The sequence below is a fragment of the Bavariicoccus seileri WCC 4188 genome, from assembly GCF_000421665.1.
GTDB lineage: Bacteria > Bacillota > Bacilli > Lactobacillales > Aerococcaceae > Bavariicoccus > Bavariicoccus seileri.
The window spans coordinates 1-46,257 of sequence record NZ_ATXL01000015.1; the positions used below are offsets into that span (position 1 = coordinate 1).

At 37.2% G+C, this 46,257-nt stretch carries 37 protein-coding genes, 1 other RNA gene and 1 pseudogene; 3 read left to right on the forward strand and 36 right to left on the reverse strand.

Annotated elements, in window-relative coordinates; all coding sequences use genetic code 11:
- Positions 1–406 precede the first annotated feature (406 nt).
- The 7 genes from H541_RS0104515 to H541_RS0104545 all read right to left on the reverse strand — a co-directional run bounded on the left by H541_RS0104515 (position 407) and on the right by H541_RS0104545 (position 13,806).
- Complete coding sequence (locus H541_RS0104515) at positions 407–823, reverse strand: GNAT family N-acetyltransferase (RefSeq protein WP_022796155.1); 417 nt, start codon at positions 821–823, stop codon at positions 407–409.
- A 634-nt stretch (positions 824–1,457) separates the two neighbouring features.
- A complete protein-coding gene (locus H541_RS0104520; protein ID WP_022796156.1) occupies positions 1,458–3,602 on the reverse strand; it encodes an AAA family ATPase in 2,145 nt (714 codons plus the stop codon).
- Positions 3,592–4,986 (reverse strand): DUF2130 domain-containing protein, encoded by a 1,395-nt coding sequence (locus H541_RS0104525; protein WP_022796157.1) that lies wholly within the window; start codon positions 4,984–4,986, stop codon positions 3,592–3,594. Before H541_RS0104525 ends, H541_RS0104520 begins: the two co-directional genes overlap by 11 nt.
- Positions 4,987–5,474: 488 nt before the next feature.
- On the reverse strand, positions 5,475–9,497 hold the full coding sequence (locus H541_RS12500) for an Eco57I restriction-modification methylase domain-containing protein (protein ID WP_052168261.1): 4,023 nt from the start codon (positions 9,495–9,497) through the stop codon (positions 5,475–5,477).
- A gap of 2 nt (positions 9,498–9,499) precedes the next feature.
- Positions 9,500–10,447 (reverse strand): hypothetical protein, encoded by a 948-nt coding sequence (locus H541_RS0104535; RefSeq protein WP_022796158.1) that lies wholly within the window; start codon positions 10,445–10,447, stop codon positions 9,500–9,502.
- Between the two features lie 416 nt (positions 10,448–10,863).
- Positions 10,864–12,135 carry a 5-methylcytosine restriction system specificity protein McrC gene (locus tag H541_RS0104540; RefSeq protein ID WP_022796159.1) on the reverse strand — a complete coding sequence of 424 codons (1,272 nt, stop codon included), beginning with the start codon at positions 12,133–12,135 and terminating at the stop codon, positions 10,864–10,866.
- A gap of 3 nt (positions 12,136–12,138) precedes the next feature.
- Complete coding sequence (locus tag H541_RS0104545) at positions 12,139–13,806, reverse strand: McrB family protein (protein ID WP_022796160.1); 1,668 nt, start codon at positions 13,804–13,806, stop codon at positions 12,139–12,141.
- A 486-nt stretch (positions 13,807–14,292) separates the two neighbouring features.
- Here H541_RS0104545 and H541_RS0104550 point away from each other — a divergent pair, with 486 nt between their 5' ends.
- On the forward strand, positions 14,293–14,493 hold the full coding sequence (locus tag H541_RS0104550; RefSeq protein ID WP_022796161.1) for a CHAP domain-containing protein: 201 nt from the start codon (positions 14,293–14,295) through the stop codon (positions 14,491–14,493).
- A gap of 112 nt (positions 14,494–14,605) precedes the next feature.
- Here H541_RS0104550 and H541_RS0104555 read toward each other — a convergent pair whose 3' ends face one another.
- The 11 genes and pseudogenes from H541_RS0104555 to arsA (H541_RS12505) form a co-directional block, all read right to left on the reverse strand.
- Positions 14,606–15,376 carry an ABC transporter permease gene (locus H541_RS0104555; protein WP_002415744.1) on the reverse strand — a complete coding sequence of 257 codons (771 nt, stop codon included), beginning with the start codon at positions 15,374–15,376 and terminating at the stop codon, positions 14,606–14,608.
- On the reverse strand, positions 15,369–16,304 hold the full coding sequence (locus H541_RS0104560; RefSeq protein ID WP_022796162.1) for an ABC transporter ATP-binding protein: 936 nt from the start codon (positions 16,302–16,304) through the stop codon (positions 15,369–15,371). Before H541_RS0104560 ends, H541_RS0104555 begins: the two co-directional genes overlap by 8 nt.
- Before the next feature lie 77 nt (positions 16,305–16,381).
- Complete coding sequence (locus H541_RS0104565) at positions 16,382–16,561, reverse strand: hypothetical protein (protein WP_022796163.1); 180 nt, start codon at positions 16,559–16,561, stop codon at positions 16,382–16,384.
- A 24-nt stretch (positions 16,562–16,585) separates the two neighbouring features.
- Complete coding sequence (locus tag H541_RS0104570; RefSeq protein ID WP_022796164.1) at positions 16,586–18,259, reverse strand: FAD-dependent oxidoreductase; 1,674 nt, start codon at positions 18,257–18,259, stop codon at positions 16,586–16,588.
- A gap of 20 nt (positions 18,260–18,279) precedes the next feature.
- The gene (arsB, locus tag H541_RS0104575; protein WP_003744449.1) at positions 18,280–19,335 is read right to left on the reverse strand and encodes an arsenite efflux transporter membrane subunit ArsB; all 1,056 of its coding nucleotides are present in this window, start codon (positions 19,333–19,335) and stop codon (positions 18,280–18,282) included.
- Positions 19,336–19,364: 29 nt separating this feature from the next.
- Positions 19,365–20,444: an arsenite efflux transporter membrane subunit ArsB gene (gene arsB / locus H541_RS0104580; protein ID WP_240470898.1), complete on the reverse strand. Its 1,080-nt coding sequence runs from the start codon at positions 20,442–20,444 to the stop codon at positions 19,365–19,367.
- Positions 20,445–20,523: 79 nt separating this feature from the next.
- Complete coding sequence (gene arsA, locus H541_RS0104585) at positions 20,524–22,266, reverse strand: arsenite efflux transporter ATPase subunit ArsA (protein ID WP_022796166.1); 1,743 nt, start codon at positions 22,264–22,266, stop codon at positions 20,524–20,526.
- A gap of 35 nt (positions 22,267–22,301) precedes the next feature.
- Positions 22,302–22,667, reverse strand: coding sequence for an As(III)-sensing metalloregulatory transcriptional repressor ArsR (arsR, locus tag H541_RS0104590; RefSeq protein ID WP_022796167.1), 366 nt, complete (start codon positions 22,665–22,667; stop codon positions 22,302–22,304).
- Positions 22,668–22,798: 131 nt separating this feature from the next.
- Positions 22,799–23,170, reverse strand: a complete 372-nt coding sequence (gene arsD, locus H541_RS0104595) for an arsenite efflux transporter metallochaperone ArsD (protein ID WP_022796168.1) — start codon at positions 23,168–23,170, stop codon at positions 22,799–22,801.
- 1 nt (position 23,171) lies between these two features.
- Positions 23,172–23,465: an ArsR/SmtB family transcription factor gene (locus H541_RS0104600; RefSeq protein ID WP_022796169.1), complete on the reverse strand. Its 294-nt coding sequence runs from the start codon at positions 23,463–23,465 to the stop codon at positions 23,172–23,174.
- Between the two features lie 222 nt (positions 23,466–23,687).
- A pseudogene (arsA, locus tag H541_RS12505) lies at positions 23,688–24,389 on the reverse strand (arsenite efflux transporter ATPase subunit ArsA); the annotation flags it as partial.
- Positions 24,390–24,556: 167 nt separating this feature from the next.
- Between arsA (H541_RS12505) and H541_RS0104615 the strand changes: the two are divergent.
- Positions 24,557–25,513: an IS30 family transposase gene (locus tag H541_RS0104615; RefSeq protein WP_022796172.1), complete on the forward strand. Its 957-nt coding sequence runs from the start codon at positions 24,557–24,559 to the stop codon at positions 25,511–25,513.
- A gap of 211 nt (positions 25,514–25,724) precedes the next feature.
- Here the strand turns inward: H541_RS0104615 and sufB are convergent, their stop codons facing one another.
- Genes sufB through sufC form a run of 5 tightly spaced genes read right to left on the reverse strand, consistent with a single transcriptional unit; the run spans position 25,725 to position 30,847 of the window.
- Positions 25,725–27,119 carry a Fe-S cluster assembly protein SufB gene (gene sufB, locus H541_RS0104620; protein ID WP_022796173.1) on the reverse strand — a complete coding sequence of 465 codons (1,395 nt, stop codon included), beginning with the start codon at positions 27,117–27,119 and terminating at the stop codon, positions 25,725–25,727.
- Positions 27,112–27,579 (reverse strand): Fe-S cluster assembly sulfur transfer protein SufU, encoded by a 468-nt coding sequence (sufU, locus tag H541_RS0104625; RefSeq protein ID WP_022796174.1) that lies wholly within the window; start codon positions 27,577–27,579, stop codon positions 27,112–27,114. Before sufU ends, sufB begins: the two co-directional genes overlap by 8 nt.
- Complete coding sequence (locus tag H541_RS0104630) at positions 27,566–28,795, reverse strand: aminotransferase class V-fold PLP-dependent enzyme (RefSeq protein WP_026501622.1); 1,230 nt, start codon at positions 28,793–28,795, stop codon at positions 27,566–27,568. The genes sufU and H541_RS0104630 overlap by 14 nt, the downstream gene beginning before the upstream one ends.
- Positions 28,785–30,062 (reverse strand): Fe-S cluster assembly protein SufD, encoded by a 1,278-nt coding sequence (sufD, locus tag H541_RS0104635; RefSeq protein ID WP_022796176.1) that lies wholly within the window; start codon positions 30,060–30,062, stop codon positions 28,785–28,787. The genes H541_RS0104630 and sufD overlap by 11 nt, the downstream gene beginning before the upstream one ends.
- An 11-nt stretch (positions 30,063–30,073) precedes the next feature.
- Positions 30,074–30,847, reverse strand: a complete 774-nt coding sequence (gene sufC / locus H541_RS0104640; protein WP_022796177.1) for a Fe-S cluster assembly ATPase SufC — start codon at positions 30,845–30,847, stop codon at positions 30,074–30,076.
- Between the two features lie 387 nt (positions 30,848–31,234).
- Between sufC and H541_RS0104645 the strand changes: the two genes are divergently transcribed.
- Entirely contained in the window at positions 31,235–31,978 is a 744-nt protein-coding gene (locus H541_RS0104645) for a gamma-glutamyl-gamma-aminobutyrate hydrolase family protein (protein WP_022796178.1), read from the forward strand.
- Between the two features lie 201 nt (positions 31,979–32,179).
- Here the strand turns inward: H541_RS0104645 and H541_RS0104650 are convergent, their stop codons facing one another.
- The 13 genes from H541_RS0104650 to ssrA all read right to left on the reverse strand — a co-directional run bounded on the left by H541_RS0104650 (position 32,180) and on the right by ssrA (position 46,194).
- Entirely contained in the window at positions 32,180–32,638 is a 459-nt protein-coding gene (locus H541_RS0104650; protein ID WP_022796179.1) for a hypothetical protein, read from the reverse strand.
- Positions 32,639–32,779: 141 nt separating this feature from the next.
- Positions 32,780–33,148, reverse strand: a complete 369-nt coding sequence (locus tag H541_RS0104655; RefSeq protein ID WP_022796180.1) for a glycine cleavage system H family protein — start codon at positions 33,146–33,148, stop codon at positions 32,780–32,782.
- Between the two features lie 72 nt (positions 33,149–33,220).
- Positions 33,221–34,408: an FtsW/RodA/SpoVE family cell cycle protein gene (locus H541_RS0104660; protein ID WP_022796181.1), complete on the reverse strand. Its 1,188-nt coding sequence runs from the start codon at positions 34,406–34,408 to the stop codon at positions 33,221–33,223.
- Positions 34,408–35,292, reverse strand: coding sequence for a YihY/virulence factor BrkB family protein (locus tag H541_RS11565; RefSeq protein ID WP_022796182.1), 885 nt, complete (start codon positions 35,290–35,292; stop codon positions 34,408–34,410). The genes H541_RS0104660 and H541_RS11565 overlap by 1 nt, the downstream gene beginning before the upstream one ends.
- Positions 35,293–35,641: 349 nt before the next feature.
- The gene (locus H541_RS11570) at positions 35,642–38,065 is read right to left on the reverse strand and encodes a glycogen/starch/alpha-glucan phosphorylase (protein ID WP_022796183.1); all 2,424 of its coding nucleotides are present in this window, start codon (positions 38,063–38,065) and stop codon (positions 35,642–35,644) included.
- A gap of 70 nt (positions 38,066–38,135) precedes the next feature.
- A complete protein-coding gene (gene glgA / locus H541_RS0104675) occupies positions 38,136–39,581 on the reverse strand; it encodes a glycogen synthase GlgA (protein WP_022796184.1) in 1,446 nt (481 codons plus the stop codon).
- An 18-nt stretch (positions 39,582–39,599) separates the two neighbouring features.
- Complete coding sequence (gene glgD / locus H541_RS0104680) at positions 39,600–40,748, reverse strand: glucose-1-phosphate adenylyltransferase subunit GlgD (RefSeq protein ID WP_022796185.1); 1,149 nt, start codon at positions 40,746–40,748, stop codon at positions 39,600–39,602.
- Entirely contained in the window at positions 40,738–41,883 is a 1,146-nt protein-coding gene (locus tag H541_RS0104685) for a glucose-1-phosphate adenylyltransferase (RefSeq protein WP_022796186.1), read from the reverse strand. Before H541_RS0104685 ends, glgD begins: the two co-directional genes overlap by 11 nt.
- 140 nt (positions 41,884–42,023) lie before the next feature.
- Complete coding sequence (gene glgB, locus H541_RS0104690; protein ID WP_022796187.1) at positions 42,024–43,943, reverse strand: 1,4-alpha-glucan branching protein GlgB; 1,920 nt, start codon at positions 43,941–43,943, stop codon at positions 42,024–42,026.
- A 363-nt stretch (positions 43,944–44,306) separates the two neighbouring features.
- Positions 44,307–44,456 carry a hypothetical protein gene (locus H541_RS13175; protein ID WP_156831874.1) on the reverse strand — a complete coding sequence of 50 codons (150 nt, stop codon included), beginning with the start codon at positions 44,454–44,456 and terminating at the stop codon, positions 44,307–44,309.
- Positions 44,457–44,536: 80 nt separating this feature from the next.
- On the reverse strand, positions 44,537–44,899 hold the full coding sequence (locus H541_RS11575) for an iron-sulfur cluster biosynthesis family protein (protein WP_022796188.1): 363 nt from the start codon (positions 44,897–44,899) through the stop codon (positions 44,537–44,539).
- Between the two features lie 143 nt (positions 44,900–45,042).
- Positions 45,043–45,336, reverse strand: coding sequence for a DUF5960 family protein (locus H541_RS0104700; protein WP_022796189.1), 294 nt, complete (start codon positions 45,334–45,336; stop codon positions 45,043–45,045).
- 493 nt (positions 45,337–45,829) lie between these two features.
- Positions 45,830–46,194, reverse strand: a transfer-messenger RNA (tmRNA) gene (ssrA, locus tag H541_RS12925).
- Positions 46,195–46,257: the final 63 nt, after the last annotated feature.

Consider the following 46,257-nt stretch of genomic DNA (forward strand, 5'->3'; position numbering starts at 1 on the left):
TCGTTGTTACTACGATAGTTTTTATCGCTAGACAGACCTCCCCAGGTAAGGTGCGATAACCTTCCACTCATGTCACTGCCTCATTTACTAAATGGGATTCGTGCAGTATTGGACTTTGCTTTGTGTTGCAAGCTCGTCCGTCCCAATCCAGCCTCCATATGAGATTTCTGTTCGTCAGTGCGAGTATTTGCTTTCAGCTTCCTTCAGATTCCACCTCACGGTGGACACCCTTGCCTTCAGCTAACAGTTCCTACTGCCAAGCCTGTAGTGGACTTTCACCACCAAGTTATCGCCCATGCTGGGCGCACAACAAAGAAAAACCAACGACTCAATAGTTAGAGTCGTTGGTTTTTCAACATCATATAGTAAATAGTGTTGCAATATTTTCAAATACTTGTAATGATAGTCAATACTCCCGATAAAAAGCCACCGTGCTTCCATTATCAGCAGACTCGAACCCGCATTTTTCATAAAAATGACGAACATCTGGAGCATCCTCGGTTAACAGTACCTTTTGCCGAACATCAGGGTACATCGATAGCAATTGTTCCATCAATTGCTTCCCAATACCACGATTTTGAAACGTAGGCATGACTAGTATATCTTGAATGTATAAAATCGTCTCTCCATCGCCGACACCACGGATTAAACCAATTAACTGACTGTTATTATCACTATCATCCCATACTGTAATGACACTTAAAGATTGCCGAATAGCTTTCTGCAATTTATCTGGTTCTCGAGTATACGCCGTCCACCCCACGGTGTTATATAGCGCAAGAAGTTGACTTATCTTGATCTCTTTTTTATAACTGAATTTCATTATATTTTCTCCTCCTTTGATTACTGACTAAAATCAAAGGACAATCCACAATTTAACCATACGAACACCTCTTTATTCTGATAGTATACCTTTTAGCATTAAAGATGGATATAAACTAGTCTTAAACTCACATTAATTAGTTGATCATCTTGCGAAACAGTACTTGATGACTACACTCATCGTCACTGGACAACACTATATTGACACTCCCTTGATCCATTTCTATATTACTACAATTGTCTTTTGTTTATAGGTAGATTGTTGTGATAAGTGCTATCACAGTCGTCCAGGAAGATAGATACAAACGTTTGATTGATCACAGTCTTTGATTGAATTGCTGACACATCAGACGATTCAATTAATACATTGTTAGTTTTGAAAGCACAGCAATAACCACGGTGTATTTTACACAACATTAAGGACTTGACTTCAAGAAAGAAGTGACCTTATAAAGAAAAGTTAAGAATCATCAGAAAGGCTAAACATAGATTAAAAATTGGAACGTTTTTAGATGAGAGACAGTGGGTCAAAATCAGACTAGCGTGTGGCTCATTTTATAGTTGATGAACATACACAGATCACTTCGTCAGTATAGCCAATAAATAACCACCAAACCTTAAAAGAGTAATTTGAATTATGATGGCCAATATGCATTAAAATGATTATCAAATCCGTTATCAACAAAAATTGATTTAAAAATTGATTTTATTTCATCTTCTGATTTCCCATTTATATCCGCCTCGAGATCGTCAATTGAATGAGAATTTACATCCAATAATTTTTTTGCATCAGGATGGTTTCTATAAAATTTATTTTTATCCAAATTGTTAAATTTCTCGAAGCTTTCGCATATCCTTCTAATAGGATTTATCATAAATTCAGGTTTCCCACTATCATACAAAAATATCAATTCTTGCCACAACTGCTCATAATTCGTCTTAAAATCTTCTTTTTCACTATTTAATAGCTTAATTATTGTTTTGTCTCCTTTTCTAAAATGATAAAAGCAATTATTACTATAATTTCGTATACCATATTTTACATTTAAATAAAAATGATTATTATGAGTCATTATAACTTTGAAATCATTTTTGAATTTAGTATCTACTTCTTGCCCAAGTTCATTTTTTTTAGTATCTTTCAGAATATTCTGTAACTCAGTGATAATTAAATATTGCATAGTGTCGTCATTTGAGTTCATTGGATCATCAAAAATTATAATTTTTTGTTTATCGTTCTCGTTTTCAACATCCTCTAGAGAATATATGAAATATAAAAAAGCAATTATATTTTTTTCTCCCGTTGATATTCGACTTATTGGTCGTGTTTGATTATTTTCGTCCAGTATCTGGTAAGTCTCAACACCATTATTCTCAACTTTAACTAACTCTATGTCTTTTTTTCCAGATTTCTTTAACCTTTTATTGATTAAATTTACAATTTTTGATGTGTCTTTTTGTAAATTTTTCAAATCTCTAATCTCTTTGTTTTTATCGGCAACTTTCCTATTTATTGCAAGTGAATCCGGAATCAGTGCCTCCAAACTTTCTAGCTTATTTTTTTCAACTTCATAGTTGAATTTTTCACATTGCTTGTAAACCAAATGAAATTTAATCTGATCTTTAGCTTTTGCAATATTCTCGGATAAATTTGCTCCAAATTGATTGTTATCTGATATAAACCTATTTACCTTATTTTGTAGATGTTTAATATTAGGAGGCTCTATGTCTAAAGCATCATAAACTTCACTGATATTATTTTCCTTTTTCGATATTGATTTTTGAATTGTTTCGATAAATTCATTAATTTCTACTTCTTTTTGTAATATTTCATGATTAAGCTCGGCTGTTGAAAACTTCGCATAGAAGTCTTGTTGATTGAGCTTACTTAAAGTAATTTTTTCAAGTTTAAAGTTTGATATTTCTTTTTCTAACTTTTGATATTCCTCATTAAAATGTTGATTTAATCTTTCTAAACGTTCTTTTGTTATTATTCCTTGACAAAATAAGCACTTTTGTCCTTCCTCATGTAGTTGCTTACCCTGTCTAGCAAATTGTTCCTTTTCAGAACTATCTAATTCCTCACATTTGTTAGAAAACTTTACTGTTTTTGATAAGATCTTGTTTACTTTTACGAGGACTTCTTTCAAGTTAGGAACGGCTAAATGGTGAGCCACAGTATTTTTTTTTGAAACTTCTTTCATAGTTGCTTTCAACTCTTCAAGATTATCAACCCGTTTTCTCTTTTTTATATCTTTTTCAAACTTAGCTTTATTATAGTTAGGATCCACTTGATATTGTGTATTCTCTTTAATAGATTTTGAGGCTTTTTTATACCATGCTTCTATATTTTTTTTTGCTTGGTCGAAAACTTCTTTTGCCGAAGTAACTTTTTCCTCAATTAATTCTTGCTCCTCTTTTAACTTCTTGAGTTCACTCTCTGCAATCCTAATTTTTTCACCAACTTTTTTGTTTTCTCCACTCAAAGCGATTGCGTTTAATTTATTGTTCTCTCCGATTACACTTTCAAAACCTTGATAAATCCTTACATCATATTTTTCTTTTTGGTTTTCAGAAAAAACTCTCTCTCCATATTCTACCTTCTCAATCTGTTGCCCATCTTCATCGATTTCAATTTCAATATAATGCTTTTGAAGTTTTATTAAATCACATAGCGTAGATTTTCCGGAACCATTTTTTCCAAATATAAAATTTTTGCTTTTCAATTCAATCTCTTTATCAGAAAATATATTTCTTTTGCAAGATAAATCAATTATCAACGATATTCCCTCCACTCAATGCATCAAATTTATCTCGCATAGTTGGATTGTTTCTCACCAATTTCTTCACGGTCAAATCTTCAGCTTTATTATTGGCCAATCGTAAATTGTTTTCCGATGATAGAAGTGCATCCTTTGTCTTTTGTAAATGAGTTATTGTTTTATCAATTTCATCGATGGCTGTTTTAAATTTTCGGCTAGCTAGATCATAGTTTCGAGCAAAACCTTGTTTAAATGTCTGTAAATCATCTTCAAAATTGGTTATATCAATGTTTTGCTCACGAACTAACGCCAACTCTTGTTTGTACTGTAACGAATTAAGGGCGGCGTTTCTCAGCAAAGTGATGATTGGAATAAAGAATTGTGGTCTAATAACATACATTTTTTCATATTCATAAGAAACATCCACGATGCCATCGTTATACAGTTCATTATCTGCTTCCAGCATTGTAACTAAAATAGCATATTCACATTGCTTTTCACGACGGTCTTTATCTAACTCCTTAAGGAAATGCTCATTCTTTTTCTTAGTAGCCGTCTCATCACCTTCATTTTTCATTTCGAACATGATGGAGATAATTTCAGTGCCATTATCATCAGACTCCCGGTAGACATAATCACCCTTACTACCAGTCTTAATATCGTTATCTTTACCGAATTGAGCGTTTTTGAAAGCAGTCATTCTAAAGCGGTTAAACTCAATCTCACAATGCTGTTCAAGACTCTCCCCAACCATTTTAGTGGATTGCTTGGCTTTTAAGTCTTTATAAAAAGCGATTGTCTCTTCTTTTTGTTTAAGGGCACTTTCATAATTATCTTTGAGAGAATTTTTCTCTAACTCGTTTTCTTTGACTTGGAGTTTCAACTTCGTTTCAAGCTCCGATAAAGCCTTTTCATTTTTCGAAATAACTTGATTGATTTCTAGTTTCTTTTCACTATTTAATGATTCGATTTTTGAAGTTAATGCCACAATTTCTTTTTCTTTATCTGAAATCTTTGCTTGCATTATTTGCTCTACTTCTTTTTTTGCGATTTCTTTTTCAGTAGTGAAGATGGCAATTTGATTTTGAAGTTTAATCATTTCTTTTTCTTTATCTGCTAGAGCTTGCTGAATATCATACTCTTTTTGCTTTTCAAGAACTTCGGATTGGCTCTTTAATTCAGCAATTTGTTCGTCTTTTTTTGATAATTGCTTATCAAACTTGTTCTTGTTTTTTTCTTCAACTAGAGCAAGTTCACTAGTGTGTTGATGTTTAATATGCTCAAGTTTTTCGTGAATTTCTTCATTGAATTCTTTATTTCGCACTTGATTCAATATATCTGCATAGCCTGCCTCGTCAATGGTGAAGGCTTTGCCGCAGTGGGGGCACTTTATTTCGTTCATTCTCTTCTTTTTCTCCTTTCAGTACACTATCATTTACAAAATAATAAAGTAATTCTCCCATTATCCAAATAGCAACACTCTATATTTCATGATTTGATAGTCTTTTTCATTACAAAAGGTTGCTAAGTAAAATCCAAATCTAAAATATTTATGATTGAACATCGTTTTAGAAGTTTGGAAGAAATTACCCAGATAATAGAAAAGCTATAACCATAAGTATATAATCTATTTCATTTCTTGCACTTTATCGTTGATGAAGTGCCTTTCGCTTTCGGTTAAACTGTATTTTTGATATAGTTGCTTATTTATTTCATCCACTGGTTTTGACCAGTCAATGTCTGAATGTTTGGTAAAATCTTGCAAAGGAACAAGTTTATATGTAGTTGTAGAATGTTGTGTTACTTTCAAAATCCCAATTAGGACACGAAAGAACTTTGTTTTAATATATTTAATTAGATTTTCGGCTTCAGTTTTGCTTTCAAAATTCCCTATGCGCAAAAAAGTCTCCGTTGAAATTTGACCTGGCGTGCCAAATTACCGGACCCATATGCATAAGATATAAAAACCTTATACTTATCAATTGTTTCTTTCCCCAAAGGTATCGGATACTCTCGTGGTATAAATCTAGATACTCTTTTTTTCTTATATAATCCTATTATCTCAATATCAGTCGCGGCCCCGCGCTTTGTGGCGACCGGTGGCAAGCCGTATTTTACTTGGTTGCTAAAGAAGTCGGTGCGTAAGCCGTACGGCTTAAGCACCGACACGATTTTTTGCATATTTTCAACCTCTAAATTGCTTGCTACTGCCTTAACCTTCTTAAATATTGATTTTAGGTCAGTAAACGGTATAAATAATCCTAAATTTTCTGCATCTAAATAGTCAACACGAGTAGATACTTCGTTGTCAACAGCATTAACTGTTATTTTAGCTGGACCTGAATATTTATTATCCCGTAAAAAATATCCTACTCCACCTTTTATATCTGTATTCGGAAATACCATATCTGACTTTGTAAACATTTCGAACACTCTTATATGCCTGTCCGAAAGCATTTCTTTAGTGAAATTACCTAAACCCTTACCAGCACCTGATGTCCATCTTGTTGGCATAATCAAAGTCTGCACATCAGAGACAGCTTTTGCTAGATCGGTAAACAAGTTATAGAGCGGACTTGCACTAGCATTTGATGAACCATCATCACGCTTACCATTATCGTTTTCTTGATATGGAGGATTTCCTACAACTACATCAAATTTCATTACTCCAAAAGCCTCCTGTACTTTTTTTACAACAATGTCTACATTTTTTCTCATTGTTTTTACAATATTGGGAATATATCGGATATTAGTTTCTATATCTTTGTAACCAACTAGAGTTCTTTTCGTAATTGTCTTTGCCATTGGCGTTTTCGCAATTACATAAACGTTTTTCTTTAATATTTTCTGAATGATATTATCCTCATCATTTTTTGTAATTTTACCTGCATTATCTTCGACAAATTGCATTTGTCGTTTATAAAATAGACTCGTCGCAATGAATAATGGATACAATCCTGTTTTTGAGTTTATCTCTAAAAACTTGCTGTCAGATTTATAAGCATCATCAGTATCAGCTTTTGTAACCCAATTTAATGCTGGGCTTCCGTCAATTATAGTACTAATAAAATTTTTATCATAAAAAGACAATCCACCTATTGTTGAGACCAGTTGCATGTTAACTACTCTCCATGGAGTTAAAACTGTCTCCTTGTCTGGATTCTTGAACGTTCCTATCAACATTGCTATTTTTTCAGCACGTTCTGTGTAATTTAAATCATCATACGATTTTGCGCGGCTTCTAATAATTCGTCCCGCTTCAATAAACACTTCTGGATCATAATACTTAGCTTGTTCTTTAAAAAGTGCTTTGGTGGCACCTGCCGGCATAAACTCTTTCCATGAAACCTCATCCACTTCATTCACAAATGTATCTATATCTATATCCTTTGCAATATCAACTTCCATACCAAAAATCATTAATGGAATTCGGATTGAAATTCCCCTTAAAATAGATATAGCATTTCGTCTTTCCTTCTTTGCTTGATTCTGCTGATCAATAGCAGCTTGCTCTTCAGGCGTGCGTTGTCGTTTTGCTTTTTTCTTAGCTTTTTCAGCTCGTTCGTATTCTTCGTCAGTTAGTCCTTGTTCATTTACATTAACTTTTTTTGCTCCTTTTGATGCTCCCGTTTTACCCACAATTCCTCTTAACTTTTCAAATAACTCAGCAGCTTCGGGGTTGATTGTTAATAAAGCATCTGAATACAAGCTATCATCATCGAAACCTGAACGAACAGCTTTCTCCGCATAAACTTTCTTTAACTGTGTAAGCATGCGATCAACACTGAATGACTTCATTTTATTACCCGTCATTCCAATAATAGGTAAAAAGTTTAACATTTTATCCATTTTGTCTTTCTGCTCTTGAGTATTTCGTTTTCCTACTCCAGAGTTAATGGAGGCAGATTCAGCCATTACCGTAAGGGCTCTATCAGGTGCAAAGTCAAATATGTAGGCATTTTTTTTTTGTCCTTGAACTTCATTGGAGTATGGTGTTTGGGCACGAAAGGCAGCTTGTAAATAGTTCATTGCTGAATTAGTATTGTTTAAAAAAACCACTGCAGTCCATTCCTTCACATTTACCCCTGTAGTCAGTTTACGGACTGTTAATGTAATCGTCTTAGTTTCCCACGGTTTATCACTAATTGCGTTTCGAACTCGGATTAAATCAGGGTCATGTTTAGTGATCTCATCGTCATCCTTGCCAACAACATCGATTATTTTATATTCTTTACCAAAAATCGGATGTTTCTCCATTAGTTCTTTCAATGCTTTTGCTGCACTTATCCCAGGGAGTAACCATAAAGAATGTCTTAACTCATTACGGTATTTTTTTGTTGAAAAAGGGTAATTCGTCTTTGATTCTTTTACAATTTCATTTAAAAAACCATAAACATCCGATTCATGTTCAAAAGATCCGTTCTCTTTTACACGAAAAAACTCTTTAAAATTAAAAGCTTTGTTACTATCAGAATACTTCTCTTTATTGCCCATTTCAAAAGTAAACATGTTGACTTTTGGTAAGGATTCATAGGGATTTGGAAGTTCCGGTTTTTCAACAGACCAGCGTAGTTTTGCTTCTTGTTCCATGACATAGTCCCAAGTAAAAACCTGTTCTTCAGAATATTGATCAAGTATGTTAAATGGTGTACCCGAAAGCTCAAGTATTTTAGTATTTTCTTTCGCCACGGCTTTTTCAACATTTTGAGCCAATTCAGTCTGAGTGCCTTCATGGGCTTCATCAAAAACTATTAAGTCCCAATCAGTAGAGAAAACCAATTCATTTTTTTCCCCTTGTTTACCTCCAACTTGTTCAGAACCTCGTAGATCTTGAATACTAGCAAAATAAACAAACTTTTCATTATTTGAAATTAAACTATGAATGCTCTCTCCTTTTTTTGACCCATATCTATAACCCGCTTTTTCCATTTCAAGTTTAGTAAAATCATCATACCAAGAATCAGAAACAACTGGCCTGTGAGTTAAAATCAAGACCGATTTATACCCTTCGTCTTTAATTAATTGGTATGCTGATAAAGTTTTTCCGAAACGCATTTTTGCATTCCATAGCATACGATTCTTTGTCTTAAATACTTGCCTAGTTTGGTTAACTGCCGCTTTTTGTTCAGGTCGAAGAATAATTTTGCTTTTATCAATAACCGGTCCATCAATGACTTCGCGGTTTTCTTTAGCCGCCTCAATTGCCTTTTTTGCAACTTCAAGGCTTACTTTCCACCATTCATTGCCCTTAACTGCTTTATTTTTTTTATATCCTGAACGTTTAAGAACCTCATGAACATCTTGATCTCTAAACCACGGATTTAGATTATCTCCAGGCCTAAATGCCAGTTCCACCCAATCAATTTTATAAGGAACACCTGAAGTCGTCATGTAGGAACTTATCCTGGAATCTGCTTGACTCTTTAGATATTCACTATTTGGTTGAAAATCAAATGGATTAAGACTGTTATCAGCTGTAGTATCACCTATTTTTTCAGAACCTGAATAGACACTCCAGTTTCCAGTGGAATTGTCAGCTGTTTGAACATAAACTATTTTTCTTTCGTTTGTTTGATATAACTCTGTTACTTCTGGATTTTCAAAATCATTTTTAACGTCATGACCAGAGTTAATAGAAATTTGTTTTAAGGACTGATGCAAAACCTGTAGTCTATTCAGAGCATCTTTTTGCAAATCATCGTAAGAAAAGTTTGTTAATGGCTCAGCAACAAGATTCTTTGATACCAGTTCATCTTCAAACTTGTTTGCTTGTTCGATTGCTTTTTCAAAATCTCCTTGTATATAAAAGTCTTCAATATATTTTGCTCGATCATAGTACTTCTGCTTTAGATCCCAATCTAGAAGTAGAAATTCAAAATTAGTTGTATATGATCTGTTTGCAACCAGACTCATACTTATCTCACTCCTTTATCGAAAAATTCCATTCTATTAGTATCCCAATTCATTATTTTGACTCTTATTCCCGATTTAATAATCCATTTTTCTTCAGGCTCCTCATCTTCAAACAAGGACATTTGGTTAACAACAACTTTTTCCCTCTTTTCAGTCAATGGAATGGTGTATTTCAGTCCATCCATTTGAAAAACGTTATAGCTAATAATTTCAGCTATATCCTCAAATAAACCGTACAATGGTTCTTCCAACCATTTTTCAACATAATAATCTCTGTAGGTATAAAGTAAGTTTTCACGTGCCAATAACAATGAATCCCCATTCCATTCAAAGCCATAACTCGCTTTGTAGGACTCTACGACAAGACGTTGCCATTCTGCTTTATCTGAGACTTCTTCATTAATACGTCTCAACTTACGATCAACGAATCCGACACGATCAGAAAGCGCAACGATTTTACCTGTTTCCATATCATAACGAGTCGTCATATAGGGCGCTTCTCCACAAGCAATCTCCAACCATTTTCGCTTGGCGTATGTTTCGAGATCGTCATTTAAAAAACTCTTATCCACTTCATCATTTTGCTTTTTTACGATCCACGTAGGAGTGAAAACTTCAGCTTTTGATTTAGTCCGCTCTTTTTGCACAAGTTTTGATTTAACTGCCCTAGGCTTAATGATATTACCCATTTGACCAGTTACTAGTTCTGGCTTCATTTGTGCAGTAGCTGAATATGCTTTTACGCCATATCTGATATAATTTTCGTTCGCCCAAATAATATTTTTCGTTTTCTTAGGGGTTGTCTTTGTTCTATCAATTAGGAGGACATTTAGAATATTTGGCATATCCTCACGAATGATATTTTCAAGAATATCAGAGGAAAGTTGTTCTTCTAGGGTGTCATAACTTTCATTGGCATTTACAAACTTATTTTTCTCATTGCTACCCAATACCTTGCCCCTCCTATATTATTATTCTTAGAATATATTATATCACGTTAATTTACGATAATCCTTACTCAACTTGATTTTTTCAACAATTATTATACTTTTTATTCTGAAATCAAGTAAAATCTTTTTGGCTATAACTACATGCGAAAAAAGCTAGTAATAATAGATTTTGGAATAATCACTACTAGTCTCAATAATCTATATAACCCACACTTTCCTCCAGGCAGCCTTAATGATATGATTGCGCAATTTATTGTTATCATCTTTTCAAGCTCTTGTCCTAAAGCTAGTGGTTCAATCCTTTTTAAGTATTTACATAGGTGCTGGCACTGAGCTACTACAGTCGAGTAGTTGGCTTTATTCTGCACTATTTTAAATTTTATTTTCTATATCCAAGCACATAAAAAGCTCTTCACCTAATTAAGGCTCAGAGCTTTCAGTTTATTTTCACTATTTTCTATTTGTTTGACAAAATCATCATAGTCATTATAATCCTGGGGAATACCAAATCTATAAGTGAACAATTCTCCACCAAATCCAGCCATATTCCCCAGTTTTTGATATCCAGATTCAAACTGACTTGGCTGCAAAAATCCGCCCTTTTCTGAACGCATGAGATGAATATACGTTGCTAATTGATTATAGTCATTTCGTTTATCAAGATTTCGTTTATACTTTGTATCAATTGGAATACCATCACATTCAAAATCCGGATAACGGTGTTGTTGAGCATCATTACCCAACCGACTAAAAAAGTTTAAAGTCGCTAAATCACTTCGTCTTCCATAATGTTTCCACCCTGTAATCTTCCAAATATATTCTTCCCAAAGCCAAGCAACATCAATAATAATGCCATGAACTTTAGTCTCACCATTTCCAAAACCACTTTTATCTTCATTTAGAATCTGAATACACAATCGTTGTAGAGCCGCATATTCCGTAAAATAACCATGTTTCACTCGCTTGACCCTATTTTCTTGGACCACTCGCTGTCTATCAAAACGAGAATAGTTACCCGTAATCCTTTTAATCGTTCTCACTGACTCCCTAGTATCTTCGTTTACCAGTATAAAATCATAAGCAAGTTGAATTTTTTCAATCGTATGTCTAATTAACTCTGTCATGTTATTATCATAGCTAAACTCACGTGTACGATAAGCTACTTTACCAGTAAAAGGAACATTTCCTTTAATATGGCGACTAATCTCAATTGGTCCTTTGATGTTAGCATCATCATATTTCTTGTTGACGTATTCTTTGTAAACACCCTTTGATAAGGCTCTATTTAAATAATACGGAAATAGAAATACCAGTAAATCGTAGTAAGACATCTCATTTGATAAACCAAGTTTGCTATTCACTACATTGTAATTTAGGACTCTTTGCAGCATATAACGCAAAAAATAATCTTCTTCATTAGTTTGACTAAAACGGGAATTTATCCTTAACTCATCATTGCCATCACTAAGGATTCCAACAATGTTGCAAGTTCGTGTTGCGTCATTTTTCTGAGTAAAAATAAAATTGTCACCATTCAAGTCAACTGATTGTGAGAGTTGCTCTGGAAAAACAAGAAAGTTCTCTTTTTCAAGAACAGATAAGTCCTTATTCGCCAGTTTGGTCACTATCGGATGGTCTGACAACTCATCAATGGACGAGTTATCTTTGACAGGAACTAGTTTTACCATAAACTAGTCCTCCTCTGGCATAGCGAAATAAGCATCTTCCAAGTATTTTAATTTTCTTTCCGACTCATGTTCACCTCTGAAGTAGTCAGTCAACAATGGAAATAATTTATTATCCCACAATGCTCTAATGGCCTCACTAGAAGTGCCCTCTTCATCAATCGTTAAAAAGTAACTTGCACCAATTTGATAATCTTTCGTTAGACCACCTTTAGTTTTGTCGATTATTGCCTCATTTATACGAGTCATCAAAGCCTTAGTTTCATCATTCTTCAGCATACTATTGGCCGACTGTTCAGCACTTATTTCTATAAAGGTGAAACGACGGCGCATAGCAAAGTCAAAAGTATCCACCGAGCGATCAATATCATTCATAGTTCCTATGATATAAACATTTTGGGGAATAAAGAACTTTTCGTCTTGATCTTCATGCAGGTTTGAATATTGGGTCAAAACACCACCTCTTAGACCACGATAACCTGGATCTAAAGAGAAAAAGAGCTCTCCAAAAATTTTGCTTATTTCACCTCGATTTATCTCATCGATAATAAAAACATAAGGTTTAGTATTTCCGACTAGGGTGTCATCTGTCAATTTATGCTTAAGATATTTGTCATCAGCTCGCTCACAAAAAGCTTTAAATATACCAGGCTCTAGCTCAAAACCAACTTCTATCCCTGTGCTGGTTGGTCTAAGTCCTTCAACAAAATCGGTATAATCATAGCTCGGATGAAATTGGACAAAACCTAGTTGTTTACTCTCCTCAACCGTTAGATTCTCAATATCAGCAGTTCTACCACTAGAAATTATACATGTGGCGATTTGTTGTGCGAGATATGTCTTTCCAGTACCCGGAGCACCACGAAGGACAATATTTTTTGCTTGCAATAGCAGATTATTATACTCATTCAGATGTGAGACATCTTCTTGACTGCCAGTCTCTGATAATTGCTTATCTTTCTCACTTGATTGCAAAACTGCATTTCTGAAACGCCAAAGAACGGGGGACAATAGCTTTCCATCTAACTCGGTATGACGTTTCGATATAGCAGTGGTAATGTCAAAGTTTTGCTTGTAAACACCACCAATCTCTTCAAGAGCTACTAGTTTTCCCCAAACCGTTTTCTGATCCTTATTCATATTTATGCCAGAAAAAATTGGTTTTTCCGAATAAGCACACAACAATTTCATCACGATTGCTGGCCGACTATAAAAAGAATTCTTCTTTGTGAACGATATATCGTTGAAAGACTGTAAAATTCCGGATGTAATAATTTCTATGAGATCAGTCTTAAGAGAAGAGAACTTTGTTTGTACTTCAGACTCTGGGATTGACTGGTTGTTCTGGTTAAAATAGGTGCCACTCTTATTATTCCAATAAATACCAAACTTTCTTGCGTTCCCCCCACGAATACCTAAATACATATCAGCGTACTTTCCATATTCAAGTTCATAGCAAAACGATTTGCTTTGGGCTCCTTTCCCTGCGACGTACTCATCTATAGTCATATCACGTAGTCTTTCAAGAGGCCACTCATTCAAAAAGTCATTAACTAAAGATTGATTTTTCTCATTCCAAATTTTTGCTTCTTGTAACAAGCTCTCTTTCCTTTCGAGATACCATCGAGAAAATCCCTCAAGGCTAACATCAATAATCGCTTTTTCAACTACCATCAACAACCACTCCATCCACGATTTATTATATAACTTAATTCTAACACAGCTGCTGGATATATGTTGCTAATGAGTTAAAGGACTTTCTGATTAATGGCATTACCTGATTTTACATATTAAATCGTTCCAAAAAAACTTAATTTATGTATTGGTCTATTCTAAATGGTCCTATTATTTTCTTACACCTTTGTCAATCAATTTACCGACGGTCCCATATGACAGGAACAAAAATAGTTGGGATTGTCATTTGTACCATACTTGTAGCAGTTGGACTATTAGGAGTTTTTGCTTACATGAAGAAGAATTAAACATTGACATTCCCAATTTAGAATTATTGGGTGTGACTAAGCTTCCTGGAAGTATTTTAACTCACACTCACAATTTATGAATATTTATAAAATCTAAACCTACGAATACAAAAAAAGAAACGCCGAAGCGTTTACCAAAGTGATTTTAGAGTAACAACACTATTTGACGTAGAACCGGTTGGGAAAAGGTAATTTGCCTAAAAGTGGTAATATCGTCTTTTTTGACTGGGATGGTGATTCTGTTAGCGACCATGTAGGAATTGTTGAGAAAGTAGAAAATAACATTGTTTACACAATTGAAAGTAATTCAGGAGACAAAATTGCTAAACTAAGTTATGAAAAAAACAGTCCTTATATCATGGGATATGGGACACCATAATCAAATTCTTTGATACATTAAAATACAATCTTCATGAAATAAAATAAAAAAGCTCTTATCTCCACAAATATTTTAGAGGTAAGAGCTAATTCTAATAACTGTCTTTTAATTATTAACTTCTTAATCCCTTTCCTTTATCTACTAAATAATAACAAATTGCATAAAGAACGATGATAAAAAGGATTAATATTGTAATTGAAACCATAATTGGTACATCTGTCGTTCCAAGAAATCCATAACGAAATCCTGAAATCATATAAACAATTGGATTAATTTTCGATACTGCCTGCCAGAATGGCGGCAACATTGAAATGGCGTAAAATACACCACCTAAATAAGTTAATGGCTGTAAAACAAATGTTGGTACAATTGAAACATCATCATAAGATTGTGCAAAAACACCATTAATTAAGCCTGCTAATGAAAATAAAATTGCAGTCATCAATAATGTAATCACCACAATAAACCATGAATAAACATGAAGTGGAACAAAAAATAGAGAAATGACTGTAACCAATGTCCCAACTAAGATACTCCTACCCAGTCCACCAATAACAAATCCCCAAATAATAACATGTGTGGGTACAGGTGCAACTAATAGCTCTTCAATATTCTTTTGGAATTTTTGAGAAAAGAAAGAGGAAGAAACATTTGCGTAAGAACTTGTGATTGCAGACATCATAATTAAACCTGGTACAATAAATTCCATATAGGAGAAGCCGCCCATATCACCAATACGACCACCAATCATTTTTCCAAAAATAACAAAATATAATGAGGTCGTAATAACAGGAGGCACTAAAGTTTGTACCCATATCCGTAGGTAACGGTTGGTTTCCTTAACTGCTAAGCTTTTAAGTGCTGTAAAGTAGATACTAAACATTTTTCTCCTCCTTTTGATGTTTGTCTTCGGTAATTTTTAAGAACAACTCTTCCAATCTATTTGATTTATTGCGCATAGAAAGAACCTTGATATTTTGCTGATTGAGCTGCTCAAAAATATTATTAACTCCCTGATTTCGTTCAACTTCTATAGCAAGTGTTAGATCATCTTCAAAAAAGTGCTTATAACCTTTTATCACAGGCTTTTTGTCGTGGCTATCTAAATCAAAAATGAAAGTCTCATATTGTAGTTTTGATAGAAGTGCTTTCATACTTGTATTCTCAATTAGCTCACCTGATTGAATAATTCCAATGTTACGACAAAGCATCTCTGCTTCTTCTAAATAATGAGTTGTAAGAATGATTGTTGTGCCACTTTCATTTAACTCTTTTAAAAATGCCCACATTTCTCTTCTAAGCTCAATGTCCACTCCAGCAGTTGGTTCATCAAGAATTAGCAGACGTGGCTCGTGCATTAATGCTCGAGCTATCATAAGTCTTCGTTTCATCCCTCCAGATAACATACGGGCACGAACGTTTCTTTTCTCCCATAAATTGGACTGCTTCAAATACTTTTCACTACGTTTCAGTGCCTCTTTTCTTGAGACACCATAATATCCTGCTTGATTTACTACAATTTGTTGAACCGTTTCAAACGGATTAAAATTAAATTCCTGTGGCACAAGACCAATCTGTTGCTTTGCTCGCTCTAAATCATTATCAATATCATAATCAAAAACCTTTACTTGACCAGCAGTCTTATTAACAAGTGAGGTAATAATTCCATTTGTTGTTGATTTTCCAGCACCGTTTGGACCTAGCAGTGCATAAAAATCTCCTTCTTCTACAGTTAAATCAATACCACGCAGCGCCTCAACACCGGTCGCATATACTTTTTTTAAGCCTTTTAAATCTAGTGCATAGCTCATTTACTCATTACCTCCTTACTCATATTTCTTTTGTCAAAAAACAAATGCAGTCAAGGTGCAACTGCATTTGCGACAAACTATTTTCTGTCTTCTTTAGCTTTAGATTCTCTTTTTTTAGCTAAAACATATAGAACCACAACAATTATAACAAAATTTACAAATATACTAACATTTATTTGATAGTTTAATAGTTTGGCAGCGAGGAAAGCTCCCAAGATACCAGCAAGTCTTGCCAGCGCTCCTTTTTCTTCTGTCATCTATTTAATCCCTTCATCATTAAATCAGTTAGAGGCGAGCATTTGGGCAATTATCTGGTAATTTTTATTTCCTCCAGATAAATTATAGACTTCTTTAAATCCTTCGTTTAACAGGATATTTTGAGCAGCATTTCCAGTTACGCCCTTATTGCAATACGTGATTGTTGTTACATTTTTATCTAGTTCCGCCACTCTATCACGTATTTCTGCTAATGGAATATGGATAGCCCCTTTAACACAAGAAATTTCATATTGTTTTTTGGAACGAGTATCAACAATTTGCAATTGTTCTCCACTTGCTTGTCGCTCAATCAATTCAGCTGGGGTCATTAAAGGTGTTCCATTGCTTATTGCATTATCTAACGCCATTCCAGTATAAAGAACGGGGTCTTTCGTTGTCGCAAATGGTGGTGCATAAGCAAGGTCTAAATGGAACAAATCTTCTGCTACTGCACCAAATGAAATTGCAGTGGCAATTACGTCGATTCGTTTATCTACACCTTGCTCTCCAATAATCTGAGCCCCAAGAATTCTCCCGCTACTTTTATCTGCTAAAGCTTTGATTGTCAGCTCTTTTCCACCTAAGTAGTCCGCATGATCTGGCTTAATATTATAAAGAATAGCTGTCTCTAATCCTTCTAATTGAGCTTCTTTTTCTGTTAAACCAGTATATGCAACCGCTAAATCAAAAACTCGAACAATACCCGTTCCTAAAATACCACGATGTTCCAGTGTTCCTCCAGTGATGATATCACCAGCAATTCTACCCATCTTATTAGCAGTTGATCCAAGTGGACGATATATTGGTTTATCTGTAATGACAGAATAGCTCTCAGCAACATCTCCTACCGCATAAATATGTGGTACCGTTGTCTGCATTTTCTTATTCACTTTAATCGCACCAGATTTTCCCAATTGAATAGTTGTCGATTGAATAAGTGAAGTATTCGGAGTAACACCAGCTGCAAGAATGACTAAATCCGATTTGATTGTTTGCTCTTGATTGGTTGCTAATTCAGTAATATAGCCATCCTTCTCTATTACTTTTGTGATTGTTGTATTCAGTTGGAGCTTAACATGATTCTTTTCAAGCTCCTTTTGGACACGATAAGCCATATCAGCATCCATTTGTTTCATGACTTGATTGCCACGTTGAATAATAGTTACCTCTATTCCTTTATGAACCAATTGCTCTGCCATTTCTAATCCAATAAAGCCTGCACCAATAATAGTAGCTTGTTGTGGCTTTTCTTTTTCAATAAATGAGTGAATGGCAGCAGCATCTTGAATAGTACGAACATGAAAAAGATTTCTATTAGCTTGCTTTGCTTTAAAAATCTCTGGCACAATCGGTTTGGCTCCTGTTGCTAAAACCAATTCATCATAGGATTCGGTTTTCTTCTCCTTTGTTTGAAGATTCTCAACCTCAAGCGTTTGAGTTTCAGGATGAATAGCTGTCACTCGATGCTCTGTAAAAATATCTACATTATAACGCTTTTTAAACCATGCAGCATTTCTAGGGGTCAACTTATCTAACTCTTCAACTTCTTCTCCTATATAATAAGGAATCCCGCAAATTGAATAGGAAATATCCTTGTCTTGGTCGTAGACAACAATCTCTGCTTCCTCTGTATTTCGTCTAGCCTTTGCAGCCACACTTGTCCCAGCTGCTACTGAACCAATAATCACAATTTTCATAAAGATGCCTCATTCCTTTTTTAAGTTTGCTTAAAATATTTTTGCTTAAATTTCAATGCTACATTTACTAAACCAATCAAAACCGGAACTTCCACTAGTGGACCAATTACTGCTGCAAAGGCTTCCCCTGAATTAATACCAAATACGCCAACTGCTACCGCAATTGCTAATTCAAAATTATTGCTCGCTGCGGTAAACGATAATGAAGCTGCAATTGGATAACTGGTTCCCATACGTTTAGAAATAAAGAATGAAACAAAGAACATAAGGACAAAATAAATGAGTAATGGAATGGCAATCCTTACTACATCCATTGGAAGTTCAATGACTTTTTCTCCTTTAACGGAGAACATCACAACAATTGTAAATAATAAGGCAACCAATGTAATTGGACTAATTTTAGGAATGAATTTTTCTTCATACCATTTCTTTCCTTTTTTCTTTATTAGAATCCAACGAGATAAAAAGCCTGCAATGAAAGGAATACCTAAATAAATGAAAACACTTGTTGCAATCTCACCCATTCCAATTGAAACAGCATGCGTTTCTAAGCCTAACCATCCCGGAATAACTGTCACAAAAATATAGGCAAACACTGAATAAAAGATAATTTGAAAAATGGAATTGAACGCCACTAATCCTGCCGTATACTCATTGTCCGCTTGAGCTAAGTTACTCCACACAATTACCATTGCAATACAACGAGCCAGACCAATCATAATTAACCCCACCATATATTCAGGATAATCATGTAAAAAGACAACAGCTAAAATAAACATTAAAATGGGACCGACAATCCAGTTTTGGAAAAGTGATAATAATAAAACCTTCCAATCTTTAAAGACACGCCACATCTCTTCATATTTCACCTTAGCTAACGGTGGATACATCATTAATATCAAGCCTATCGCAATAGGTATAGAAGTTGTTCCAACTTCCAGTTTATTTATTCCTGTCACAACCTCTGGTACAAAATAACCTAATCCAATACCAAAGCCCATTGCAAGAAAAATCCAGAGGGTTAAATAACGATCCAATAATGATAATTTTTTTGTTACACCTGCCACAATCAACATCTCCAAGTAATAAATTTAGTCTTCTTAAACTAGCTTCTTAACGATTGAGGTAACTCATTCTTTTGAAACCATCCAACTGTACTATTCGCAACTTTAACTAATAGCAACATGACTGGTACTTCAACCAATACGCCCACTACTGTTGCTAATGTTGCCCCTGACTGTAAACCAAATAGTGAGATGGCTACTGCTACAGATAATTCAAAGAAATTACTAGCTCCAACCATGCCTGCCGGAGCAGCAATCGAATGAGGCAACTTCCAAAAGCGAGCCCATGTATACGCAATAGCAAAAATAAATAGTGTTTGAATGGTTAGCGGAATTGCAATCAAAAGAATGTGCAGTGGATTATTCAAGATTCTTTCACCTTGAAAAGAAAAAATAATCACTAGCGTTAAGAGCAGCCCAATAATCGTAACCTTATCAATTTTTTTTAGAAATACTGTTTCAAAATAATGAAGTCCTTTATTTTTTATGATGAATGTTCGAGTGACAACACCTAAAAGAAGTGGAATCACTACGAATAAAACAGTCGACAAAATCAATGTATTAATTGGAACAGCTACATTTCCAGCACCTAATAAAACAGCAACGATTGGCGCATACAACACTAAAATAATTAAATCATTAATCGCAACTTGAACCAATGTATAAGCTGGATCTCCTTTAGTTAAGTAACTCCAAACAAAGACCATTGCAGTACAAGGTGCCGCACCTAACAATACTGCTCCTGCGACATATTCTTTGGCTAAATCATTTGGGATAATCCCTTTAAATACAACGAAAAAGAAAAAAGCTGAAATGGCGTACATTGTAAATGGTTTAATTAACCAATTCACTGTACAGGTTACAATCAAACCTTTAGGTTTCTTAGCTGCATTGACAATACTAGTAAAATCTATTTTCAACATCATCGGATAGATCATCAACCAAATTAAGATTGCTGTTGGAATAGATACTTGATAATACTCGAATTTCCCTAAAGTTGCTGGAACAGCTGGCAAATATTTTCCAATTAAAACACCCGTAACCATACACAAAGCCACCCAAAGCGTTAAATATTTTTCAAATATTCCCAATCCTTTTTGTTCTTCTTTTTCCATCATCATCTTCCTCCATCATAAAATTCAAATAAGTGCATGATAGATAGAAAAATTTCTATCTATCAATTAAAAAAATAAAATGCTTCTAATTCAATATATTGTGTAGTGCTTCTCCAGAGATTTCTTCTGCATGCCATTCTACAACCCCATAATGATTATTAGATAATTCTGCTACTTTATCAATCCAAGTATTTTCATTTTGTGCTCGGGCTAGTAACATTGGATTTGTTGTACCACTTGTTAACATACTGTTATTCACGACCCACCATGTATGAGCAATGCCTGCTCGATCCAAGTCTTCCTGTAGTCGCATAGATTCATAAACAGGTGTTGTTTCAGGTAAAGTGACCATGACCACTTCGGTTTCTTTTCCATCTTGCAAACGAGGTAAGAGACGTTTCACTGATTCTGGTACTTCACCAGATGTCCGCTCTACTTCTTTATGGTAGCTTTGGGTAGAATCAAGTAATAGTAATGTATGTCCTGTTGGTGCGGTGTCAATAACTACCACATCACAATCGGCATCATCCACAATCTCTGCAAAAGCTCTGAATACAGCGATTTCTTGTGTACAAGGCGAACGTAAATCTTCTTCTACATAAGCAACATCATCTGGTGACATCGTTTCACGAGCCTTGCTTAATACTTCTTCTGTATAATCTGCTAATTCCTTGTCCTCATCGATATGACTCACCTTGATTTGATCGGATTCAGAAATCACAAATTGTAAATGAGCAGCTGGATCGGTTGTAGCCAAATGAACTTTCTTGCCTTTATCTGCTAAACCAGTGGCAATTGCCGCAGCAATAGTCGTTTTCCCAACGCCACCTTTCCCCATTGTAAAAATCACTTTTTTACCAGATTGATGCAACTCATTCACGATGTCTTTCAATCTAGGAAATGCTCTTGGTGTGACTATTTCAGTTAAAAAGTCACCTTGATTGGATTTCAACAATTGGCGTAGATTTTCAACACCAGTCACATTGTAAGAACGTAAAGGAATACTGTACTCAGGAAAAGCTTTCAAACTATCTGGCATTTGTGCCAACGCTTCTTGTTGTCCATCATAAATCAATTGAGATACTTTATCTGTTGCTTCCTCTAAGACGCCATTCACTAATAAAACTTGATTTTCAATGCCTATCTCTTGTAATTCTTTAGAAGCTCGATCTGCTTCTAAAAGTGGTGCCTTTTGTGGTCTTGTTACAAGCATTAAAGTTGTTTTTGCTCCATCAGCTAATGTGGCTACAGCATGCTCATAAATTTCCTTTTTATCACCTAAACCAGATAATTGACCTAAGCAAGAAGCTCCTGTTGTATTTTCATCCATAAAATTACTCCATGCAGATGGTAACTGTAACATTCTTAACGTGTGACCTGTTGGTGCAGTATCAAAAATAATATAATCATACTTTTTCTCTGCTTCTGGATCAGTTAAAAAACCAGAAAATTCATTAAATGCAGCAATCTCTACTGTACAAGAACCAGATAATTGTTCCTCCATATTCGCTAAAGCAGAATCAGGTAGTTTCCCTCTAAATGGTCCTACAACACTTTCTTTATAGTCATCAGCTGCTGTTATAGGATCAAAATTTGCTACAGTTAATCCCGGAACTTCTGCAATTTCTTTCCCTTTATTTGTTAATTCTGTTTGAAAAACATCTTGTAAATTACTTGCTGGATCGGTACTGACTAACATAACTTTTTTCCCACTATCTGCTATATAAGTAGCAGTGCCACAAGCAGTCGTTGTTTTACCAACACCTCCCTTTCCTGTAAAAAATAGATACTTTGTTAATGGTAACTGATCTGGTAGGTACAATTTCATGTTTAGTTTCCTCCTTTAAATTTAACATCATCATTCTAAGCAGTTGTTACTTTCTTTGTAGCTATTACTCTCCCTTTACCCTCACAAGAACATGCAGCATTATCAATCGTATGACAAATACAGTCATCTGTGTTTTGAATGATTTTTTGAATGATACCAGATAATACTTTCATATTCTCCGCATTCAATGAATAGTTGTGCCATGTCCCTGATTTTCTGGCTTGAACAATCCCTGCATTCATTAACACTTTCATGTGATGGGAATGTGTTGGTTGCGTAAATTCAAAATGCTCTAATAAATCACATGCACAACGCTCACCACAAGAGACCATATCCACAATTTGAACTCTTTTTGGGTCTCCTAATGCTTTAAAAACTTTTGCTGTTAATTCATAATCCATCTTTCATCCCTTTATACATAGAAGTTCTTCTATATAATATAGATGTCCATCTATCTATTGTCAATAGATTCTGTCTCACTTAATAAAAAAGCCTATGAGAATCTCTTCTCATAAGCTTTAGTTTCTTCGTTTTAGCAACATCCAGATGATGGAGAGCAGCAACTATTTGATTGTTCTTCTTTCTTATCCTCTGAGAAATTAACACCAGTATAGACACTAAACTCCTCATTTGACGGATAACCAGCCATTTTCACAATCTCACCATCTAATAAAACAACTGGTAGTATGTCAGGTCCTTTAGACTGTAACAACTCCCCAATTTTTTCATTTTCTACGAATGCCGCAGGATTACCTGTTAAATTAAAACGCTCTACTTGTACACCATCGGCTTTTTCCAATGTTTGAATAATAGAGGAAACTCGAAGCAATTCTGTATCTACTCCGGGACCACAAACTCCTGTGTCACAACACATTGCTGGTTCGTACAACGATACTTTACTCATTTTAAATAACTCCTTCTTTTTGTTTTGTATTCAATATCTGATGTATTAATTCTTGAAATTCTTCAATGTTCTCTGTTACCAGAGAATAATATTGCCATTTGCCTTCTTTACGTGCGGTTACTACTCCCGCCTCAATTAAAACCTTCATATGATGTGATAGTGTCGGCTGAGTAAAATCAAAATTATCCAAAATATCACATGCACACTTTTCACCAGTTGAAATCATATCTAATATTTGAAGTCTATTAGGCTCTGCAATTGCCTTCATAATTTTTGATAATCCTAAATAATCCATATTCTCACCTCCACATAGATATTCATCTATATTTAATATAGATGAATATCTATGTTTTGTCAATGAGTAGTTATATTCTATCGTAAACTATAAAATATCTCTTAAAGCATCTCCTGAAATATCCTCAGCTTTCCATTCAATCACTGCGTAATGATTGTTAGACAGCTCTGCTACCTTTTGAATAGCATAAACTTCCTCAGATACTTTATCTGTTGCTTCTTACAGTACCCCATTAATAATTAATGCTTGATTTTTAATCCCCATTTCTTCCAATTCTTTTGAAGCTCTATCCGCTTCTAATAAAGACGTTTTTTGTGGTCTCGTTACCAACATCAGCGTCGTTTTCTGACCGTCAATTAAGGTTTTAACAGCCAGATCATACATTTCATTTTTGTCTACAGCACCTGATAATTGGCCTAAAGGAGCAGTTGCGGTCTCATTCTCATCTAAATAATTATTCCAAGCAGAAGGTAATTGAAGCATTTTCAGAGTATGACCTGTTGGGGCAGTATCAAAAATAATATGATCAAATTTTGTAGAGGCTCCTTTATCCGTTAAAAAATTGGTAAATTAATTAAATGAGGCTATCTCTACAGTACAAGAGCCTGACAATTGTTCTTCCATATTTTCCAAAACTTAATCTGGCAATTTACCACTATAAGGTCCTACAATACTTTCTTTATAGTCATTAGCCGCCTCCACAGGGTCAAAGTTAGCGACAACTAAACCTTCTACATTAGGAATTTTAGTCCCTTTATTTGATAGTTCTAATTCAAAGACATCCTGCAAATTGCTTGCTGGGTCGGTACTAACCAACATGACTTGTTTCCCTTTGTCAGCTAGATAAGTTGCTGTAGCACTAGCTGTAGAAGTTTTCCCAAAGCCTCCTTTACCTGTGAAAAATAGATATTTCGTTAAATGAATGTCCTATGGTTGATACATTTCCATGATATTTCCTCCTAAATTTTTATTCATTTACACCTGTAAAATTTTCAAATCGCCGATTGTAAAATTAAGCTAGACAACTAAAAAAGTCATTTGTGCTACACTCAAGATAGTTCCGACTAAAGAATTATAAGGAGTGAGTACAAATGACCTGCACTCATCTTACTACACATGAACTAGTATTAATAGAATCTTATGCAAAAATCAACCAATCGGTTGCTTGGACTGCTCAATTGCTCAAAAGGTCAAGGCAAACAATCCATAAGGTCTATCTCTTCTTGAAAAAGGGAAGTACAGCACTAGACTACTATAGGCAATACAAGGAAAATAAAAAGAATTGTGGTCGCCATTTAACTCGTTTACCTGAAAGTCAAAAGAAATATGTTCAAAAAATGGTGGCTCAAGAGAGGACACCTGATGTCATCGTTGGCCGTGAAGATCACCCAATTGCCTGTTCTGTTCGGACACTCTATCGCCTATTTGATCGAGAAATATTTAACCGATCTGAGTTACCCATGAAGGGTAAACGCAAACCGAATGGTCATCAAGAAAAACGTGGTAAACAGGCCTTTCGCCGCTCGATTCATGAGAGGGACAATGACCACCACTTTTCGCAAGAGTTTGGCCACTTAGAAGGCGACACCATCGTTGGTCATAAACACAAAAGTGCTGTTATAACGTTAGTAGAACGGCTCTCTAAAGTGATTATCACCTTAAAACCCGTAGGGCGAAAAGCTTTAGACATTGAAAACAGATTGAATAAGTGGTTTGAATCAGTCCCAAAAAATTTATTTAAGTCAATCACTTTTGATTGTGGAAAAGAATTTTCAAACTGGAAACAAATCAGCAATCAAAACGATATTGATATCTATTTTGCAGACCCTGGCACGCCCTCTCAACGTGGATTAAACGAAAACTCTAATGGTCCATTGCGTAGAGATGGTTTACCAAAAGAAATGGACTTCAATAAAGTAGATGAGTCCTTTATTCAAGCTGTTGCGACTAAACGGAATCATATTCCCAGAAAATCATTAAACTACCGAACACCAATTGAAGTATTCTTGAGTGATATAGATGATCAAGAGTTGTCCAACTTAATTTGACAAATGAAAAATAATAAACATTATTCTCCTAATTCAAATATTTATCGTTGCAAACGTGTAGACCACAAGGATTCAAGGTAACTCGTTTTGTCTACAAGTGTTATTGGTTTTGTTGTTAAGGTACTAAAAAGGATACCAAAATTATAGCATTCAAAAAAAGAACTAGTTAAGATCATTACTACAACAACCAAAACTAGTTCTTTAATTTATACTACCCCACTGACCCTTCCATCTCATAACTAATCAGTCGGTTGAGTTCAACGGCATATTCCATTGGTAATTCCTTCGTAAACGGCTCCACAAATCCCATAATAATCATCTCAGTTGCCTCTGATTCACTAATCCCACGCGACATCAGATAAAACAACTGTTCTTCCGATATCTTCGACACCTTCGCTTCATGTTCCAGCGTCGCCTTACTATTATGGATTTCATTAAACGGAATGGTATCCGATTTAGACAACTCATCCATAATAATCGTATCACACTCAATATGAGACGCACTATACTCAGCTGCTTTGTCAAAGGTCACTTGACCACGGTAATTCACTTCTCCGCCATCTTTACTAATCGACTTAGAAACCACCGAACTCGAGGTATGTGGTGCATTATGAATCATCTTACACCCGGTATCTTGGACTTGATTCTTACCCGCAAAGGCTACTGACAGCATCGTTCCACGGGCACCTTCTCCTTCAAGAAACACACTAGGGTATTTCATCGTCGTCTTAGCTCCTAGATTACCGTCTACCCATTCAACTGTCGCATCTTTTGCCGCTCTAGCACGTTTCGTCACCAAATTGTAGACATTGTCAGACCAGTTTTGAATGGTCGTATACCGACAATAGCCACCTTCTTCAACAAAAATCTCAACAATAGCCGCATGTAAACTATTCTCAGAATAAGTTGGTGCTGTACATCCTTCAACGTAATGAATGCTGGCTCCTTCATCTACAATGATCAATGTCCGCTCAAATTGTCCCATCCCTGGGTCATTGATTCTAAAATAGGTTTGTAAAGGCACATCACATTTGACACCTTTAGGTACGTAAATAAATGTCCCACCAGACCAAACGGCCGAATTCAATGCTGCTAGTTTATTATCCGTTGGTGGTACCAATTTACCAAAGTACTTCTTAAGCAACTCAGGATATTCTTTTAAAGCCGAATCGGTATCGGTAAAGATGATTCCTAATTTATCGAATTCATCTTTCATATTGTGATACACCACTTCGGATTCAAATTGAGCGGCAGCTCCGGCTAGGTAGGCCCGTTCTGCTTCTGGAATCCCAATACGTTCAAAGGTATCTTTGATTTTATCCGGCACATCATCCCAACTTCTTGCTGGTTTATCCGTCGACCGTCTAAAATAGGTGATGTCATTAAAATCAATATCAGAAAGATCTGGTCCCCATTTTTGCATCGGTATTTTATCAAATACCTTGTACGATCTTAAGCGATAGTCCGTCATCCACTCGGGTTCTTTCTTAATCGCACTGATTTTTGCAACGACATCTTTTGACAGACCTTTCCCAGTATCGTAAAGCGATTTGACGTCCTCATGAAAACCATACTGATAATCATTTTTTACTGGAATCTCACTCATCTGTCTCATCCTCTCTTTCATCAATCACTGGCCCTTTTGGTTTATACTCCTCAATTGCTTTCCAACTCAACGTTGCACATTTGATTCGAGCCGGGAATTTCGCCACACCTGATAGAATAGCTGCATCGCCAAGATCGTTAGGATCACCGAGTTCTCCTTGAACCATCAAACTGAATTCTTGTGCTAAAAACTTTGCTTCTTCTATTGTTTTACCAATAATCACATCACACATCATGCTGGCACTTGCTTGGCTGATTGTACAACCGACACCTTCAAACCTTGCATCCGTGATGATGCCATCCGTTTCGACGAACTCAAAGGTCAAGGTATCCCCGCATGATGGATTATGCACCGTGACACGTGTCCCATTGTCATCTTCTCTTAACCCATGATGGTGCGGATGTTGTGCATGATCTAAGATCACTTGACGGTATAATTGTTCTAAATTAGATAAGCCCATTCCCAAAAAACTCCTTCACGACCGGTATCGTCTCTAAAAAGTGTTTCGCTTCTGCTGGTGTATTGTAAAAATAAAAACTTGCTCTGACACTTGAATCGATTCCTAAATGCCTCATCAAGGGTTGAGCACAGTGGTGACCGGCTCTGACTGCGATACCTTCCATGTCAAACGCTGTCGCAACATCATGTGGATGGATACCTGTGATATTGAAACTGAAAACGGCTGTTCGTTGGTCCGGTCCGTAGACCTCAATACCAGGTATAGTCTTTAATACGGGTAAGACCACATCAGTCAGTTTTTTTTCATAGCTAGCTATCTCTGTCATCCCCACTGACTGGAGATAATCGATAGCTGCCTTTATACCCACTGCCCCTGAAATATTTGGCGTCCCACCTTCTAAACGATAAGGTAAATCTGCAAAGGTCGATTGAAAATCGCCAACGGTTTGGATCATTTCTCCTCCAAACTCTTGGGGTGTCAGTTGATCCAATAAGTCAAATTTACCATACAAAATGCCTATACCAGTTGGTGCTAACATTTTATGCCCACTGAAGCAATAAAAATCACAATTGAGGTCGGTGACATCCACCGGCATATGTGGAACAGCTTGTGCCCCATCAACTACAATGTACCCTTTATTTTGGTGCATGACGTCCGCTAGTTTCCGTATTGGATTAACGGTCCCCAACACATTCGATGCATGTGTAATTGCTAGTAGTTTATCCTTAGGACCTAAGACGTGCTTAAAGGATTCAAGATCGATCCGGCCATCTTTAGTCATTGGAAGGTAAACAAGGTTAGCACCTGTTTCATGTGCCACCTGTTGCCAGGGAACCAGGTTAGAATGATGCTCCATTGGAGAGACGACAATATTATCGCCTGGTTTCAGAATCTTGCTTGCAAAACCTTTTGCTACCCAGTTTAGACTTTGCGTCGTCCCTTTTGTAAAGATGACCTCTTGTCGTTTGGAGGCATGAATAAAGTCTTTGACGGTATCCCTAGAATTCTCATAGGCTATTGTTGCCCGATTGGCCAGTGTATGGACACCGCGGTGGACATTAGCATTATCATGTTGGTAAAAAGCAGCTACACGCTCTAAGACACTGATTGGTTTCTGTGTTGTTGCGGCATTATCAAGATAAATCAATGGCTCGTCATTCACTCGTTGATTCAAAATCGGAAAATCTTTGCGGATAGTGGTTGGATCAATCTTCATCATATCCCAACTTTCTGTCAATCAACCGAATAAGCTCTTTCCGGATTCTTGCTACCGAAATGGAACTAATGACCTTTCCTAGAAAGCCCCTAATAACTAGGCGCTTTGCCATCTCTTCGCTTAGTCCTCTACTCTTTAAATAAAATAACTGCTCATCATCGATTTGACCAACACTGGCTGCGTGTCCTGCAGTCACGTCGTGCTCATCAATCAACAGAATCGGATTGGCGTCTCCTCTAGCTTGGTCAGATAACATCAACACACGACTTTCTTGTTGGGCATCCGACCCATGAGCTTTCTTCAAAATATGGCCGATTCCATTGAAAGTCAAGGTCGAGCGATCCATAATAACACCGTGCTGTAAGATATGTCCGACCGAATACGGAGCAATATTGGTCACACGAGTGTCGATCCCAACAATCTGCTTGCCACTCGAAATAGCGACAATATTGACATAGCTTTGACTGCCATAGCCAACAAGATCAGCGTCGAAATCACCAATCAAGTTGCCTTCTGTCATCTCACCGATTGCCCATTCAATCACAGCATCTTTTTCTAGATGAGAGCGTCTGTTCAAATAAATATGATTATGCGGTCCAAGATTATCTAAGGCTGTATATTGCACTTTAGCTCCACTGTTCAAAAGCAACTCGACCACAATATTAGCACTATTAGGCACATCTCCGACTGTTTCCCATTGCTCGATGTATTCGAACCGACTATTTTCTCCGGCAATAACCAGGACATGCTTATTGAAAGCTTGCTTTTGTGTACTATCTTGAATCAAACGAGCAACAATTGGTTGGTCTACTTCTACATTGGCCGGGACATAGATCACAATCCCAGAATTTAAATAAGCTCTATGGTAGGCTGTCAGATTATTTTCTGTAACTGGCACCCCTTTAGTCATCAAGTTGTCTTTAATCAGATCTGGATAAGCGGTCATTGCTTCAAAGAGATCCATCACCACTACACCTTGGTCGATCAAGGCTTGGTCTAACCCAACTGCGACAGTTTGATTGCCATACTGAATGATCTTAGCAGGCTCATTATCGTCAATGGTCATAGCAGGCTCAACAGCGGCATACTCGCTCACAAAAGCTTCACCCATCTCTTGTTGCATTAACGGCCATCGATTGAATTTGACCCGTTCTACCACAGGGGGATCTAATTGATCAATCACTGCTTTTGCTTTTTCACGAGCTTCAACAGACCAGTTAGGTTCTTCCTTTAATGCTGCAAATGTTTCGATTGTTTCTGTTGGCATACTGGTTCCCCCTATTTTTCTGGCTCTGCTATGGTGATTCCTAATTCTTCACTCAATCCCACATATCCTTCTGCTTCAAGTTGCTTGGCTAGTTCGGCATCGCCAGTTTTAACAATCCGTCCACCCATCATGATGTGAACTACATCAGGTGTAATATAATTCAATAAACGTTGGTAATGCGTAATGATCATGGCTCCAAAATCTGGGCCACGTAAGCCGTTCACACCTTTTGAAACAACTTTTAAGGCGTCAATGTCAAGACCGGAATCAATTTCATCAAGGATTGCAAATTTTGGTTCTATCATCATCAACTGCAAGATTTCATTTCGTTTCTTCTCGCCACCTGAAAAGCCTTCATTCAAATACCGTTCAGCCATTTCTTCTTTCATATCGAGAACAGCCATTTTCTCATCTAATTTTTGGATAAAGTCACGAACTCCTATTTTATGATCATCATCACGTCTTGAATTGATGGCACTCCTCATAAATTCGGCATTAGTAACTCCTGCGATTTCGCTCGGATATTGCATAGCTAAGAAAAGACCAGCACGCGCTCGTTCATCAACCTCCTGACTTAAAATATCGATATCATCCAACCAGACTTCGCCCTCAGTAACTTCATAACTAGGATGACCCATGATTGCTGCAGAAAGGGTTGATTTTCCCGTACCATTTGGACCCATGATAGCGTGAATTTCACCCGTATGCATCACTAAATCGACACCCTTTAGGATTTCCTTACCATCGATTGAAACATGTAGATTTTTTACCGTTAACGTTGACATGTTATTCTCCCTCTAATCTTTTTTATTAGTTCGTCATTGATGATACTCCAATAATAATACTCTGTTGATAATACTTTGTTGATAATAATCTGTTGATAAAACATCGTTTATAACACTCATTAAGACAATAACCATTATCCCCTAGTTGGCAGTTGCTTCCTTAACCTAAAAATTGCCTTTTAAAACGCTATTTGACGTGACTAACTGTAATCATTCTTTCTTATTTTAGCCCAATAAGGCGTTAAATTCAAAATGCATCTTTTCACATGCTCTTTATTAAGCAAAAGGTTATTTCGCCCAGCTTTTATTAAAAATCTATTGCTTTTTGATTTGAAGTCTGTAAGATATACCTATAACTATCTATACTTGTGAGGAGGAACGCAATACATGAAACCCATTATCGGCATCATCGGCAACCGCCGTAGCGATTTCAATGAACTCCGCCGATTACCGATTACCTATGTTCCAGATGGCTTTGTGCGAGGCGTACAGCACGCTGGTGGCTTGCCAGTAGTGATTCCTGTCTCAAAACCCGAGCTAGCTGCCGCTTATCTCGAAAGAGTCGACGGTCTATTGCTCGCTGGTGGACAAGATGTCTCGCCCATCCACTACGGAGAAGAACCGCAGTTAAAAGTGAAAGAATCTTATCCTGAAAGAGACCTGTTTGAATTGACCGCTATAAAATTAGCTCTCAGTCGTTATATGCCTATTTTCGCCGTCTGCCGAGGGATGCAGATCTTAAATGTCGCTAAAGGTGGCACACTTTATCAAGATATCTCTCAATACGACCGACTGACTGTCCAACATGACCAAACTACGGATCCCATTTATCCGACACATCATATCAAAGTGATTGAAGACTCCGAGTTACGCCATATTATCGGTCGAGATGTCTTAGTGAATTCCGTTCACCATCAAGCCATCAAAGAACTCTCTGCTGAATTCAAACCAACAGCTTACAGTCCTGATCATTTGATTGAAGCCTTTGAAAGTGCGGACCAGACCCAAAGCGTCGTCGCAGTCCAATGGCATCCAGAACTGTTACTAAATGATTATAAACCCATGCAAGGCTTGTTTGATAACTTTATCGAACGAGTAAGCCACTATATAGAGCTAAACACTCCGTCTTAGTTTGACAGCTAAAAAATCCTATAACATAGTCTGTCTACTCCTGAAATTTGTTTTATAAATCAAAGTAAAACCAATAAAACAAATAGTTTTTGCTTATAAATAAACAGTTCATACAACATTCAATAATGATGTTGTATGAACTGTTTTTATCATTTATTGGAATTATTTGGTATAAACCCCGAGTTGAAACCATGTGCTTTCTTAATCTTCAAATTGTTTTGTGTAAATATCTGTGACAGTAGTATCTGGAGAAATTACAATGTATAAACTACTTGTCTTTTCACTGACTTTCGTCGATTGATACACGTTATCCAATCCTTGAGTGTCTTTATCCTTATAAGGGAAATAAACTAATTCTGGTGTTCCAGTACGGAATAAAATTTCCATCCGTTCAATATCTTGATATTTCAATGCGCGATCAAACATACCGGACTCTAATCCGCCAAGGTTGATATCAGTTGAGGCAACATGATCGCCTTCTTGAAAAATCTCAATCTTGAATCCTTCACATGGATGGATCTCTACAAAGTCTCCCCCGTGAATACGACCAAAACTTGTTGTGATTTGTTTGATCCACAAATCTCCAATGTATCTACGGTCGATTGTCCAAGTTTCGCCATTGCGAAAATAAAATTTTAAAGCAGTCATTTCTCTACTCATTCTATAACGCTCCCCATTCAGTATTTGATACACTTCAATTTTAACATAATAAAGCGCTTCACACCTAAGCATAACCTAGAAATAATAAAAGATAATTTTAGTCATTCTAGCCAATAATGATCTAATTAATAATGCTATAGATTATTCTGTTTCAGTAGTAGCTTCTGGAGTGTAAGGATCTTCTTCTAATAATGTTTCAAAGCTATTAGCATCAACATCATTCAATATCACGATCCAGTTGTCTTCTAGACGCGTGCTATTCAACAATTCAGGGTGATCTTCTAGTTCTTTATGCCAAGTGACTACCTTTCCCTCAATTGGTGTTACAAGCTCAGTAACAGCTTTTGACGCTTCAATATCGAGTAATGTGTCCCCTTCAGCTAAAGTTTCAATCATTGGTAAGCTCACAAAGCTGATTTGTCCCGCATCGTCTCTATTCTTTGAGCCAAAACCAACCGTATATTGATCCCCATCTTGTTTGATCCAAAAGCCATTTTCACTAAATTTCATCGTCTAATCATTCTCCTTGATTTTTTAGTTTGCTTGATATGTTTTTCTATTACTTTTCTTTATACAATATGATTATAACTCATTATCTTCAAACATTGAAGAATTATAGTGGTATCTCATCGACATCATCAACCCAATCCCCATCATATTACCGACTAGGGCTGAACCACCACGTGAAATGAATGGCAATGGAATACCAGTTAGTGGCAATAGCCCGATGCTCATTCCCACATTTTCTATGATATGGAATAAGATCATGCAAATCACCCCGGCAGCAATGTAGGCATAAAATTCGTTTTTCGTATCAAAACAAATACGGACCATTTGATAGATCAGGATGAAGTAAATCAGTAATAAAACACAGCCGCCAACAAAGCCAAAATTTTCACCAATCGTTGAGAAAATCATATCGGATTCACGAACTGGTACATAAACATCAGATTGACCGAAACCTTTTCCAAGTAATTGACCTGACCCAATAGCCTTCATGCTTTGGAAAAGTTGAAAGCCATCGCCCGATTGATCGGAATATGGATTAAGCCACGAGTCTATCCGGGCAAATTGGTAATTTTTAAACCCTATTTTTAGGAGTAATTCTCGATCGACAACTACGATATAAATTAAAATCGCGCCAATAGCTACAATGGAGAGGAAAAATGGGAGAAGAATTCGCCAACTAATACCTGACATCATCAAGATCCCTACAAAAATTGCTAATAAAACTAAGGTTGTCCCCAAGTCGTTTTGAATAATAACCAAAAAAAGTCCTGGGAAGGTAAACAGACAGATTTTTCCAAAAAGAACCCAATCCGTATGAATCGTCCGATCTTTATGCTCCAAATTATGCTCTGTCACCACCCGTGCTAGCATAATAATCAACGCAATTTTAAATATTTCTGAGGGTTGGAAGGATAAAGAACCAATTCTAAACCAACTACGTGCCCCATTACTCTCAAACGTTGCTCGATCGTAAAAAATAAGCACCAAAACTAATAATGCCAGGCCGATACCATAGACGACTGGGGCTAACTTCCATAATTGCTCGGAATCAAATAACATGATCACGATTACCGCAGCAATCCCGACAGCATACCAGACTAATTGCATAATAGCAGGCAATAAGGACCCATTGTCTGGTTGGATATAAGTTGTTGATAAAATCGTCAAAATACTGATCAAAGCAAGCAACATAACACTTAAAATGATGCCGTAATCAATACGTTGATCTCTTTTTTCTCTAAAATGATTAAGTCGTTGCATCAATCTTCCTCTTTCTCTGCCAATAAGGGTTTTTGCGTTTTATCTTCAGGATAATATAGCCGATAGATAAACACGTTGATAAACCCGCCTAAGATAATACTGATTGCGACAAAGTATAACCACATCATTAAGACCATAAAAGCACCAATACTCAGTGTTCCCAAGCCTAATGATGAGCCAAAAAAGCTAACATATAACGAAAAGAGTTGTGAAATCGCCAAGAAGCAAACCGTTAAGAACGCTGATCCTGGGAGAGCAAACTTAAACGACCATTTAACATTTGGTAAGAGCAAATAAATCAATAAACTTGCTGTAAACATCACCAAAATCGTCCCAATCCATTTCATGATTGAAAAGTCGGTTAACAACCGGAAATTAATATCGAATGTTTCTCGCAGGAAGTCAACAATCACATCACCAAAAACAAATAGGAAGGATACCAAAGCAATCGCTCCAGCTACTGCTAATCCGAATAAGAAGGATAACACACGCGCGAAGATGACATTGGACCGTGGTTTAGCACCATAGACTTCATTAATCACATTCTGTAATGCCCCTAATCCCTTTGTAGCTGGCCATAAGGTCACTAAAATACTGATCGATAAAGCACCACCCGTAGACTGATTCAGATAACTCGATAAAATCGGTTCGATCATCCCATAAATGTCTCCAGGCAAAGCTAATTCCAAATAGGATAAAACCTCCTGAGTTGGGATTGGCAATAAAGGAATCAAGTTTGCGATGGCAAGAACCATCGGAGCAAGTGCTAGTAACGCGAAGAAAGCAATACTAGATGCTTGGATCGGTAGATTGACCCGACCCCATGTCGCCATGAAATGTTGAACGAAAGCATTTTGTTTGATCTTATCAAGCCATACTTTCATCAGTTACCTCTCTTTCGTTGCTTTCTTAAAAAGCAAACAGTCTGTTTTATAGTGTAGCATGTTTACTAAAAATTGAAACTACTCTCCCTAAAGTTTAACATTTTTTTGAAAATTTCGCCTTAAAAAGACTACTGAGCATTCTATCAACTCCGCAAAGATGAAAAAAGAAGTTGTGATCAATTTACAGACCGCAACTTCTTTTCCATGTTCTGATATTTATCTTACTCTACTCTTCTCTTATTTTTTATACGAGACTATCAACTCAAAAACTAATTAACTCATAAACAGAGCAAATCAACAATAGTGCAAATCAACAACGGATTAATTCAAAAACGATTAACTCAAAATCTCAAGAGAAATCTTGGATATTGAACAGGTGTAAGCCTGGATCCACTTTCCAGATTTCTTTCGCATAACGTAAGACCGTATAGTCACTCGAGAAATTACCACTCGCCGCAATATTGAGCAAGCATTTCCGAGCCCATTCGTGAGGGTCTTGGAAAGCAAGGTCTGCTTGATCTTGTGCATCCACAAAGCTGTCGAAATCTTTCAACAAGAAGTACTCATCGTTATAAGTCACTAACGAATCAAAGATGTCACGACCTTCTTCCTCGATATCTGGGATTGTCCCATCAATCAAGGTATCCAAAATACGTTTGATTCTAGGGTTGTTATGGTAGTAATCAGCAGAATGGTAAATATGACTCGCCTTAAGATTCTCAACTTCATCAGCTTTCAACCCAAACAAGAAGAGGTTATCTTCACCGACACTATCTCTGATTTCAACATTTGCCCCATCAAGTGTTCCAATTGTTAATGCCCCATTCGCCATCAGTTTCATGTTACTCGTTCCAGAAGCTTCTTTACCCGATAGAGAGATTTGTTCACTCAAATCAGCAGACGGAATAATTAACTCTGCGAGACTAACCCCATAATTCTCCACAAACACCACTTTAATGAACTCAGACACCTCAGGATCATTGTTAACAAGGTCTGCCAAAGCATTAATCAACTTGATGATCTCTTTCGCATAGTGATAACTTGGTGCTGCCTTTGCACCAAAGATAAAGACTCTTGGTTGTTGAATCGATCCTGGATCTTCTTTGATTCTCCAATAACGATCAATGATATGAAGCGCTTGGAGTAATTGCCTTTTATAGGCATGTAGCCGTTTGATTTGAACATCGAATAAGGCATTTGGATCTATCTCAATGTTCATTTGATCAGCAACATAAGCCGCAAACCGTTCCTTATTAGCCTTTTTGACTGCTAAGAGTTCCTTTAACAACTTCTTGTCGGTTTGATAGGCTTTCAGTAAACTAACTTCCTTAGGACTACTTCGCCACTCCTTACCAATCCGTTGATCGATCAAATTGGATAACGGCTCATTTGCCAGCATAACCCAGCGTCTCAGGGTGATTCCATTCGTCTTATTATTGAATTTTGCTGGCGAAATCAATTTAAAGTTCCGTAAGGTATAGTTTTCTAGAATCTCGGTATGCAATTTTGCGACCCCATTCACACTATGACTCGCTAGTATGGCTAGATGGGCCATTTGGACTTGGCCATCAATGACTGGGGCTGTCTTATGCGCAATGTCTTGCCCATATAATGCCCCTTTGATCAGATAATGCCTGCGATTGATCTCCCAGATGATCTGCATGATCCGAGGGAGTGTTCTTTCAACCATATCGACTGGCCATCTTTCCATCGCCTCAGCTAGGATTGTGTGATTGGTATAGCTAAATGTTTTATGAATGATATTCCACGCTTGCTCCCAACTTAGTCCCTCATCATCTAATAAGATGCGCATCAACTCGGGAATACACAGTGTTGGATGGGTGTCATTGATATGAATCGCCACTTTTTCAGGGAATTCTGACCATTCTAACTTGAGGCCTTTAAAGTGGTTGACAATCGTTTGAATTCCCGCACTACATAGGAAATATTCCTGCTTTAACCGCAAGAGCCTACCCTCATAATTGGAGTCATCAGGATAGAGAACTTCGGTGATTTGCTTAACAGCATTGCGCTCCTGTGGGGTTTGATAGGCAGTCTCATCTTCATAGGGGACCTCAGCCGAAAACAAGCGCAAGGTGTTCACTGTCTTATTATGATAGCCAATTTGTGGGGTATCATATGGCACTGCTAAAATCGTTTGCGTATTATGATAAACTGGCTTCAAGTCATTATCGGCATTAGGGACTAACTCCACTGTGCCTCCAAATCTGACCGTCACAGCTTTTCCTTCACGTCTGACCTCCCAGACATTCAGGTTACGGAGCCAATTCTCTGGCAGTTCAATTTGATGACCATTGACAAATTTTTGTTTGAACAAGCCATAGCGATATCTAATACCACACCCATTCCCAGCAATTCCAGTTGAGGCCATTGAGTCCATAAAGCAAGAAGCCAGACGACCTAACCCCCCATTTCCAAGCGCTGGATCGACTTCCGCACGAACAATCTGGTCAAAATCAAGCCCTAGACCATCAATAGCCGTCCGTGCCGTTTGGAGTAATCCTAGATTCAGCAAATTTGACTTGAGTTGCCGTCCTGGTAAATACTCCATCGAGAAATAATACACTTGTCGTTTCTTGTCTTGACGGTATTCTGAAACAGATTCTTTCCACCGATCTCCGTAGTAACGGCGTAATAATAATCCCAATGCAAGGAAGCGTTCCGTATCAGTTCCTTCTTCGTAACTATAAGCATATAGGTCTTCAAACTGCGTCATGTATTCTTTTTGAAATGTTTTGACTTCCGATAGCATTAGGCATCTTCCCTTCGTCTCGCGTCATAAATGCATTCCATTCTAACTATTCTAAAGTTTTTTAAACACATTAAGCATCATCAGCAATCAAACTTGTATACAGTGCCAAATAATCTTTTGCTGGTCCATTCCAAGAAAAATCTTTTGACATGGCTTCTTTGACCAATTTTCGCCAGATTTTTGGATGATCATAATAAAGCTCTAAAGCCTTATTGATCATAGCTAATACCCAGTAACTGTCAAACCTTTGAAATGAAAACCCGGTTCCTGATTCCGTATATTGATTATATGGAACGACTGTGTCTCTAAGTCCTCCAGTTTCATGAACCACTGGTAAACTGCCATAATGCATCGCCATCATCTGCGATAATCCACAGGGTTCAAATGCACTAGGCATCAAGAAAAGATCACTAGCCGCATAAATCCGTTGCGCTAGTCCTTCATCGAAAGCAATAATTGCCCGGCATTTTTCTGGATGACGAGACTCAAAAGTCGAAAACGCTTGTTCGTACTGTGGTTCACCAGTTCCTAAGATTACCAATTGAATCTGAGCTTGTAGCAACTCTTCACCAATCTCTGCCAATAACTGAAAGCCCTTTTGATCAGTCAATCTACTGACCACACCAATCATGGCAATTTTTTCATCATCAGGTAAGCCCAGTTCTTTTTGGAGCGCCATCTTATTGGCCACTTTTCCCTTCAAGTCAGCCAGTGAAAAAGGTGCCTTCAGATGAGGATCAGTTTCAGGGTCATAATAGGTGGTATCTATCCCGTTAATGATTCCTGACAGTTTCCAATCGTTATATCTTAGTGTCCCATCTAGTGATTCCCCAAACTCTGGCGTCTTGATTTCCTCAGCATAACTAGGACTAACGGTCGTCACGCGATCACTAAAATTGATGCCGCCCTTTAAGTAGTTAACTTGGTTGTAGAACTTGATTCCGTCTTCGGTAAAGATATTGCGACCTGTCGCAAAAACAGTATCAAGGATACTTTCCGGAAAAATTCCTTGAAAACGCAGATTATGAATGGTTAGAACTTTTCGAATGCGTTGCAACGGCTCTTTCCAATGATACTTGTCCACTAATAAGGCTGGAATCATAGCAGTATGCCAATCATGACAATGGATAATATCTGGGATAAAGTCGATGACTTCAAGCATTTCAATCGCTGCTAGCGAAAAATAGCCAAATCTTCCTCCATCATCCCAATAGCCGTATAGACTATCTCTTCCAAAATAAGTGAGGTTGTCAATGAAATAAATAACGACCCCTTGATACTCTAACTGTTTAATTCCACAGTATTGCGCTTTTCCCCCTACCTCAAACGTAAAGTGGGTGACATCTTTCAGTTGGTATTTAAATTTGTCAGGGATTTTTTTGGAAAAATAAGGTAACACGACACGGCAATCGACACCTAGGGCTACGAGCTCTTTTGGTAGCGCTTGAACAACATCACCTAACCCACCCGTCTTAAAAAATGGTGCAGCTTCAGCCGCAGCGAATAGTACTTTCATTGACTAACCCCTCTCTCATTATGCAGATACATGCTGTCCCTTTGGAACGATCACAATATTTTCCGGGGACCCTTCAATAACTGCCCCATCGTCTACCACGACTTGCTTATCCAAAATGCAGTAACTCAATTGGACATTTTCCCCAACCGTGACTCCTTGAAGCAAGATGGTATGATCAACTGTAGATCCCTTACCAACTTTTACTCGGCGTGAGCATAAACTATTGGTGAGTTGTCCAAAAATAATACATTCAGTGGCTAACTGTGACGTGTGAACCAAAGAGTCCTTATCATAATAAGTAGGAACTCCATTTTTAGGTTTGGTGATCACTGTATTTGCTCCATGAAACAGGGCATCGAATTTTCCTTTTTCTAGTAAAGACATATTGGCCTTAAAGTAGGCCTCAATACTATCGACATTGGCTGTGTAACCCGTAAACTCATAAGCACTCACTTCTAATTCCTCAATGTAATTGAGAATCAGTTGATCTGTGTCAAGGTAGACATGATCCCGGTAGCCCCATTCAAAGATTTGATTCAAGGTATCCACCGTTAAAACGAACATATTCAAACTGACTGGGAAACGATCTTGATCACTTGTCTCCAGTTTTTCGTGTTGCGTAATGTGGGAGAAGTTGCCCCCTTCGTCAAAGACTAAAACGGGTTCGTTCAGTTTACCTACAATTTGTTTTTGCTCGATATTCTGATAGACAACCGTCAGCTCTTTTTTGTTTTCTTCGTGAAACTGTAAAACGGCTGTTAAATCAACATTGGCCACGATCTGAGTTCCCAGAACAAACACATACTCTGCATTTGATTTAGATAGGAATAACTGGTGGTCCTCATAGATCTCATACTCGTTTCCATGACTCAAATCATATTCTCGACGCCAGTTTTGTTGTGAGAAAGTGAAGATACCGCCAGCAGATGCGAGATCTAGTCCCCAATATTTACCAGAGCGAATGTGATCATAGATAGAACGCCCACTTTCAGAAATAAACATGGCACAAGACTCTACTCCTGCATTAGCAATATTGGACAAGGCAAAATCGATAATACGATAGCGGCAAGCAAACGGCAGAGCTGCAATCGGTCTCTTTGATGTCAATGGTTTTAAGGCATCCTTTGGCTCAGTAAGATTTAAAATCGCACAGCTTTTAATCTTCATCGGTAATCCTCCCAACTATCTCATCATAGCCAATAGTTGCAATAGCTTCTTTTTCGCCCACAACAACAGCATTATCCGCAATAACAGCATTTTCACCGATAATGGCATAGTCAATCGTGACATTTTTACCGATTGATACACCAGACATCACCAAGGAATTCTTAACAGAAGCATGGCTCCCTATTTTAACATCCTGGCTTAAAATGCTATGAGAGACACTCCCTGCGATATAACAACCATCAGCGACCATCGTATCGGACACCCGTCCCGTCTCAGTGACGAATTGTGGAGGCGACAGCGGTGTTTGCGAATAGATTCGCCAGTCTTCTTCTCTGATATGTAGCGGATGATTCAAATCCAGAAACTCCATATTGGCTTCCCATAGACTTTCAATCGTCCCAACATCTTTCCAGTAGCCATCGAAAGAATAGGCAAAACAATTCTCTCCATTTTTCAGGTAAGCTGGAATAACATTCTTACCAAAATCTTCAAGTTGACGTTCTTTAGCTTGATCTTCCACTAAGTAGCGTCTTAATTTAGACCAATTAAAGATATAGATTCCCATTGACGCCAAATTACTTTTTGGCTCAGCTGGTTTCTCTTCAAATTCGATAATACGCCCTGTAGCATCTGTATTCATGATCCCAAAACGACTGGCTTCTTTCAAAGGTACTGGAATAACGCCAACTGTCAAGCTGGCATTCTTTTCTTGATGATAAGCCAACATTATAGAGTAATCCATTTTGTAGATATGATCACCAGAAAGGACTAAAACATACTCCGGTGATTTTGAATCAATGAAGTCAATATTTTGATAGATAGCATGGGCAGTTCCCTTGAACCATTTCTCGCCATCAGCACTAGAATAGGGTTGAAGAATCGTGGCGCCGCCACCCCTACTATCTAATCCCCAGGCAGCCCCATTTCCAATATGCTTGTTCAATTGTAATGGTTGATACTGTGTCACAACACCAACTTGATGGATATCAGAATTACGACAATTGCTTAAGGCAAAATCAATAATGCGATACTTTCCACCAAAAGGAACAGCCGGTTTGGCAATATTTTTGGTCAGTACACCCAAACGGGTCCCTTGACCACCTGCTAAAATCATTGCAATAATCTTTTCTTTCATGACTATACGAGTTCTAGAAGATAAGAACTCTCACCCCTCCTTCGTCCTAAAAAAACAAAGTGACAGAATTTGGCAAAAGTGGCATGGATGGGAACACGGAGCAATATCAAATGGTATCATGACAACAAAATAGCTTTCAGTTAGTTCTTTAAAACACCGTAGACCCGTTTTGGCCGGATATAGATTGTAGAAAGAGCTGGTAGAATCACGTCGATGGCATAAGGTTGGCCATTAGTAACCTCTTCAAACGTTTGGAACGGTCCTTCTTCCTTGGTCCAAGTCCCACCGAACTCTGTCATCTCCGAATTCAGGAGAATCTCATAGGTCCCACGATAAGGCACACCGATACGATATGGGCGATGCTCTTGGGGTAAAAAGTTAGTCGCTATTATCAAAAAGTCCCGTGGTTTTTCCCCCTGACGCATGAAACTCAAGATGACAGCTTGGGCATCGTCAGCTTCTAGAACAGTCAGGCCTGTTTGATCAAGATCTCTCTCGTATAAGGCTTTTTCAGTTTGATATAAGGTATTGACCGTCTTGACGAACTGTTGAAATTCTTTATTGAAAGGTCGCTCTAACACATCCCACTCTAACTCGGAATATTCTCGCCATTCCAAGAACTGACCGATTTCCTCACCCATAAAATGGAGCTTTTTCCCAGGAAAAGCTAACCGATAAGCATAGAAAGCCCGCAACATCGCGAATTGGTTATACCGATCACCCTTGATTTTTCCGAGCATCGAATCCTTGCCATGGACCACCTCATCATGAGAAATTGCCAAGATATACTTTTCATTGAAGGCGTACATCAATGGGAAGGTCAATAAGCGATAGGAGGATGACCGTTGCTCGTTTGGCAATTCAATGAAGCGCATCAGATCATTCATCCAACCCATATTCCATTTGAAATCAAACCCGAGACCAAGACCTTGTGGCTTTGCCGTCACACCTTCCCAATCGGTCGCTTCTTCAGCAATCATCAGCACCTGTGGAAATTTCTTAGCAACGACTTGATTCAGATGTTGTAGAAACGAGATGCCCTCATAATTTTTATTACTGCCATCCTCAGCTGGAACCCAGTTCTCCCTAAAACTCCCATGATCGCGGTAAATCATGAAACTAACGGCATCCGTTCTAAGACCATCGATATGACACTCTTTTAACCAGAATAAGGCGTTAGATAATAAGAAACTGCGCACCTGAGGCTTACCTAAATCAAAATTAAGAGACCCCCAACCAACATTATCCGCCCGTCTCACATCTTCGTACTCAAAAGTTGGCGTCCCATCATAATAAGCTAGCCCAACTTCATTACGACAAAAATGCCCTGGAACCCAATCCATTAACACACCAATTCCTGCTTGGTGAGCCTGATCGACAAATTCTCTTAAGTCGTTGACAGTGCCAAAACGACCAGCTACAGCATAATAACCAGTAATCTGATACCCCCAAGAGGCAATTAATGGATGTTCCATCAACGGCATAAACTCAATATGTGTGTACCCTAACTCTTTGACATAAGGGATTAAAGAGTCAGCTAACTCTTTAAATGAATAATAACGACCATCCGGATGCGTACGCCAACTGCTAAAATGGACTTCATAAATATTAAGCGGTTTCTTGGTATAATCCGTTCGTTTGACTTTAGAAAGCCATCGCTGGTCGGTCCAAGAAAAAGGGTCTAAAATCGTTAACACCGAAGCATCCTTTGGTGGCACTTCAAACTGGTGAGCAAATGGGTCTATCTTGGACGTTTGATGCCCTACTTGATCGGTAATCATGAATTTATAAAACTGACCGACCCGAGCATCTGATGAAACAATCCCCCACAAACCATTGGGAAGTGCCGTCATCGCCTCCAAACGCCAGTCATTAAAATCACCTTGCAAGGCCACTGATTTAGCGCGAGGTGCCCAAACGACAAAACGAAAACCTTTAGAATCATCCTCAGCAACTGGATGAGCGCCTAAAAATTCATACAAACTTTCATGGATACCATTATTAAAATAATAAGACTGATCATTAAAATCGGGAATAGCGGAAAGAACACGATCAACCATTAAAATCAACCTCCTGAGGAGAAACCTAAGCAAAAGAGAAACATGACAAGTGGCAGAAAGAAGAACAAGCGACAGTTTACTGGTTTTTCTATGACATGACAAAATAGGTCTAAAGCAACAGCTTTTTTAAAGGAAGTTTTCTGATACTAACTACTAGTGATGACGAATAGCTTTTATTAGTAGTTATGGACAATGATCGGTAACTATAGTCGACGATATCGTGTTTCTTAATAGAAGAGGAACTACAGGATGTCTATAATTTAATTATAATCGAAAACTCACAAAAAATTTAGTGATTATACTAACAATAGTAAAATATTTTTTGATGACCTAATTTCGCTTACATCATTTGAGTTAACTCATTTAATTGCTATCATTTTTGGTAACAGCATTGAAGTACATCATTTTGGTAACATAAAAAGAGCTTCTAGAAGTACACTTACTGTCTCCCAGAAAACTCTCTTGATCATGGATTTGATTGTTAGTTAATTGTTGCTTGTTGATTGATTGCACGGTCTATCTTCCAATATGACTATAACCATTATGATTAACACGTTGATGATATGTGTTTTTCAACCTAACTTTTTCCCACACTAGCTAGTAGAAATTTGATTGAGAAATTGTTTCACTTCAACGTTATAGTCTACAATTCCGCGACTATCGTTAAGTTGCAAATTATGAGTAGATGGGCTAATACTTAATGTCAAATCGCCAGATAGAAACATCTGGTCATAAGCGGCTGTATATACTGTAAAGGGTTCAATTGAAATTTTTACCGTATAAGGTTCAATTATTTCAGTGATGGGTTGTAACAGAAAACGATCACCTATCATGCAACAGCCTTCAGATGAAGAGAAAGCATTGGTACCATCATTGACAGCAAGAATATAGGAAGTTACCTGATCATATTTCTGTTGTAAAAGTGTGATGGCTTCAGCTGTGAAATTTAGTTTCATATACGGACCTTCTTTCTTAAAAACAAACAACTCTGTGGTTTAACTCTTCTGTAGTTTAGCTCTATTATAATCGTAGTCTAGGTCACTTAAAAAAACAACCTAAAAGCTTGAGCAATGAGTAACAACTAAACTATGTTCTAAAATCATTGCCGATGTTCCATTCCGTAAAGCAGTTGATCATTATAAGCCCTGATTGTCTTATCCTCGCACACCACACGTTGATAGTAGTAATTCTCCCCTTCTATCTTGAATACGAACCATAATGGTAAGCCATTTTTAGAATGAGTCGGCGGAATTTGAAACCTTGGCTTCCCAAACCCTTCCATTGTTTTGATTAGTTGATACTTAATCAAATGAACTGGCACAGAAAAAGTGACTAACTCATAATAATGCTGCTCAAATGCGTATGTTTCATTAGCTGATGTTGGAATATCCATCCTGACTCCCCCATTAGAAGAACTATCTCTCTCCATTATAAGAACATATGTTCGTGTTGTAAACAGTGACAATACAAACAATATCAACTTCTAAAATGATGTGTCTTGTATAATGAGAAAAATGGCTGAGAAAATCAGTAGACAACTAGGGAGCCCTCGATGGTATAATTAATCTGCATACCAAAAGGGTATGCCTACTACATTCTCACTCCGATGGCCGGTGAACCAAGGGAGTGAGATTTTTTGTTGTAGACTGCTACTTTTAATGATTTTTTATTGTTGCTTACTGATTTTTGATTTTGACGTAGCTATTTAATATTGATCCTATCTTAATCTTGATGTTGTCTTTATCTTGATATTTCCTTTCTAAATTTTTGATTCATTATTTTATCAATTATTACCCTGTTGAGTTTTCATTCAAAGACTAGTTTTTGCGCTGATTTTGCGCAAAGCAAATAAAAAAGCCCGTAAACACTGTAAGTTTACGAGACTAATATGGAAGCGGCGGGAGTCGAACCCGCGTCCAAGCATAACGACTTGTCCAATTCTACAATCATAGTTTATGGTTTAGATTTAACGCGGATCTAGCCCAAAAACAAGCATCAATCTTTGCGAGTCTGATAATCTCTTACTTACTTAACAGACGGATAAGCAAGTCGTAGTCCACTGATTATAGGACCCGGTGTTAACACATGGACGATGTTAGTCGGATCTTAGCAAGCAGGTTTTACGCTGCGAATGCTAAAGTGTTTGTTTCTTGTTTGTCAGTTATATTTAACTGGTAACGTTTTTGCGAAGACGTAACCTTCGGATCGCCTTGAACAGCCGACCTATGCCTGTCGAATCCGTAACGCTCCCTTAAAAGTGTTACTAGCTTATTGTACCAAATTTCACAGCTTTTATCAAACGTAAGTTCGCTTT

Coding starts and splice junctions, on each gene's coding strand:
- H541_RS0104565 (WP_022796163.1), bottom strand. CDS start 16,561: ATGACAGAAGAAAAAGGAGCGCTGGCAAGACTTGCTGGTATCTTGGGA.
- glgA (WP_022796184.1), bottom strand. CDS start 39,581: ATGAAAGTACTATTCGCTGCGGCTGAAGCTGCACCATTTTTTAAGACG.
- arsR (WP_022796167.1), bottom strand. CDS start 22,667: ATGGATTATGAATTAACAGCAAAAGTTTTTAAAGCATTAGGAGACCCA.
- H541_RS0104570 (WP_022796164.1), bottom strand. CDS start 18,259: ATGAAAATTGTGATTATTGGTTCAGTAGCAGCTGGGACAAGTGTGGCT.
- H541_RS0104555 (WP_002415744.1), bottom strand. CDS start 15,376: ATGTTTAGTATCTACTTTACAGCACTTAAAAGCTTAGCAGTTAAGGAA.
- H541_RS0104660 (WP_022796181.1), bottom strand. CDS start 34,408: ATGCAACGACTTAATCATTTTAGAGAAAAAAGAGATCAACGTATTGAT.
- H541_RS0104545 (WP_022796160.1), bottom strand. CDS start 13,806: ATGGTAGTTGAAAAAGCGATTATTGATGTTAGCCTTGAGGGATTTTCT.
- H541_RS0104615 (WP_022796172.1), top strand. CDS start 24,557: ATGACCTGCACTCATCTTACTACACATGAACTAGTATTAATAGAATCT.
- H541_RS0104655 (WP_022796180.1), bottom strand. CDS start 33,148: ATGAAATTTAGTGAAAATGGCTTTTGGATCAAACAAGATGGGGATCAA.
- H541_RS0104645 (WP_022796178.1), top strand. CDS start 31,235: ATGAAACCCATTATCGGCATCATCGGCAACCGCCGTAGCGATTTCAAT.
- arsB (WP_003744449.1), bottom strand. CDS start 19,335: ATGTTGATTGTGGCAGGTGTAACAAAAAAATTATCATTATTGGATCGT.
- H541_RS0104540 (WP_022796159.1), bottom strand. CDS start 12,135: ATGGTAAAACTAGTTCCTGTCAAAGATAACTCGTCCATTGATGAGTTG.
- sufU (WP_022796174.1), bottom strand. CDS start 27,579: ATGGGCTTATCTAATTTAGAACAATTATACCGTCAAGTGATCTTAGAT.
- arsD (WP_022796168.1), bottom strand. CDS start 23,170: ATGAGTAAAGTATCGTTGTACGAACCAGCAATGTGTTGTGACACAGGA.
- H541_RS11570 (WP_022796183.1), bottom strand. CDS start 38,065: ATGCTATCGGAAGTCAAAACATTTCAAAAAGAATACATGACGCAGTTT.
- H541_RS0104650 (WP_022796179.1), bottom strand. CDS start 32,638: ATGAGTAGAGAAATGACTGCTTTAAAATTTTATTTTCGCAATGGCGAA.
- H541_RS0104700 (WP_022796189.1), bottom strand. CDS start 45,336: ATGGATATTCCAACATCAGCTAATGAAACATACGCATTTGAGCAGCAT.
- glgB (WP_022796187.1), bottom strand. CDS start 43,943: ATGGTTGATCGTGTTCTTTCCGCTATTCCCGATTTTAATGATCAGTCT.
- H541_RS12500 (WP_052168261.1), bottom strand. CDS start 9,497: ATGAGTCTGGTTGCAAACAGATCATATACAACTAATTTTGAATTTCTA.
- H541_RS0104630 (WP_026501622.1), bottom strand. CDS start 28,795: ATGAAGATTGATCCAACCACTATCCGCAAAGATTTTCCGATTTTGAAT.
- arsA (WP_022796166.1), bottom strand. CDS start 22,266: ATGAAATTGTACCTACCAGATCAGTTACCATTAACAAAGTATCTATTT.
- glgD (WP_022796185.1), bottom strand. CDS start 40,748: ATGAAGATTAAAAGCTGTGCGATTTTAAATCTTACTGAGCCAAAGGAT.
- H541_RS0104515 (WP_022796155.1), bottom strand. CDS start 823: ATGAAATTCAGTTATAAAAAAGAGATCAAGATAAGTCAACTTCTTGCG.
- H541_RS0104525 (WP_022796157.1), bottom strand. CDS start 4,986: ATGAACGAAATAAAGTGCCCCCACTGCGGCAAAGCCTTCACCATTGAC.
- sufB (WP_022796173.1), bottom strand. CDS start 27,119: ATGAGTGAGATTCCAGTAAAAAATGATTATCAGTATGGTTTTCATGAG.
- H541_RS11565 (WP_022796182.1), bottom strand. CDS start 35,292: ATGAAAGTATGGCTTGATAAGATCAAACAAAATGCTTTCGTTCAACAT.
- sufC (WP_022796177.1), bottom strand. CDS start 30,847: ATGTCAACGTTAACGGTAAAAAATCTACATGTTTCAATCGATGGTAAG.
- H541_RS11575 (WP_022796188.1), bottom strand. CDS start 44,899: ATGAAACTAAATTTCACAGCTGAAGCCATCACACTTTTACAACAGAAA.
- sufD (WP_022796176.1), bottom strand. CDS start 30,062: ATGCCAACAGAAACAATCGAAACATTTGCAGCATTAAAGGAAGAACCT.
- H541_RS0104685 (WP_022796186.1), bottom strand. CDS start 41,883: ATGAAAGAAAAGATTATTGCAATGATTTTAGCAGGTGGTCAAGGGACC.
- H541_RS0104600 (WP_022796169.1), bottom strand. CDS start 23,465: ATGGATTATTTAGGATTATCAAAAATTATGAAGGCAATTGCAGAGCCT.
- arsB (WP_240470898.1), bottom strand. CDS start 20,444: ATGATGATGGAAAAAGAAGAACAAAAAGGATTGGGAATATTTGAAAAA.
- H541_RS0104560 (WP_022796162.1), bottom strand. CDS start 16,304: ATGAGCTATGCACTAGATTTAAAAGGCTTAAAAAAAGTATATGCGACC.